Origin of the sequence: Clostridium sp. Marseille-P3244 (assembly GCF_900120155.1) — a bacterium.
In the GTDB taxonomy this organism is placed as follows: Bacteria; Bacillota; Clostridia; order Lachnospirales; family Lachnospiraceae; genus Mediterraneibacter.
Genome location: NZ_LT635549.1, coordinates 1 through 55873 on the forward strand (window position 1 = coordinate 1; position 55873 = coordinate 55873).

Consider the following 55873-nt stretch of genomic DNA (forward strand, 5'->3'; position numbering starts at 1 on the left):
AGCGGTCCGTTTCCCATGCCCAGAAATCAAGTATTTTTCGATGAGTTTAGCTAATTATAACAGAAAACAGGAGATTTTGCTTAAAAATCCCCTGTAAAATCTGCAAAAAATAAAGTATGGTGGAATTTACCTCTTCACTGGAATTTAAAATTTCAATTTAGCGCTCAGGAGGAGTTTTTAGAACATTTAGACCGGTTCTCAACCTTTGAGGAGACTGTGAACGGACTGACAGACCAGGTTGCAGCAGATTTTATAGGACTGACTTTGACAGCTGCGGATACATTGATCCGAGAAAGCGGGAAACGTAAAGCCAGTTATACTGTACAGAGAAGCAGAAACCGAACCCTGATCTCAGGAGTAGGTGATATTACATTCACCCATACTCTATATAAGGATTCGGGGGGGGGGGAAGATACGGTGTCTGCTGGATGAACTGCTCCATCTTCCAAACAGGGAACGGTTTACCCCTGTAGCCGAAGCAAAAGTACTGAGCGAGGCAGAAGTACATTCTTATCAGCACGCAGCAAACTCCGTTCAGACAAAAGGACAAACGATTACTAAAACAACTGTGATGAACAAGGTGCATGCGATCGAAAAAGAGATCCCCCAGATGGAAGAGCTCCCCGTAGAAAAGAAAGTCTGTGAGTACCTCTACATCGAAGCAGATGAAGATCATATCCATCGGCAAAAAGACGGAAAAGAACAGGGATGTTTCATGGGGAAACTGGTCTATCTTTTTGAAGGGAAAGAAGAGGTCTGTAAAAACAGGCGGAAACTGATCTCACCTTTCTATTTTGGAGGGCTTTATACAGGGACAGATCAGAATGCAGCACTATGGGAAGAGGTAGATGCCTATATCCGACAGCACTACGACTATGATGTTTTAAAATGCGTTTACATCAACAGTGACGGTGCGGGCTGGATCCGGGCGGCAGCGAATTATGTTGGGAAAAGCAAGCTGGTGGCAGACCGGTTCCATCTGATGAAATATATCAACCGGGTAGCTCGGTATACTCTGGATGAGGAAACGATTACAAAAGGCCGGTTTTATAAATATATTTATAAAAATAAGCTTCTTGCAGCCCAAAAGCTCCTGACCCGGATAAAAAACCATTGTGAAGGAAGTGATCACGCGGTAGAGGAATGCCGAAAATATCTGTCAGGAAACTGGGAATATATTCAACGTGCGTTTCATGACAAACATGTGCTTGGCTGCAGTGCGGAAGGCCATGTAAGCAGCGTGTACTCGGAACGGATGAGCTCCAGGCCAATGGGATGGAGCGAGACGGGTACGGACAGGATGTGTAAGCTGAGATGTTTTATTCGGAACTATGGCAGGGAAAAAGTAATTGATTTGGTGAATTATCGAAGAGAACGGGAACTGTCAGCAGCCGCAGCAACCGGAACGGATGGGATTATTGAGGAATCCCAACGGAAACAATATACAGCAAAGCAGAAAGAGGTTCAGCGATACGCGGAGGCACTGCATGTAACTCTTTCCGGGAGTTCTACTGTACGAAAGATCCTTGCAATCAGAGAACAGATAGGGAATATCTGAACTTGAAAAAACGAACTGCGGGTTGTATGATTGAGAAAATAACTCTATGATCATTTTTCTCTAGGGATAGTCTTTTTCATTTCAACTGACAATTCGTTTACTTCATCCTATTTTAAGTTCAATTTGACAATCCTTACTATCTTTGCTAATATAATTATAGAAATAGGCACTACCGATAAGCGGTTAGTCCAAATTCATATTAGTTACGAAAAGTAACCGCAATCCTTTGGTCGAGGGGCGGTTACTTTTTCGTATGATTGATATATGCTATTAAGATCGTAACGACAATACCAAGTATCATCAAAACGATGGAGAGCATTTCATAATCACTCATAAGTTCGCCCTCCTTTCCCAGATTTCCCTTCACAGAGATTTCTATGTAATCAGAGGGTTCAGTCCCTCTGTCGAAGGACTAACCGCCTACCGTTCTCTGGCAGTGCCTAATTGCATTTTATCAGAACAAACATTCGATATCAAGCAAAATATCTGCTATTCCTTGATAACTGACTGCAATGAATGTTATTGTGTCGCTTCTCGTTTCTTTTCTTCTATGCGCTCATGAATTTTTGTCTGCTCCATGGCATAGATTTTCTGCTCCGTTTTCTTCATCTTCTGCAGAAATTTCATATATTCTTCCATAACTGGGGAAATGTCAGGGGAAATTTCCCACTGCGATAAATCTCCATGGCCTTCGCCTCGCCTGAATAATATATTCTCTGGATTCTTTTTCCCCCCGTTCCACGACATTCCACAATGTTTCCGGAGAAGTGAAAAACCCCGGAAACATAAGGAGTTTCCAGGGTTTGTAAGCATTTCGATATTCTCTTTTGATTATCTCTTGGGTAACCGAGATTAACGTTTGGAGAACTTGCAGCGGCGTATTTAAGCTATTTTCATAGGTTTTGAGTGCTATAGCTGTGTTACACATTTCAATTTTTGTCTATTTTTAAACACTCATAACCTTTATATATTTCTGTTCCAACTCTGCCCGGCGTAGTGCAATATATTCAACTATTGAGTCTCCATGCTCTTTAAATCTGTTAAATCCAGACCGATAAACTGACGCTTCTGCAATCTCACATTTTTCTCTAATCTCCCGTAGCGGTTTACTCATTCTGAGCCGCCGAAGGCCTGCTGCTCGGTGCTGTCTTACTCTCTCCAGACTAATGCCAGACTCTCTGGCAATCTCTGATAATGTCTTTCCCTCTCTATAATACTTTCTGATAACCTGTTCCTGCTGATTATCTGTATAACGCTCTACAATGCCCCATAATTCGCTCTGCTGATACTCTTTGAATATTTTATCAACCGTATCTTCTTCAAGGCTAAAATCATCCGCTACAGTGTCCGCAAGCGATAGTTCTTCATCTGCCTTTATTGGAGCGTCCAGACTGACAATCTCCTGCATATATGTTTTAATCTTCTGTATTTCGGATAGCGGCAGCAGGCTATAATCCGCTATTTCTTCATCTGTTGGCGTATGTCCATATGTCTGTTCAAACTCTTGTACGGTTTTCTTGTAACGTGCTATTTTCTGCCTGTATGCGCTTGATATTCGCAGTATAGAGCCGCTGTTCTCCATGTACCGCTGAATACTCTGCTTAATCCAATACCGAGCATAAGTCATAAACAAAACATTCTCAGAGGATTCATAATGCCGGACTGCCTCCCACAATCCAAAATATGCCTCCTGCAATAAATCTTCCTCCGATTCATAATATGCGTATGGCTTTATGAATTTCTTGATTAAAGGCAGATTGTTCTCATAAAGCACCTGCATATTTTCCGTTACATGATAACCGTTTCTGATCCGCTCAACAAGTTCCTCATTACTCATTGCATTTACATCCACCTTTCCATATAATATAGGTAGATGTATCACAGTGGGAAGTCTTAGCATATGGCAGCAGGACTTCCCTTTTCTCAATTATAGCAGAAAAAGCGGCACAATGGCCGCTCATTCTTTTAATCTGAATAATTCTTATCAAGATATTCCCTAAGATTTTTAGCTTTATTTGACATTCGTTCTGCGTCTGCAAGAAGTGCTTTACACATATCCTCATAAAATTTGATCTGTTCCTCAATCTTTTCTCTTTGCTCCTTGATAATTTCTGTTGCTAAAATCATAATGACATCTCCTTTTCAATATTTTCTTGAATACACATTGCTTTCTGCACATAATCCCAAGCAATGCGGATTTCCGTTAAAATAGAACTCCTATTCTGTGCAAACAACAGATCGTCTGTCATGTCCGTACTTACTTTCTGTAAATCGTAACTTTCTTCCAACGAACTCAACATATGCTCCGCCTTATCGAGGCAATCTTCTAACTCAACAAATTTGCATTCCAATTCCTGTTTAGTCATAATCTAAATCCTTTCTTGATTTCTGACCGGACTGCCTCTATAATTAAGACAATCCGGCTTTTCCTATGTGTTGTCGGGTTACTTAGCCTTTGTTGAAGTGCCAGCTTCTTCAGAGGCTTTTCTCAGTTTCTAATATGGTTTTTACAAAGAAATAGATATTTCTTAGAAACCGTTCGTTTTTCATCTCTTGTATCATTTCAATAATAAGTTTCTTATAGTCCATGTGTACCTCCTATATTTAATTTTACTCCTACCTATAGTTAAACACCACGACAAAAAACCGCCATAAATCCGCCACAAAACCGCCATTTAAAACGTCTGAACCTGTGAACGTCCAAAGAACCGGGCTTTATAAATTGCGCCGTCTCCACGGCTTCCCCAGATCAACGTTACACCAAACAGAGCCTTGCTCCCGTGTGCTACTTCGTAACCTTTTTTCTTCCACTCGCTCCATGTGTTCGTTTCTTCCTCAACGCCTGCTGCCGCTTTTGCGTCCTCTATGCGTTTCTGGTTGATTGTAACGGCTTTAGCTGAAAGCCATGCCCTATGAAGTGCTTCAGCAAATGTGACTTTGCCTTTTCTGAAAAGTTCCCATGCCTTTTTCATTATCTGGCTTAAATTGTACTTCATCTTGTTACCTCCTTATCTGGAACAGCCCCGACAGGTCTTAAAGCTATCTAAGGTTTCTTGACCGTCTCATTATCCCCTTACCCTTGTCCGGTGTTATGTTGGTGTCTCCGGTACGCTTTCGCCACTTCGTTTTCACCCTTCGCTGTTCCGTTTCCTTTATCTTATGGTCTTATTATACTGTATATGGTCGTATCTATCAATAGACATACTTCACAAATATACGACTATATATTTGTTTATCTTGTATATGGTCGTACATCTTATAATATGGTATATTCTAAATAAGAATTTTTATGAAAGAAGGTGTAGATATTGGCAGATAATAAGAAAAGTACATACAGAGGCTTTACTCCTGCTCAGGCAGAAGCGCACAAACGATATATGAAAGATTTTGTAGAGATTAAAGTCCGCATGACCGCTGATAAAAGAAGTCTGGTTCAGAGCCATGCCGCCAAAATGGGCGAGAGTGCAACCGGCTTTATCAATAGGGCGATTGATGAGACTATGGAGCGTGATAATCAAGAGTAACCGTTACAGAATAACCGTACCTGTCGGATTTTGTGTTGTAACGGATATTAAATCCCACAACCATTATAATTAATACCAAAATTTCTCTTGATAATTTGAGCAATTTGACAGTATCTTTTTTTACGTTTTCGTGTATAATATAGGTAAGGAATCAAATGATTTCTGTTTTGAGGCGTTTGTCAAAAGTGCCTGTCTAAAAAAAATTGAAGAAATTGTGTAGGGGTTTGTCGGATGTACCTGTCTAAAAAAAACCGAAGAAATTATAAGGGGCTTAAACAAGTCCCTTATTTTATACATAGGAGTTAAAAATGATTGAACCTCATTGTTGTTTTATTAAAGAACAGTATTTTATTGACAATCCAAATTTAATAAATATGCTTGATCCTGGAAATACAGATAAGCAATCGAAAAGGACTCATTTATGTGTTGAAATAAATATCAACAATAATACTGTATACTTACCATTAAGAAACAATCTTGGTATTCCAGTCCGTAAATTCGGAAAGATTGGCTACCCTGTTCCTTCAAATAAACGTCCGAATGCCGGGCTTGATTATAGATACAGCTTAATAATTAATGATAAAAAATACATAGAATTCCATACCGCACAGAAACTACCAAATTCACAATATAATGTTATAAGTAGGGATTATGATATTATAAAGCAAGAGCTTAACGAATATATCACAAAATATGTAAAAGCAGCCAAAAAGAAGCGCCATACAATAGAGCCACTTTTTAAGCTATCTAGTTTAATTAACTTTCACAAAGAATTAGGAATAAAAGACAAATAATCATATTATTTAAAGGACTTTCCACGAGAGAACAGTCCTTTTTTAAATTTGCGGCAGATTTTGGACGTTACTACCCGTCAGCGTACACCGCCACAAGACCCCTCCCTACCGTCTGATCTGGATAGAGAAAAAGAGCAGTACCGAAGCACCGCCCTAATCATCACATATTCTCTTTAAGCTGTCTCTTGTATTTATAAAAACTATTCCGGGATATTCCTATCAGTTTCATGCAATCCAGATCATTCAAACTTCCGTTGAAATCCTTGGAATGTTTCATAATATCTTGCTTCGCCTGTTTTGCTTTCTTAGTCTCTATTGTGCTGCCCTCAGCTCTACCTACTGGCTTGCCCTCTGCTTTTCTTCGTGCTATCCCCTCACTGACTCGCATATGTAGGTATTCCACCTCTTGAGCCGCTGTATTAAAAGCAATCTCTATTTGCTTCTTAGCCAGTATCATAAGATATTCATTAACACCCTGCAATATACAGTCTACATCAGTGCCAGTTAAGGCTATATGATTATTAAGCGTCTGCCTATATACTTCCGTATCTATATGGCGCTCCTTTAGGAATACAAGGTTAATTCCCCTATTGTACAAATCTAAATAGGTTTCAAAGCCTTCCTGTGCGTTCCTTGCCATTCTTGATACTTCATCAAAGATAACTGTATCTCCGGGTTTCAACGCCTTTACTAATTTATTCCATTTCGGTCTATCCATGCTCGTACCTGTATAGGACTCATCAATAATAACTGCATTAGGATATTCTTTCTTGATATTGGCAATCTGCCTTTCTACTTTCTGCTTCAATGTGCTAACCCTCACATATCCATATACACACATTGGCTTTCCTCCTATTCTGTACCATGTTAGACTATAGTTAATAGTTGTACTACCATAATACCCGAATACAAGAGAAAAGTCAATAATTTTAATACTATTTCAAAAAGGTTTATTTTAATACTTATGATGGTAAACCGTGAGGGAAGAACCATGTTACTTTATCCGGCTTCGGTTCAGTAGGAATAAAATAATCGTCCGGGTTTTCGCCTGCTGCCGTCAGTTCTTCTCTGCATTCCTCTATCCTACTCAATATTTCACCTTTGGACTCGCCTGTGATCTCAGCAACGTCCTCCAAAGAAAAATACTCATGCTCTCCTGTAAAATGCGCCAGACTCATTCTAACGCCATTATAAGCGGCTCTCACACTAAACTCATGTTCTCCTATGCCGCTATTCAGTAAATCAGCCAAAAACTCACGTTCATAACCGTATTTTCCATATTTTTCACATAATGCGTCTAATGCTTTTTGAAATGTCATTTCCGTAAAATCCTCCTGCCTCCAAAGATACCGTTACATATAAAAATACCGTCTGAGGGATTTAGGCGGCTACATGAACCGCCTGCGCCCTCTCATATAGTTCTATGCTGTGACAAACTGCACCTTATCATCTTCCGGGATGAATTTAGCAGGTGTGCGCCCGATATATCCGGCTGAATAGCTTGTTACTTGTCCGTTATTCCTTTGCGGTTTGAGTTGCATATCAATCCAGTCTCCCGGCTCAAAAATATCACTAATAATTGTCAAAGTAGTAGTGTCGCCCCATGGCAGAGGAATAGTGACGGTATTCTCCTGCACCTTTAAAATCTTGCAAGCCACAATATCATTATTATGTCTGTTCATTTCTGTTGTCTGTCTGTTATCCATATTCTTTAATCTCCTTTCAATTCCTGCTATGCTCTATTTCCCACTGTAAAACCTTGTGGTATCGCTCCTGCATGATTTGGTAACGACTCTTTGCAGATTGATTATTAAACCGAATACCAGATAAATAAATCCGTCTGCCTGTACCATCACAGTGTATGTGCCTGTCCTGCGTATCGCCCATGTGAAGCTCCTTTCTCGGCAGCAGACAGCAGATTATAAATATCCGGGTATCTGTCATAAAGTTCTGTCCGCTCTTCCAAATTCATGTGATGAAACTGTTCAAAAGTAATCTGCCCGGCTTTCTCTCTGGTAGACATATCAATCTTTACTCTGTCAAATCTCTGTGATCCTGCGTCTGAAACATATCCTCGTGCTAACGTTCTTCATATCCCCCTATTCGTCTGGTAACTGTTCAATAAGTTCTGAAATGCTTTCTCTCTGCACCTGTTCCGCAATCTGATGTATTTCTTCCTGTGATAATGCTATCTGATCTGATGTAGTAGTAGTCTCTGCCTGTAGCTTAAATTCGGAAACATTCCGATAATCGCCATTATTGACTTGATCGAAGATAGCGTAAACTGTCGGTATCTGCTGATGAAATGCCAATTCTTTTTTAACCGACATGATTGCATTTTTAATCTGGTCTATCTGTTCTTTCCAGTCCTCGCCCCTGTTGCGTTCATAAAGGCTTAATGTGTTTCTAGTAATCCCAAGAAAAACCGTTAAACCCTCAATATCTGGAACTATCTTCTTACAGTCTGGTCTTTGGTTCTGCTCCTGTATGTATTCCAGATACCCAATGCAATTATTTCTAAAGCGTTCAAGTCCTTCTGAAGATTCCTCATAGGCAGCAGGCCGCCCCCTTAGCCGTTTTATTGCCACATCTATAATAGGTGCTATATTGTCTGGTTCTCCTGCCTCTGCCACATCATACCTTTTGTATGAGTCAAGGTATCTGCCGCCTCTCTCGTCATGTTTCTGTGTTGTTTTTCCTGCCATAATGTCTCTCCTTTTTATGTGTAATATTTTCTGCATGAAACTTGCTTATCCATGCTTTTTAGGCATATCTTTATAAATCCGCTCCAGTTCATCAAGAATACAAAGTACCAGACTCTTTGCAAATTCTCCCTCTGGTACGCTCTCATATTTCTTATACAGTGCGCTTGCCCCGTCAACTACCTGCTGCCAGTATTCATCATCTTCTCTGACCTCTGCAAACTTCCTATGAAAATTCACAATATCTGCGTACAATGTCCAATAAGCTGTTTCTTTAAAATTCATGCTGTGCGCCTCCTGTTGTAATATGCGTGTATCTTCATATGACAAGAAGGACATAAACTCACAAGATCATCATAAACATTTTCCTGCCCTAGAGGTTTTTTATAATTCGCGTGATGACACTGTAGTCCATTCTTACACTTCGACTCCGGGCGTCCGCACATAGCACAACAATGATTATCAATCTCCAACCGCTCCGCTTTTTTCTTCTCCCATTCTGGACTTCTGATATATCGTCTATATTCTTCTGACTGCATTATCTCACTCCTCAAAACATCTCAACAGATAATCTACAACTTCATCAATACAATCCCTGCAATAGACATCACAATTCGCTTTCAGTACCGAACAATCAACCAATAATTCCTGTCTCAATTTATCTACCGATTCTCCTGCTCTGACCCGTGCAATCAACGGTCTATATCGCTCATAAAGTGCAACTGCCTCCGCTGGTGCTGACTTGACATCTGCCAAAGAAATAACTCCCATAATTTATGATCTCCTTTCTGAAAATCCGTTACCATGAAAAGATACGTTCTAATCTAAAAAGTCTGGAAACCCTTGATTTTACTGGCTTTGTGCAATTTGTGTAATTAATATGTAAAGGTTGAAAAACTAACTCTATAGACACTTTACATTCTATTTGCACAAACTGCACATTTACCAATTTTAGTCAAATGGCAAAGGCTCATTTTCATCAACCGACATGAACTCTTCATTTGCTAAAACATACCCTCTGACAATATTTCGAACGGTTTTTCCATTAACGGTTCCGCTTGCTCCGAATAATCCTCTTGTCTTAAGCTCAATATAGAAATTATTCCGTCCATCAACTCCTAATCCAGAATCAGAACACCACTTCGAGTATGTTTCATAAACATCTTTTGCGGATGTATTTTTATCTGACTTCACCAGACACTCTGAAATGAACCGTCCTATTTTATCTGAATCAGCCTCATATTCATCTGTAGAATCTCTAACGGCAGTGGGCGGCTCAAGACCTTCCTTGCGATACAGATACAAGCCCCTAATCATCCAGTTTAATATTCCATTGGCTTCTTTACGCAACTCATCTTTCAGCTTTTTGTTCTGCTCATGCTCTCCAAAATGTTTATTAAATGAAACAACTCGAATACGTCCAGATTTAAAAACTGTCTGATCTGTAATTGTCGGCAGATAATTTGTGTTGATAAGCAACTTGAATTTAGGTGTAAAACAAAATTCATTTTGATGTAAAAATCGTGCCGTTACCCTATCTCTGCCCGTCAACGTTTTTACGAGAGACGTATCAAATATCATCTTCTTCGGCGGCTCACTTGCAATTACAAGCCTCGTTCCTGCCAATTTTGCGATGTCCGGCGAAGCTGTCCTCGAGTCCTTGTTTGCTTTGACCGCTAATGTCTCTGGTGAAATAGTCGCACCATAATCATTAAGGATGGAGAGAACGGTTTCGCATATTGTTGACTTGCCATTTCGGGTTGATGCTCCGTAAAAGAAATACAGTTCCTCTTCCGCTGTAATCCCTGTCAAACACAATCCGAGGATTTTCTGCAAATATCTGATTTTTTCTTCATTGCCTTCCATAATTTCATTGATGGTTTTCTCCCACAGCTTACAAGTTGCTTGTGGATCGTAACTTGCATTACAACATTTTGATAAAAGCAAATCGGCATTATGCTCTAACACCTTCGGCATGTCTCCCGATAGATCAAGAACACAATTCTTAAGATTTAGAAGTAAATCATCCTTGTCGAGTTCCGTATTTTCAAAGAAGTTAAGGTCTTTAGCATCATTGACCATTGTGTTTCTATCTCTATAGTTCATCAGCCGCGACGCATATTTCAGATAATTCTCTCTATCTAATTCGGACACGTTTACTGCATATGACAGAATGGCGTCCGCAAGTTTTTTTGCATTTCGCTTAGCTTTCATTCCTTCGGTGTCTGCAATCCACTTGATACCGTTGTAATACATCCAGTCTTTTTGTGTTGGATTATATCGGCTCACATTCTTAAAAACTGTAGAGAACAATTCTGCTGACCCCTTATCATTAGTTGCAAATCTCTTAGCCGCATCCAGTTTGACAAGCTGATTGACAAGCGGTGTACCTTTAGGTACGGAGCTACTTCTAACAGTTGTGCCTGTGGGTACGGTTATATCTGTAACGGCTGTATTTTCAGCTATGAGCTTTTGTAAATCCTCTTTGGAATGATTGCTCATATAATCTGTAATATCGCCTTTTTCTGGCACCTCTGGCGGTATAATGACTCTTGCCCGTCCGACTGTATTTATCAGTCCGGCAATCCTGTTAGCGTCCGCACGCCCCGGATTATCATTGTCTCCAAACACAATCACGTTAGCACCTTTTAAATAAGGTAGTATTGCCTGCTTGAATGTTCGCACAGCTCCACAAGTAAAAGCGATATATCCATACTTCCATAAAGTAAGAGTGTCTTTCTCGCCCTCTGCATAACAGATCAGCGTTCCTTGCTTGATTGCCTGCTGAAGCTGTTTAATGCGACCGTTACAAAAAACCGATAGAGATGTATCTATTCCATCCAACCCGTCAATCCACGTATTATTTTCATCATAATGGCCTTGCGGAAATTGTTTCTTACCCTCTCGATCTAGAATCTTGTATTTTGTATGAGTTTGTTCTCCTGTGTTAATGTTGTATAGGTCATATCGTGCCTGAGAATATTTTTCGAGCCAATATTGTTTTTTAGATACTCGCTTCGCTGTTTGTTGTGGTGATTGATAATCTGTCCACAATCCGGCATCCTTCTTGCACCTATGATATATACTTCCGCATACATGGCAATAATGAAGAACCTTTTCATTTTCTAATGTAAGAAATGCGCTTTCCGCTTTATCGTCATGATATAGGCAACAATATCGAATACCATTTTTATAAGGAATAACCTTTTTACTTCTTGAGCGAATATATCTTTCTGTGTCTCGGTATTCTTCCTGCGGAGTCATTATTCATTCCACCGCCCTTCAAGCAAGCCTCTGATATATTCAGTCTCATCATTTAACTTCTGCATTTGCCTTTCGGCATAACTGTAGAAATCTGGATCGTAACTGAAATCTCTCTGCATGGCTTCATATTCTCTGTAACGGCGCATGAGGGTTTTCTGCTCCTGTTCAAGTTTTTTTCTTTCTGCTTCAGTCATCATTCCCCTCCCACAAAAAGCCCGTCTCTTGATAAAATTTCAATGGACTGATTAGATAGCTGTAGTTCCTGCTGCCCGGACGCTTATAAGCTAATCCCCAACTCACCAAATTATTCTGAAGAAGAACTCTCACGGTTTGAGAATCTACTTGCAAAGCCTTCGCCGCCACCGCTACAGGCATATTTGCCTTTTTGAACTCCATCTACTCACCTGCCTCTGCTGCCAGTTCATCAATAATTTTTCTGATTTCCTGCTTCTTATCACAAGGAAGTTCATGTCTCAGAACTCTAGAGAACGCCGTCTCATGTGCATATCCCAATTTCTCTGATACTTGCCAAAGATTAACTCTTTTATTTTTTGCGTACTTCCTAATATCTTGATTTTTCAATTAAATACTCCTTTCTCACCTGCAATAACAATAAATTCTTTGACAAAGCTCCGTCTTAGTGCTATGATTATAGCAACAATAAAGGAGAATTAAAATTCTCAAATATTTCTCATTTTGGAGGATTTTGTGATTTATGAGAAAATTATTTCCCACTATTTCAAAAGATTTTGGCGTGCGATTAAAGGCACTTATGTACTTCAACAATATAACTACCAGCATGGAGCTCGCTGTTAAGCTATGCGGATACGAACAAAAGCCAAAAACTGGAACAAGTGAATATGAAATATGCCGTACCAAAGAACGAACTATTAAAAACCATTTAAAGCTCGGAAATCTTACAAATTTGAATAGCAGTGAAAGTTTAACAACGATATATATTGCCGAATATTGTCATTATTTTCATTGCTCAGCAGACTATTTGCTAGGCTATATCGACTACCCCACACATTCTTATACAGATATAGGAGAAGAAACCGGATTATCGGTTTCTGCAATAAACTCCATAAAACAAATTAATAATTCATGGGATCCTATTGAAAGCGAAGTTTTTGATTTTATATTAAAGGACAGCAACGTATTTTCAGACTTTTTAAAATGGATTTCAATATATATTGATAATACATATACTACTCCCATTACCAGGAACCCACAAACAGGATCTTTTGAACAATGTGGCTATTCTGTTGATGGGAAAAATGCAATCTCATTTGGACAAGAAATAATAGACAATAAAGGAAATCCCGGATATAAACAAATTGGCATAGGAGTAGATATTCTTGAATCCCATGCAATGTTAAAGATTCAAGAAATACTTATGAATTGGAAAAATGAGAAAAAGAAGGACGGTGATTAAATGGCACTCATAAAATGCCCCGAATGTGGATGGGATAAAGTATCTGATTTAGCGGATAAATGTCCTCAGTGCGGCTATCCCTTACAAAATACCGTTACCACACAAAAGCCCCGTTCTAAACGACACAAACGCCCGTCCAGAGCCGCCAACGGTGCAGGAAGTATCTACAATACCGGCAGACCACACAAGCCATTCCGGGCAGTTGCAACACTCGGTTTTGAACTTGATCCCGTCACACACAAATCAAAGCAGATCAGAAAAACTGTAGGATATTATGAGACTCGTGAAGCGGCTGTTGTGGCTCTCGCTCGATTTAAGGTAAATCCTCTTGCGCTCCCAGAGACAACTACAGTCAGAGAAGTTTATGAGCGTTGGTCTGCAAAGCATTTTGAAGGCAAAAAAGACGGCACAATCAAGAAATACAGAGCCGCCTTTAATCTTCTTGTTCCGATATGGGAGAAACCCTTTGCTAATGTACTTTTGGATGAATGGCAGAGCATAGCAGATAATTCAGAGAAGAACGCTCCCACCCTCAAAGATTATAAAATTCTTGTCGGCCAGCTTTACAAATTCGCTATCATGCACGATATTGTGACGGCATCACAGGATAAATCAAAATATATTGACCTGTCGAACTTCGGCAATCCAAACGCCAGAAAACGGAAACGCTTTACTTCTGAAGAAATAGAAACTCTGTGGACGCTCAAAGACTCAGATATTTATTATACGGTTATTCTCATGCTGATTTATACGGGTGTCCGCATATCAGAATTTCTTGAACTAAAAAAAGAGAATGTAAATCTCACAGAACGGTGGTTTGATGTAACGGCTTCTAAAACCTCCGCTGGAGTCCGTAAAGTTCCGATTGCAGACAAGGTATATCCGTTCTTTGAATATTGGTATCATCTGAATGACTGTGAATATCTGTTATCTACGCCGGACGGAGCAGGCTTCAAATACAGAAATTATTATGATGGTTATTGGACACCTCTCATGAGTGCCGCCCAGATGGATCACACGCCGCATGATACCCGTCATACCTGCATTTCATTGTTGACAGAGGCCGCAGTTGATGAACGTCTTATTCAGCAAATCGTAGGGCATAAAGGTGCAAACGTCACACGGTCTGTCTACACTCATGTAGATATTGCCAACCTGTTAGGAGCAATCAATAAAATATGACCGTTGCAAAGAAAAAGAGTCGGTTTGTTCCGGCTCTTTCATCGTTTATGTGACTTCACTATAATTCTTCTAAGTTCTGCTGTCTTATCGCACTGGATCAGCCTGCTGCCCGTCACATCATTTATATATCCTTTTTTCAGTTCTATTGTATAGTGCTTATTCATTCCGTTTATGGTATCAACGTGCATTCTCTGGATCATATCCCGGTATTTTTGTGCCACCTGCCATTTATCAAGCAATGCCTGCTGTTCCTCTGTAAATTCCGGGTTCAGTTTCTCCCCCAGTCTGCTTTTGCCGGACACCAGATCATCACACACAAGGGCATACAGATATTCATTAACGGACATCTTCAATTCACTGGCCGCCTGCTTTATCCTATCCTTCTCGCCTTTTGGTATAGTAAAGTTGATACGGTCATAATTTTCTTTAATGTGCTGATTTTTATATTCTGTGCGGTTCATACAATCACTTCCTTACCCATATCATACCATGCCCAAAAGTCTTGCGCAAGACACTAATTCACATGATTTTATTTTTGGGTGCTATTGGGTGCTATAGACCACTTTTCTACACAATTTTCAGCCATTTAAGAACATTCTTGATATAAAGAAAACCCTTGAAAATACTGGACTTTCAAGGGTTTTGCTAATTTCTTTAATTGTCGATAAATTATCGTTTGGAGAACTGCGGAGCTCTTCTCGCTGCTTTGAGTCCGTATTTTTTACGTTCTTTCATTCTCGGGTCACGAGTCAGGAATCCTGCGCTCTTGAGCACCGGTCTGTAGTCAGCATCTGCCTCTACAAGCGCCCTCGCGATACCGTGACGGATGGCTCCGGCCTGTCCCGTATATCCGCCGCCTTTTACATTTACAAGTACGTCAAATCTGTCAAGTGTGCCCGTAGCCACCAGCGGCTGGCGGACAACAACTTTCAGCGTCTCCAGTCCAAGGTACTCGTCAATGTCTCTCTTATTGATCGTAATCTTGCCCGTTCCCGGTACAAGGTATACTCTTGCAACTGATTTTTTTCTTCTTCCTGTTCCGTAATATTTTGCGTTAGCCACTGTTATATCCTCCTTTCAACCTCTGCCTAAAATGTCAGAACTTCCGGCTTCTGAGCCTGGTGCGCATGCTCTGGTCCGGCATAAACATGAAGCTTCTTGATCATGTCTCTTCCCATAGGTCCTTTCGGGAGCATTCCTTTAACAGCCAGCTCGACCACCTTCTCCGGCTTCTTTGCCATCATTTCGGCAAGTGTGGTCTCTCTCATGCCTCCGACATACTCGGAGTGATTGTAGTAGATCTTCTGCTGAAGTTTCTTTCCTGTTACTTTTACTTTCTCTGCGTTCACGATAATAACGTAATCGCCTGTATCAATGTGAGGTGTATACTCCGGCTTGTTCTTGCCTCTGAGCACTTTGGCTACCTCGGATGCAAGGCGGCCCAGTGTACAGCCGTCAGCGTCCACCACATACCATTTTCTCTCAATCTTGTCAGGGTTAGCCATATAAGTTTTCATGGGTGTTCCTCCTAATAAAAATCATCAGATAACATTGCCTTGTGTATATGAAATCAGTACACTCCGGGGCTTATGGCGTATACTGTTTCTCCTTTAGTCATGCCATGATATTATAGTACCTGAGCCCGCCCGTGTCAAGATTTTTTTAACGTTTCTCACTTTTTACGTCTTCTAATCATTATAATGAGTACAACAAGAATAAGGATCAGCGCCGCCGTGGCCGCTGTGATCCCGGCCCACAGCCCGATCTGAGAATCATCCCCTGTCTTGGGACTCATAAAGGATGTTCCAGTCCCCGTCTGCACTGCCGCCGGAGGATTTGTTTTTTCCAGTTCCAGTTTTTCAACCTTTTCTGTTGGGTCCAGGGATTCCGGAAGCTCCGGCTCTACTTTCTTCTCCATCAAAGCAAATATCCCCATATGATCTGTGGAAAACACTGCCATCATGCTCCCTGAGGGGTCAGTCTCCGTCCGGTATGGCAGCTCAGTCCGCTGTGGTACAGAGCCTTCCATACTGATCTCGCTGATCACAAGCCGGGACAAATCATAGTCGGCAGGAACCGTAAGAGAGACATCCACTCCCTCCTCCGGCTGCACAGGCTGCCCTGTTGAGCCGTCTGTAAACCCGGTCACCAAGTAGATCTGAAACCGTTCTGAAGACAGTGCCAGAAAACTGCTCAGCTGTTCAAATAATTCTCCCTGGCTGACGGGTATGACACTGGCGATAATCTCCACAGACTGTCCGTCTCCGTCTTCCGGTGTATCCAGATCGTCTTCTGGCGTGTCCGAGTTCTCCCCGCCGGTATCCGATCCGTCCACAATCTGGGCCTGAGGCAGGGTTTTTATTTCTTCCACCCCGCTGTCTCCTGTCGGTGTTTCCGGAAGCGTTTCTGTTTCTGTACCTTCCTGTGTGTCTGCTTCCTCTGCCTTTACACTTCCCATGCCACAGGGGAAAAGAGTCAGCACAAACACAGCCAGCAGCGCGGCTGCTGTCATTCTCCCAGTCCTGATCCTGTACCGTCTGAATTTTTGTCTGTACAAAGTAGATCCCTCCGATCACAGTGTTCCTGCCAGGGACAGGAGACATCCATTTCTTTAATTTTAGTATACAATTCCCGGATAACAGTGTCAATTCAGAGTCCTCCATTTCCTGCTCCTCATCTTCATTTTCTGTCCCACGCTTCTTTTTCTCCCCGGATTGTGTTATACTGTCAGACAACGGCATCTCTTACGGGCGGTTTGAGAACGCGCCTGTGAAAGGGCCAGGATCTGCCGAAGCGGATCCCAGAATATTACCAGAATATTAAAGGAAGGAACTTGACATGTGGGCTTACAATGAAACTTTTTATCAGATATATCCGATCGGATTCTGCGGAGCGCCGACCCAGAATGACGGAGTCACGGAGCACCGGATCTTGAAGATCGGAGAATGGGCAGGTTATCTGCAGGAACTGGGCGTGGGGTCGATCCTTTTAAACCCGGTATTCGAGTCAGACAATCATGGATACGACACAAGAGATTTCAGGAAGATCGACTGCCGGCTTGGGACCAATGATGATTTCAGGACTGTATGCCGGCAGCTGCACGATCACGATGTCAAAATTGTACTGGACGGTGTCTTTAACCATGTCGGAAGAGGATTCTGGGCATTTAGAGACGTACAGGAGAAGAAATGGGATTCTCCCTACAAGGACTGGTTCCATATCAATTTCGACGGTAACAGCAGTTATAATGACGGGTTCTGGTACGAGGGATGGGAGGGCCATTTTGAGCTTGTCAAACTGAACCTTCAAAATCCGGCGGTAGTGGATCATCTTCTAAGCTGTGTCAGAATGTGGATGGAAGAATTCGGCATCGACGGCCTGAGACTGGACGTAGCCTACTGTCTCGACCACAATTTTATGCGCAGGCTTCGTTCCTTCTGCCAGGAACTAAATCCTGATTTTGTACTGATCGGAGAAGTGCTTTTCGGAGACTATAACCTGATCGTAAATGATGAGATGCTCCACAGCTGTACGAACTACGAGTGCTATAAAGGCATCTACTCCAGCTTCAACAGTATGAACATGTTTGAGATTGCTCATTCGTTGAACCGTCAGTACGGTCCGGAACAGTGGTGCATTTACCGGGGCAAACATCTCATGTCCTTTGTGGATAATCATGACGTGACAAGATTGGCTTCTATACTGACCAATAAAGAGCATATTCCGCTTGCCTACGGCCTTCTTTTCGGCATGCCCGGCATCCCCTGCATTTATTACGGAAGCGAATGGGGAGAAGAAGGACAGAAAGCCCCTGACAATGATTATGCGCTTCGGCCCTGTTTTATAGAACCAAAGCCCAATGAGCTGACGGAATTTATCCGGGATCTGATCTCTGTCCGTCGGGAAAGTGACGCACTGTGCAACGGTTCCTATCGGAATATTGTTATCACCAATCACCAGCTGGTATTCGAACGCAAGACGGATAAAGAACGGATCCTGGTGGCGGTCAACGCAGGAGATTCAGCATTTACCGCAGGCAGCCACGAACTCCAGGGCAGTTTTATCCCTCTTCTTTCTTCAGACACATCTGACGGGCCAGACACTGTGGAACTTCAGGGAACCCTTATTATGCCGCCCTACAGTGTACAGTATCTGAAAATGATATAAGAACAGGTTATAGAAAACGGAAAATACGGCGGCCAGGCCGCCGTATTCTATATTCTACAGTTCCACCATCTTCGGCTCATGTTCCATGGCCGGTATGACCTTCTCCATCAGATCTTTCGTCCGGAATCTGAGGCTGGATGTGTTGATGCAGGGATGACATGCAAAAAACTCGCCTTCCAGTACATCCTTATCGATCAGAAGCTGTACCTTTTTCTCCCTGTCATTCATCAGACCCATCACGCTCACTGATCCCGGTGTAATGTCCAGATATTTTTCCATATATTCCGGCTTAGCGAAAGACAGCCGGGAAGATCCAATCTGTGCTGAAAGATCTTTTGTCTTAAATGGCTTGTCCCCCGGAAGGAGAAGAAGGTAAAAATCTGTTTCCTGGCGGTTGCAGAGAAAAAGATTCTTGCAGATCTCCACACCCTCCCCCAAAGTCCTGTCAATCTCCTCACAGGCATCCATGGTCATGGCAGCCTCGTGATCGATCCTCTGATAGGCCACGTTCAGCGAATCCAGAAGATCGTATACCCGAATCTCTTTTTCCAGTCTCCCCGAGACATCTTCCGGTCTTCCTTCCACTAATTTCAGCATATTTTTGTCTCCTTTTATACGTTGTTGTTATGGATGTCTTTTTCAGATCTTCAGTCCCCGGTAACGGTTAAAGCAGGCAAAGATCTCCTGTCTTCTGGGCATTGCCATGCAGGATACGCCGGACGCATTCTCACAGAGAGCGGCCAGAGATCCTTTCTGCATCACTCTTTCCAGTTCATCCACGACCTGCCGCAGATCCTTTCTTCCATCCAGAATATGCCGCTGAGCGTACCTCATACAGTATCCCAGCGCCGTCACCTGCTCACTGTCGGTGATCTGTTCCACATAGCGCAGGTCGATAGTCTCTTTATTGATCATCACAGCTTCCCTGCCCATAGTCTTCATCTTGATCCGGTCATTCCCTTTAAATGCCGCGCCCGGCCTGGGGCATCTTTTAAAGTCCGGCTGCACCGCCGGTTCCTCCGGCACGCTGATCATTGGGAAACTGTCTGCCTCCTTCTTGGCGTACGCCGTGATGTCTTTGGGAACATAGCGGTCCATCTGGATAATGCTGTCCGCGATGTGGAAATAAGCTCCGGAGCTCCCGGCCACAATCACCGTGGAAATGCCATACTCTTCATACAGCTCCCGAATGCGTTCGATAAAAGGAGTAATGGGTTCCATATTTCTGTGGATGACCCTCTGCATCAATTCATCCCGGATCATGAAGTTAGTGGCACTGGTATCCTCATCGATCAAAAGCAGGGATGTCCCTGCCTCGATACTCTCGATCACGTTGGCCGCCTGGGAGGTGCTTCCGCTGGCATCTTCCGTACAAAACCCTACGGTATCCTTCCCATTAGGCAGATCATTAATAAACATAGAGATATCCGTCTTCTGAATGCTGCGTCCATCTTCGGCCCGTATTTTCATGGCCGTGTTATCTGTGATCACATATTCCCGGCCATCCCCCGCGATATGATCGTAAACCCCCAGTTCCAGCGCTTTCAGCAGCGTAGATTTTCCATGATACCCTCCGCCTACGATAAGCGTGATTCCTTTTCGTATCCCCATTCCTGTGATCTTTCCTCTATGGGGAAGGTCCATCTCCACTGTAAGCTCTTTTGGAGATTGAAACTTTACGCCGCCCCGCATGGGTCTGGGAGAAATGCCGGACTCTCTGGGCAGAATGCTTCCATCCGCCACAAAGGCACACAGTCCCATTTCGGGAAGCTTTTCTCTGATATAATGCTGGTCTTCCGCCAGATCAATGATCGAACGGAGACGTTTCGCATCCATATTTTTATAGAAAAGGGATCCTTTCACACACTCCGGGACAAATTCAAACAGGATCTTCTCCAGTTCCCGGGCGTTGATGGTCCGCCCATTGGCGGGAAAGCCGATCTCCATCCGCAGGATGACATCTCCGGTCCGCCCATCGAGAGTGCAGGCCGTCCTTTCCAGCACTTCCTGTCCGCAGCGGCTCACTGAGATGAGACCGCTCTTTCCCGAGCCTTTTGCCTTGAAGGCAAACTGTTCTGCTTTTCTTCCAAACTGTCTTGTCAGCTCGTCCTGGAGCGCGATACGCTGATGATCTTCCTTATACAATTCCTGAGGAAATCCCGCTGTCTTTCCGCTTACCCGTACACTGACCTTGGACGGCGCCGCGAACGGATCTCCCTGTACATGATCGATAGACAGCACGTAGCCTGGAAACTGATACATTCCTTTTGTATCTTTATAGGCGGGATAGCCGCGATGGTCGATCCTGTTTAACAGGCTTCTTAAATCTGTTGACGACTGCATATGAAAACTCCTCCTTATCCCATACGAAAAAGGCCACGGCGCAGTGTTAACGATCTGCCGCCTTCCGGCCTACGTCTTTTACTTTATTCTATAAAACAGAATTCGTCAATACGGTCGTCTGGATAATATTTCATCATACCGCGCCGAGCTCTTACGCCATATTTGCAATGTTATATATTGCAAAATATAATCTTAATATTGCATTTATATCATTTTCAACTTTCCAACTTCACCATATTGAATATTCGTCATATCAGGAAGTTTAAAAAAGACAGGCGAAATTTCTTTCCGCCTGTCTTTACATGACTCTATAACATCAGCCTTTGTTATTGTCACCTGTTTCTACACTTCAAAGATCAGATCCCCGTAAGACGGCATCGGCCATGCCTCTTTGTCGACTACCATCTCCAGCTGGTCAACCGGATCCCGGAGCGCGTCCATAGCCGGATGAACTTCGTGATAATATCTCTGAGCTTTGTCCGGCCCATCGGGCAGTTCCGACACTTCTTCTGTCACCTTCTCTAATTCCATCAGTGCGGATCTTGCTTCCTTTAAAAGTACGGTAATCTCAGAAAGAGTCTCCGACTGTACACTGGCATCCGCTCCTGCCTCTTTCACTGCGTTGACTGTGTCTGCCAGTGTCTTTGTATATTTGATGATGGCCGGCAGGATCTGCTTTCTGGCCATATCGATCATCGTACGCGCCTCAATGTTGATCGCCTTGGAGTAGTTTTCATAGCTGATCTCCGCGCGGGACTCCAGCTCTGCTCTTGTAAACACTCCGAATTTTTCAAAAAGGGCTACCGCTTTGTCCGATACGATCGCCGGGATCGCGTCTACCATAGAACGGATATTGGGCAGGCCTCGTCTCTCGGCCTCGTCTACCCATTCCTGTGAATATCCGTCGCCATTGAAAATAATTCTCTGATTCTCAGTGGCATATTCTTTAATAAGATCATGTACTGCTTTCTGGAAATCATCTGCTTTTTCCAGAACTTCGCATGCCTCGGAAAAGGCCTCCGCCATGATCGTATTAAGTACAGTATTTACCGACGCGACTGAATCTCTTGATCCCAGCATACGGAACTCAAACTTATTTCCTGTAAAGGCAAACGGAGAGGTACGGTTTCTGTCAGTCGCGTCTCTCGTAAATTCAGGCAGGGTACGTACACTTGTCTCCAGCTTTCCGCCCTTCAGACTGTGAGTAGCCTCCCCTGTGCTGATCAACTGCTCGATCACATCTTCCAGCTGCTCGCCAAGGAATACAGAAATAATAGCCGGTGGAGCCTCGTTGGCTCCCAGTCTGTGATCATTTCCAGGATCTGCCGCGGCTTCCCTCAGAATATCTGCATGACGGTTCACTGCTTTTAGAATACAGGTAAGCACTAGCAGGAACTGGATGTTCTCATGAGGTGTCTTTCCCGGATCCAGCATGTTGATCCCGTCGTCCGTAGTCAATGACCAGTTATTGTGCTTTCCTGATCCGTTCACTCCTTTAAACGGTTTCTCGTGAAGCAGACATTTCATTCCATGCTGGCATGCCACTCTCTTCAACGTCTGCATAATGATCTGGTTGTGGTCCACCGCAATATTTGCCTCGGCATAGATCGGAGCAAGTTCGTGCTGAGCCGGCGCCACCTCATTGTGCTGAGTCTTGGCTGTGACTCCCACCTTCCACAACTCCTCATTTACATCTTTCATAAAGGAAGCAATCCGCTGACGGATGGTCCCGAAATAGTGGTCATCCATCTCCTGCCCTTTCGGCGGCATGGCTCCAAACAGTGTACGGCCTGTGTAGATCAGATCCTTTCTCTGCAGGAACTTCTCGGCGTCCACCAGAAAATACTCCTGTTCCGCCCCTACTGAAGGGGTTACCTTTTTCGAAGTCGTATTCCCGAACAGTCTCAGCAGCCGGATTGCCTGTGTATTAACCGCTTCCATGGAACGCAGCAGCGGTGTCTTCTGGTCAAGCGCTTCTCCCGTATAGGAACAGAATGCCGTCGGGATACAGAGCGTAGCCCCCGCCGCGTCCTGTCTGACAAATGCCGGTGATGTGCAGTCCCACATCGTATACCCTCTCGCCTCAAATGTGGCTCTTAATCCGCCTGACGGGAAGGAAGACGCATCCGGTTCTCCCTTGATCAGTTCTTTCCCCGAAAAACTCATCAGCACCTTGCCGCTTGGCTGGGGAGCAGATATAAAAGAATCATGCTTTTCTGCAGTAACACCTGTCAGCGGGAGGAACCAGTGGGTGTAGTGAGTCGCGCCTTTTTCAATTGCCCATTCTTTCATCTCATGCGCGATAACGTCGGCTGTCTCCAGATCAAGTTCCCTTCCCTCTTCGATCGTCTGCTTCAGATTTTTATATACCTTCTTCGGAAGACGCTCCTGCATTACAGTATCGTTAAATACATTTTCTCCGAAAATGTCTGCTACGTTTATCTTTTCTGTGCTCATAACATACCCTTCCTTCCTGCCTTTTTACTGTATGGTTCACCCAGGTGTATAGATATGAAAAAAGGGCACTCCACCTGTGATGGAACGCCCTCGTTCATTTCTATGCCAGTCAGTATACCTCACCTTTTTAAAAAAGGCAAGAGTTTTTTTAATAAATTTTATTCAGGCCTCCTGAAAATATTTCAGGCTTTTCCCACAGAACCGAATAATTCCATTTTCTCTTTCACTTTTGCCATAATAGCTTCCGTACCCGGTTTCAGAAGTTTACGGGGATCAAATCCCTTGCCCTGTCTGTCCTTTCCGGCCTCAATGTACTCGCGGGTCGCCTCTGCGAATACGATCTGGCACTCTGTGTTCACATTGATCTTAGCCACGCCAAGATCGATCGCTTTCTTGATCATGTCGTCCGGAATTCCGGTGCCTCCGTGAAGTACAAGAGGCATATCGCCTGTTTTCTGCTGGATCGCGTCCAGAGTCTCGAAGCTTAAGCCTTCCCAGTTGTCCGGATATACACCGTGGATATTACCGATACCTGCTGCCAGGAAATCGATTCCCAGATCAGCGATTCTCTTGCATTCCTCGGGATCCGCGCACTCGCCTCTTCCGATAACACCGTCTTCCTCTCCGCCGATGGAACCCACCTCTGCCTCAAGAGACATGTTATGATCATGAGCGATCTTGACAAGTTCTTTTGTCTTTTCCACATTCTCATCGATCGGATAATGGGATCCGTCAAACATGATGGAGGAGAATCCCGCCTCCACACACTTCAGGCATCCGTCGTAGCTGCCGTGATCCAGGTGAAGCGCTACCGGAACAGTGATGTTCATCTCTTCGAGCATCCCGTTTACCATACCCACTACTGTCTTGTATCCTGTCATATATTTCCCGGCGCCTTCAGATACTCCGAGGATGACCGGAGAATTACACTCCTGAGCCGTCTGAAGAATCGCCTTTGTCCACTCAAGGTTGTTGATATTAAACTGTCCCACTGCATAGTGTCCTGCTTTTGCTTTCTGAAGCATTTCTGTTGCTGATACTAACATATTATTTCCCTCCAATTCTGATGTGTCCGCCGGATGGCATAGGATGTCCGGCGGATGATCCAATCTTTTTTTATTATAGCTTATCCAGGGGAAAAAGACAATCTCAAATCAGGCACTGAGACAGGAAATGATGAAAAAAAGGAAAAAACAAAAAAATGCTTGCATGTTAAGAACGTATGTGATATAGTAATATTCGCTGTGAGGCTCCTTACAGATATAATATGGCTCCGTGGTCAAGCGGTCAAGACGCTAGCCTCTCACGCTGGAATCAGGGGTTCGATTCCCCTCGGAGTCACTGAAAAATCCCGGAAGCTCTTGTATCTCAAGGCTTGCCGGGATTCTTTTTACTTTTTCATCTTAGGATCTGTCCCCGGCCACAGACAGGCTGGCAGCCACTTCCTGCCTTACCATGATCTGAAGGGCCTGTTTCTTATCTCTGATCAGGACTTCTCTGTGGGCGCCGCCAAACTCACCATCCCGTGTCCATGGAATTTCTTCCTCACATTCAAACTTTACCTCCCCGGATTTAAAAGAGTACATCCGTTCCGGGTTGATCTGCCGCATTACGATCGCTCCAAGCAGTTCATTCAGCTCAATCGGATTTCTGGGAGTTTTGATCAACGTAACTTCAAATACCCCGTCATCAAACACGATCTCCGGCCCTATGATCCCTTTAAACCCGCCGACAGATCTGGAATTTGTCACCATCCCAAAAATAAACTCATCCTCTATTATTTCGCCGTCATGGCAGACTTTCATTCTATATGAAGGAATATTAAAGATCCGTTTCGCTCCTTCCAAAAGATACGCCATATGTCCCAGGATATTCTTCATACTCTGCTTTGTCTCGTAAGATACATCCGTAAACAGACCAAACGCCGCGATATAAATAAAATAGTCTTCATTGAACATTCCCACATCACACGGGAAGGGGACTCCGTTAACAGCGACCGACGCGGCTTCCACGATCTCTTTCGGAATACCAAGACTTGCGGCAAAATCATTAGTCGTTCCGGCCGGTATATATCCCAGAGGTGTATCCTCACCTCGGAGCTGCAGTCCCGTGACAACTTCATCCAGTGTACCGTCCCCCCCGCTGCAGACGATCAGATCATATTCTCTGGAACAGGTCCTCGCTTTTTCGACAGCATCGTGATACTTCTGTGTCGGATAAACCGTGACTTCATATCCGCCTTTCACAAAAATATCCAGAACATCGGAAATCTTTGGCTTCAGGGTCCCTGTTCCGGCATTGGGATTATAGATAAAAAGCATCTTTTTCATAGTTTAATACATCTCCCGTCTCTGACTGATATATTCTGACAGTAAAGGGCTGTACTATAAATGCACAGCCCTTTTCCATCTCTTTATCTGAATTCTGCCTTGCCCGGGCAAAACACTCTATTATTTAGCGGCCGCAAAAAATGACCGGATATCTTCTGCCGCTTTTTTCTCATCTTCTCCATCAGTCACAACTGTGATCTGTTCTCCTCCGGCCAGGCTAAGACTCATCATACCCATAATACTCTTGGCATTAATCTTTTTTCCGCCGGTCTGGATATACACCTTGCTCGCGTACTGGCTTGCTTTCTGTACCAAAAGTGCGATCGGTGTACCGTCTAATCCTTCTTCTGTCTTTACTACAACAGATGTTTTGATCATAATAATCCTCCTTGTTCTTGCCTTACCTTGTCTGCCATCTCACTCAGTCTGCGCAGCCTGTGATTGATCCCGGACTTACCGACAGGAGGAGACATTGATTCTCCCAGTTCCTTCAGAGTCGCGTCCGGATTTTCCAACCGGGCAATAGCGGCCTCCACCAGATTCTCCGGTACATGTTCAAAACCGACCGTGTCTCTGAGGTATGTAATATCCTCGATCTGTTTCACCGCCGCAGATACCGTCTTATTGATATTGGCAGTCTCGCAGTTCACCTTCCTGTTCACGGAATTACGCATTTCCTTCAGGATCCTGACATTTTCAAGTTCCATCAGCGCCACATGCGCCTCCATTACATTCAGGACATCAACGATCTGGGATCCCTCTTTCAGATATACGACAAATGACTTCTTGCGCGGCACGATCTTGGCATCCAGCTCAAACCCGCGGATCACCTGCTGTATCTGCCGCGCTGCCTCACGGGATGAACAGACGATCTCAAAATGATAGGATTTATTCGGATCGCTCATAGAGCCTGCCGCCTGAAAAGCTCCTCTGAGAAAAGCTCTTCTGCAGCATGTCTGCTGGATTATCAGAGGACTGAACGCACAGATTTCTTTCCTGTTCCCGCTGTGTTCAGTGATCATCTTCGCAGCCTGAAGAATCCTCAGTGCATCCTCATGATTTTTCACCACCACCGTGTAGGATACACTTTCTTTTGCGATATTTCTTCTTACAGAAATATCAGTTTTAATATTAAATGTTTTTTCTATCAATGTAAAGACTTTTCTTGCAACAAGCAGATTTTCCGAATGGATTTTTATACTCAGCCGGTCAAAACTGTTGACCACAATAGTGCCGCACAATCCAAGAAAAGCGGCCGTTTCCGCTATCCTGCAGTGTCTGGCCGCACTAATATTTCCGGCCAGTTCCTCTTTCACCTTTCCAGAAAAAGACATCCTGATCACTTCCTTTTTGTAACAGCGTCCAGTTCGATATCTCTGTGTTCGATGCGTACTCCATAGCTCTCCTGCTCCTCCAGCATCTGATACAGCGCGTTGGCAATGGTTACTGATCTGTGTTTCCCTCCGGTACATCCGATAGAGATTACGAGCTGATTTTTCCCTTCGAGAATATAGTTGGGGATAAGAAATTCCACCATATCCTTCAGTTTATCCAGAAATGTCCTTGTCTTTTCATTTTCCATAACATAGTCCTGTACTTCCGGGTCATTTCCTGTCTTATCCCGCAGTTCATCAATATAATACGGATTCGGCAGAAATCTGACATCAAAGACGAGATCTGAGTCCTGAGGGATCCCGTATTTAAATCCAAAAGACATCACTGTGATATACAGATTGCAGAAGCTCTGCCCTTTTATAAATATTTTTTCCAGTTCCAGTTTAAGCTCCCTTGTCAGCATTTTGCTCGTATCAAGGATATAAGTGGCGCGCATCTTCAGGAACATGATCTTCTCCCGCTCCTTCGCGATGCCCGTATCAACTCTTCCGGATCCGCTTAAAGGATGCTGGCGCCTTGTCTCTTTATACCGTTTCACAAGGACATCATCGTGCGCGTCCAGAAACAGGATCTCATATTTCACCGATTTGTTGTCCATCTCGTCCAGAACATCCTTCAGGCCGGAAAAATCCTGGCCTCCGCGGACATCAAGCCCAAGTGCCACTTTTTTCACGTCTTCCTCGGGTTCACTGAACATTTCCACGAAACGGGGCAAAAGAGGGATGGGCAGATTATCCACACAAAAATACCCCATATCCTCCAGCATCTTGAGAGCTGTTGTCTTTCCGGCTCCTGACATTCCTGTCACGATCACAAAACGCATTGCCTAAAATTCTCCTATCTTCTTTACTTCCGGCTCAAGCCGCACGCCAAATTTTTCCTGTACCCGTTCTGCAACATCCTGCATCAGTCTGAGGACATCTGCGGCCGTGGCATTCCCTCTGTTGATCACAAACCCGCAGTGCTTCTCTGAGACCTGAGCGTCTCCCACCCGGTAGCCGCACAGACCCGCGTCCTGGATCAGCTTTCCTGCGAAATATCCTTCCGGACGTTTAAATGTGCTTCCGGCGCTGCCGTATTCCAGGGGCTGCTTTTCCACCCTTTTTTCTTTCAATTCTTCCATGCGGCTGCGGATCTCATCCCTGTTGCCCTGCCGCAGTGACAGAACCGCGCCAAGAGCTACATAATCATTTTTGGAAATGACACTGGTGCGGTACCCCAGTCCGAGTTCTTCCAGAGAAAGATTTAAAATCTCTCCCTCTGTTGTCAGAACTTTTGCGCTCTCTACGATCTGTTTCATCTCCCCGCCGTAAGCGCCGGCGTTCATCCTCAGCGCCCCGCCTACGGTCCCCGGAATTCCCGAAGCAAATTCCATACCTGTCAGAGATGCCTCGCAGGCGGCAGAAGCCGTCCTGGACAACAGTGCGCCTGCCTGAGCACAGATCTTTTCATTCTCCACCTGTATCTGGTTCATCCTTTTATAAATCTGGATGATCACTCCCCGGTATCCCTTGTCGCCCACAAGAAGATTACTTCCGTTTCCGATCACATAATAAGGAACGGATTCTGTCCGGCACAGCCCGATGATCTCCCGGATTTCTTCAGTTGAAGCCGGCATTACAAACAGATCGGCCGGTCCTCCGATGCGGAAAGTCGTATGCCTGTTCATAGGTTCATTGGCAAGCACGTTTTCCGCCCCTGCCACTTCGCACAGTCTTGTATATAGCTCCATAAATTACTCCATTCTATTCCTTATCGTTACTCCTTAGACATTATAGAGCACCGGAACGCCAAAGTAAAGGCAACAGACAGAAATCTTGCAAAATCCATCTAAACAGTGTATACTGTCTGTGTATCTCTATATTTTTTTAAGCCGCACGCCGGCCTTAATTACTTTAATTTCTTAAAGGAGTGAATTCGGACTGTGGATTCCAGTGACAGTTTTCAATTAATCATACTTGTAATTCTTCTTATGCTCTCAGCATTTTTTTCATCTAATGAGACAGCGCTGATGTCGGTAAATAAGATCCGGCTCCGTTCTCTCGCGGATTCCGGGAACAAACGGGCCGCCATGGTACTGGACGTGACAGAAAATCACACCTCCAAGATGCTCAGCGCGATCCTGATCGGGAACAACATCGTCAATCTTTCCGCTTCTGCTCTTGCCACATCACTTGCCTATACATTCGGAGGCTACATGGTCAGTATCACTACTGCTGTCCTGACCGTCGCTATCCTTGTGTTCGGCGAGATCACCCCCAAAAACTATGCCACATTGAAAGCGGAAAAAGTAGCGCTGAGATATATTTCCATTATCCGGATTTTTATGACCCTTATGACTCCCGTGATCTTCATCATCAACCTGTTCGCTAGGGGGATCATGTTTATTCTCAGGGTGGATCCGAATGCTTCCGCAAAGGTCATGACCGAGGACGAACTGAGGACCATCGTGGATGTAAGCCACGAAGACGGTATTATTGAATCCGATGAAAAAGAAATGATCTACAATGTGTTTGATCTCAGCGACGCGGACGCGAAAGATATCATGGTTCCCAGAGTCCATGTTACGTTTGCTGATATTAACAATACCTACGAAGAGCTTATTGAGATCTTCCGTGAAGATAAATTCACTCGTCTTCCCGTGTATGAAGGCACACAGGACAATATTGTCGGCATCATAAATATGAAAGATCTTCTTCTCTACGACAAGACCGAATCTTTCCACATCAGAGACATCATGCGCAAACCGCATTTTACCTATGAATACAAGGATATTTCGGAACTTCTTGTAGAAATGCGGGATTCTACGTTCAATATTGCCATCGTCCTCGACGAATATGGGGAAATGGCTGGGCTGATCACTCTGGAAGACATACTGGAGGAGATCGTAGGCGAAATTCATGACGAATACGACGAAAAAGAGGACGAGCTGGTACAGCAGGTTTCGGAACGGGAATATATCATTGAGGGATCTGTAAGTCTTGACGACGTGAATGACCGGCTGGATACCCGCTTTGAGTCTGAAGACTATGACTCACTGGGCGGTTTCATTATCGAACATCTGGATCGTCTGCCCGAAGTCGGAGACGAAGTCATAACAGAAGACGAGATCCGTCTCGTCGTAGAATCTCTGGATAAAAACCGGGTGGAAAGCGTCCATCTGTATCTGCCTCCAAAAAGAGTTGATGGAGATGGAAGCAGCGCAGATATCATTGATTTCCCCCCTGCTTCCAATGGGAAAAGTTCAGAATTTTCCGGTTCGGATTTAGATTCCTTAATGGAAAAATCCGGTCCTCCACAACAATAACCGTAATATCCGGGTGGCTGCGTATAAAGCAGTCACCATTTTTTTACCCCTGCATACTCTATTATAGATTAATCAGTAAAGGAACTTTGATTATGCCATATTCTATCATGCTGGACGCCGGACACGGAGGCCGTGATCCGGGAGCTGTCTACAACGGCAGGCAGGAAAAAGATGACACTCTGGCCCTTACTCTCGCCATTGGAGAAATTCTTCAGGACCGAGGACTTGATGTAGAGTATACCCGCACCACAGATGTGTATGAATCCCCTTATCAGAAAGCAATGGAGGCCAATAATGCGGGAGTAGATTTTTTTGTTTCTATCCACCGCAACTCTTATCCCACTGACAATGTCGGTTTTGGGGTGGAGTCCCTTGTTTATGACAAATCAGGGATCAAACTGGAGATGGCAGAAAACATAAACGAACAGCTGGAAGCTGTCGGTTTTGTGAACAGAGGCGTACAGGCAAGGCCCGGACTGGTTGTGCTGCGGCGGACAAAAATGCCAGCTGTTCTTGTAGAAGTAGGCTTTATTAATTCTGATACAGATAACCAGATTTTTGACGATAATTTTAATGATATCGCCCTGGCCATCGCTGAAGGAATCCTTGATACCCTGCAGATAAACGGAGACGCAGGGGAAAACGGAACATCAGACGGAAATAATGGTCCGGGAGGAAACGATTCCGGCGGAATTACAGTTACCCATCCCGGCTACACAGTCCAGACAGGAGCTTTTCGAAACGGCGCGTACGCGGACCGTCTGCAGAAAGAGCTTCTGGAGCAGGACTTCCCGGCAGTCACCAGTCAGGGAGATGGATTGTACCGTGTTACGGTAGGCACATACCCCACTTTAGATGAAGCGGCAGAGATGGAGCGCCGGCTGAAACGGGCAGGATATCAGACGGTGATTCTTTCCCGGTGACACAGAAAAAGCATATGTATACCCGGAAGGAATCTGTCCCTTCCGAGATACATATGCTTTCTTTTTGCTTTTATCCTCAGAGTTTTCTATAAATATCTGCCTACTCCGTAAGTCCTTCTTTCTCTATTACTTCTACTACGCTGTCCACATATTTTTCACATATTTCATCGGAAGCGGCCTCGACCATAACGCGGATCACCGGCTCCGTGCCGCTCTCCCGCACAAGGATACGTCCGTCACTTCCCAGCGCGTCAGACACACTCTGAACTGCTGCCTGTACCGCTGGATTCTCTCTCGCGGTCTTTTTATCCTTCACTCGCACATTCTTCAGAAGCTGAGGGAAGATCTTAACTTCATCAGCCAGTTTCCCGAGCGTCTGCTTCTTCTCAAGCATTACTTCCATGACCATCAGAGAAGTAAGGATTCCGTCACCTGTTCTTGCATGCTTGCTGAAAATAATGTGTCCGGACTGCTCACCACCGAGCACGAATCCGTTCTTCAGCATATTTTCATAGACATATTTGTCTCCCACTGCCGTCTGCTCGTATTTCATACCGATCTTGTCACACGCCTTATACAGTCCCAGATTGGACATGACTGTGGTAACAATCGTATTGCCTTCCAGACGTCCCTGTTCCATCAGATATTTCCCGCACACATACATGATGCGGTCACCATCCACCACATTTCCGTTCTCATCCACTGCGATGCATCTGTCTGCGTCTCCGTCATAGGCAAAGCCCACATCCAGCTTCTTTTCCTTTACAAAATTCTGAAGTACTTCTATATGGGTGGACCCACAGTTCGTATTGATATTTGTTCCGTCCGGCTCATTATTGATAACATATGTCTTGGCGCCGAGAGCGTCGAACACGCTCTTCGCGATGGAGAAAGAACTTCCATTGGCGCAGTCCAGTCCGATTCTCATATCTTTGAAAGAACGAGTCGCCAGAGAGATCAGATGCCCGATATAGCGGTTCCTCCCCGCCGCGTAATCGATTGTACGCCCGATCTTTTCTTTGGTGGCAAGGGGAAGTTCATCTGTCTCACCGTCAATGTACGCTTCGATCTTCTCCTCAACCTCTGCCTCCATCTTATGGCCGGCGCTGTTGATGACCTTTATTCCGTTGTCATAAAACGGATTATGGCTGGCGGAGATCATGATACCGCAGTCAAAATCTTCTGTTCTCACAACATAGGATACGCTCGGTGTGGTTGTGACATGAAGAAGATACGCGTCCGCTCCGGAAGCAGTAAGTCCTGCTGCCAGCGCATATTCAAACATATAGCTGCTTCTTCTGGTGTCTTTTCCGATCACGACTCTGGCTTTGTGATCCTGCCCGAAATACCAGCCGAGATAGCGGCCCACTTTAAATGCATGCTCTACTGTGAGGACTACATTCGCCTCTCCGCGGAATCCATCCGTCCCAAAATATTTTCCCATAATTGTTTTCCTCTTTGTTTTCTTAATATTTATGCCTGAGCCGGAAAATCCATATCCTTTTCCTGACATAATCACATTATATTACCATTACAAAAAAGTTACAAGTATTTCTTTTTTGTTACAAGTTTACACCTGAACAAATTTAAGATATACTGTCTGTTGTTGTTTATTCTGATTTGTATATAATATGTTTCTCGGAAATGAGGTAATATTTTATGATAAAACTGATCGCAAGCGATCTGGACGGCACCCTTCTGAAAAACGGTTCTCAGGAACTGACTCCCCGGGCACTGGATCTGATCCGTCGTCTGACAGACAAAGGGATCCGCTTTGTTGCCGCAAGCGGACGACAGTACGCCAATGAACGCCAGGTATTCCATCCGATCAGAGACAGGATTTCCTATATTGCGGAAAATGGATCTCTCTGCGTACATCAGGGGAAAGTGATCTCCCGGGGGATTCTTCCGGATGATCTGGCCCGCCGGATCATTCTTGAAATTAAAAAAGAACCCGGCTTTGAAGTAGTGGTATCCCGTGAAGACGCCTGCTTTATGGAAAATAATAATTCGCTCCTGGTGGACCATATTGTAAATGTAATGAAAAACTCTACCGTGATCATAGATGATATCACAAAGGTGCCTTTTCCCGTCATTAAAATTTCGGTTGCCAATATGACAACCAACGACCTGAACGGATATCTGCGGCATCTCCAGGAAATGTTCTCCTCAGAAATCAATGTGGTAACTTCCGGAAATGTATGGATCGATTTTATCGTCCCGGGATATAATAAAGGAACTGCTCTGAAACGGTTCATGGATCTTTTCGGCGTCAGTCCAAAAGAATGCATGGCCTTCGGTGACCAGTATAATGATGTAGAAATGCTGCAGCTGGCCGGCGAAAGCTATGCCATGTCGGACGCGGCCCCCGGGATCGCCGGGTACGCCGCACATGTCACCGATTCTGTGGAAGACGTACTGGAGGAACTTCTGCGCAGCCTGCCATAACCTGCCTTTTGCTCCGCGGCAGATCTCAGCTGTTCTTCTTTATCTCTACAACTGCGTACAGATTTCCCCTTCCATCACACAGCTCCGTCACAATCCGGTCGGGCTCCTCCGCCAGCCTTGGATAAATCATGTCTCCGTATACAGCTGACTTTTTATAATCCACTCTGACCTGTCCGACACGAATTTCCGCCGGAAGCATTTCCAGTGCCATCTGCACATACTGGCAATTGTTTACATGTTCATTCGTATCAATATGGTATCTGCGTACAGGAAAAGGTTCCTTTTCCATGTATTCTTCCGGCAGAAGGATCTTGCGTCCTTCATAGGGCATGTCCAGGGGAGCGTGCAGGTCGTAGGGGGCAATATCTTCTTCCGCCGGGCGGGCCGGGCGGGCCTTTTCCAGATCCATAAAAACCCAGATAGAATTGGCACAGGCAATCTGTTTACCTTCCCCGTCCTTCATATAGAAATTTCTGTTTCCGTACAGACCTTTGAACCCAGTTGGGAATGTTCCCGTGGTAATATTTTCGCACAGCCGGGGATACCGTTTTACAATGATCTGCCAGTAGGACAGCACCCATGCTTTTTTCTCTTTTTTCAGTCTTTCCATTCCAACTCCTGCTGCCTCTGAATGAAATGTACTGCAATCCTGAAAATAATTGATCAGCGCCGGCAGTGTCATGGTGCCTCTGTGATCGATCTCGCTGTAGCGTACTCTGCTTTCAAATTCATATCCATCTGATCCAAGTGCTGTATTTTTCTCTGCCATGTCCATTTTCTCACTCCTCTGTCTTGGCCACATAGTCATATTCTACGGTTATCACGCATTCATACCTGGTATCCAGTTCCTTGATCTTCTGCGACAGACGCAGCGGAAGATCACTGCGTGTCTTTTCATCGTAATCGATAGGGATCACCATGTCAAAAATAAGATTGGTCTGATGTTCTCCATGGACAAGCCGGAAATCGTGGATGCTGCACGCCGGATCTAATTCTCTTAGGATATTTACGACCTGATCTCTTACCTTCAGTACCCGCTCATCCTTCATTTCCACAGGATCCATATGGATCACAAGGAAGATCCCCAGCTCCTTCGCCGCCTCCCGCTCGATCCTGTCAATAATTTCGTGAGATTCTTCAATATCCGCGTCGTTCGGCACTTCCGCATGGATAGAGGCCATACTCCTGCCGGGTCCATAGTTATGTACGATCAGATCATGAGTGCCCTCGATCCCTTCATATCCCTCGACAAACTGTTTGATCTGTCCGTAGATTTCCGGATCGATGGCCTGGCCGATCAGGGGTTCCAGCGTATCCCTGGCAATCCCCACGCCGGCCCACATAACCACCAGGGCCACGCCCACGCCCACGAACCCGTCAATATTGATCCCGGTCACCGCAAAAAAGATAAGGGACAGGACCGTAGCGCCTGTGGTAATCACATCTCCCATAGAATCCGTGAACACCGCCTTCATCACCTTGGAATCAATCTTTTCTCCCAGTTTTCTGTTAAACAGTCCGAGCCACAATTTTACCCCGATAGACACCAGCAGGATAAGAACGGACACCACCTGGAAGTTCAGTTCCTCCGGAGTTCGTATTTTCCCGATGGAATCTTTCAGAAAACTGAATCCCACCTCCAGTACAAGGAAGGAGACGACCAGAGCCGCTATGTACTCGATCCTTCCGTGGCCGAAAGGATGATCCTTGTCTGCAGGCTTTTCTGCCATCTTCACCCCCACAAAACTGATAATAGATGACCCTGCATCGGACAGATTATTGAATGCGTCCGCCGTAACCGACACACTGTGCAGGAACAAACCTACCACAAACTTTACTATAAATAAAAAGACATTGCAGAAGATACCCACAATGCTGGCAAGCACCCCGTATGCTGTCCTCACGGATATCTTCTCCACGTCTCTGTAGTCTTTGACAAAGTGTTTCACTAAAAATTCTGTCATATTACTTTCCTTTCCAGAAATACCAGCTTATCTTAAAATCTGATGTGGCCGTTATGCTGGAATATTCCTCTTCCGTCAATATATTCTTAAGCTTCTTTTTCCCTTCTTCCGGAACCACAGCGTTCGTTGTGTCAAGAAAACACAGGCTTGGATACAGCACACACCACCAGTTATGTCCTTTTGCTTCTCCGATCTCAACCCGGAGCGCTTTATAGTTCCCCGCGGGGAATGTCAGATCCCCATAGGTCCTGTCCGGGAACCAGCAGGTCGTGACCGCCGCGCTGACTGTATAGTCCGCTCCCTCGTCTGCTACTGTTTTTCTTCCCACCGCCTCGATCTCATCAATATGAGTTCGTATCCACCGGGCAGCGCCAGACGCGTCCTCTGCTTCCGGCATATTTTCTTCCATATATCCCAGGATTGCATCACGCACCTTAAGCTTTAAGGCCTGATCCTCATCACTGTCGCTGTTGGCAAGCACATGGAATCTCAAGACCCCCTCAGCCAGATGCGACTGCATATCTGCCTGGGCCGCAGCCTCCGTCACGTGATAGACAATTCCCGTAAATATCCCTGAAATTAATACAGTCAGGAAAAATATAATTTTTATCGCATTTCTTTGAATTTTCTCAATATATGTCCTATACATATGTATACCCTCCATATTTTTACTGATATATGGAGTATGGACAGAAAATTCTGGAAATATTCTTCATCGGGGTCAGGCCCCTTTTAAAAGGGGCCTGGCCCCGATTTGCAAAGTTATCTGAAAATTCTCACGTCTCGTCTCGATGCCGCAACGTACCTACTACTGTATCTACCTGATTATTAATATGCTGTCCGGTAATTTCCGTGGCCTTATCCTTATCGTGACCTTCGATCGCCTGAATGATCGCCTGATGTTCTGCCAGCAACTGTGGATAACATTCCTTTTTCTTTAAATATTCAATCCGGTAACGATACATCTGCTCTCTGAGATTATTCAGCAGCTGGATCAGTCTTCCATTGTTTGTTGACGTAAATATCACATCATGAAAGGCTTCATCTGCCTGAGCGATCTGAGTAATATCATCACTGTCCAGAATATCCCGAAAATGATCTGCTGCCGAGTGCAGCTCCTTTAACTCTTTTTTATCGATCCGGTCGCAGGCAAGCTGTACTGCCAGTTCCTCAAGCGCGCAGCGCACTTCCAGTACATCCCTTAGATTCTTCTCAGTAATCTCAGCTACCTCCGCGCCTTTTCTTGGTATCATGAGCACCAGCCCTTCCAGCTCAAGCTTTCGGATCGCTTCCCGTATAGGAGTACGGCTCACCCCCAGTTTATTGGCCAGCTGGATCTCCATCAGCCGCTCACCTGGTTTCAGCTCTCCCCTCAGAATGGCCCGGCGCAGCGTATTAAACACTACATCTCTTAATGGAAGATACTCATTCATTGTAACTTCAAAATCAATCGACATTCTGATTCCTCCTCACACTGTGTATACTTGTCACATAGACCTGTCTGGCTAATGACTTTTCTCTGATCTGTCTCTGTGCCTCTCTTGCGTCTGCCTTGCTGGTAAACAGGCCGAATACTGTGGGGCCGCTTCCGCTCATCATTGCGTTCAGCGCTCCCGCTTTTTTCATTTCCTGCTTGATCTTATCGATCACCGGATGCATTGGCACGGTCACTTCTTCAAGAACATTTCCCATTGCAGCCGCTGTCTGCTCCAGATTTCCGTTTTCCAGTCCTCTTATAATACCGTCTATGTCCGGATGTTTTAAGATTTTTTTCGCATCCAGAGCCTCATAAACCGTTTTTGTCGACACACTCACCGGCGGTTTGGCAATAAGTACAGTACATTTTGGCATTGGCGGAAGCTCCGACAGTTCTTCTCCGATCCCCTCTGCCAGTACTGTCCCTCTCATAATGCAGTAGGGAACATCCGCTCCCAGCTTAACACCTCTCTCCATCAGCTCCTTCCGGCTCAGTCCCAGATGAAACATCCGGTTCAACCCGAACATAACTGCTGCCGCGTTGGAACTTCCACCCGCGAGACCCGCAGCTACTGGTATATGTTTGTTCAGCATGATCTTTATCCCGCTCTCGATCTGAAACTCCTCTTTCAGCATCTGAGCCGCCTTATATGCAATATTCCCTTTTCCCACGGGAAGAAATTTTAAATTTGTCTCCACAGCAATGCCAGGTGTTTCTGACTTTTCAATCTTTACCTCATCATACAGATAAACGGACTGCATGACCATACGCACGTCATGATAGCCATTTTCTCTTTTTCCAAGTACATCCAGTCCCAGATTGATCTTTGCCAGTGCCCTTAGTTCAATCTGATTCATCCTCTGTCCTCCATAAAATAATCTGAAAATTCTGAATACATAGGCAAAAGGTGCCTGACCCCTTTTAAAAGGTACACGGCCCCATTGCTCAAATTTGTATTCTGTATACATTATGCTTATAGTATACTCACATTTTCTTTAAAAATCAACAATTTATCTCCCGGTGTTATATTCTGGCTCTCAAGCCCGTTCACTTCCATTATCCCCTCTATGGTCGTCATATATTTCTTTGCCAGCCCCCAGATATCTTCTCCTTCCTGTACGATATGTCCCACGATTCCCGGCCGCCCGGCCAGTGTTTCCATATCCAGAGGTTCTATTCTTACTTCCGTGATCATCTCGACCGGCACTATTTTCCGCAGGAAAATATCAAACGCAAGGACAGCCTTGATCTCTACGGCCTCGCTTCCCGCCAGTGTCACAGCAAGCTGTTCGACATGATAGGCCAGACTGCTCTCCGCGTTTTGGGGCAGCTCCGGATACTCGATAAGATAGGAGAAGGGCACGATCCCCTGCCAGCTTCCATAAGGTTCTGCATCATCTCCACGGAGATAGAGGAAAGTAAGATGGAGTATACCTTCTACTCTTATCCCTTCTTCTGTGTGCTGTTTGCTCTCTACCTGGATGCTCCCCTGGCTGTGTATGATCTGGAGCACATCTTCTTTCAGTTCCGGAAGCGCCAGACGTTCCGACATCTTGCATCTGGATTGGTTCTGCATCAGCAGCTCTTCGTACACTGCGTCCCGCGTTTCAAATACACACTGTTGTTCAAGGGAATACATATCCTTCAGGATCTCTGTTTCCTCTTCTTCATAAAGATTCATGCGCAGAGCTATGGTAGCCTCGATTCCAAGGATCCTGGCCTCTCCGTCTTCATCCAGCCGGATATCTACCAGAGTGTCCTCAACGGAATGCTGGATATGATGATACATTCCCTCAGAGGCACCCTCACATGGAATGCGCCCTTCGTAGGGAACGCTCTGCTCGATCCAGTCTGCCTTCCCCTCTCCGGAAACATACATACAGAACACGAGCAGTTCTCCGCGGAGCAGCACTTCATCCTCCCCCATCCGTATGTCCAGTTTCCGACTGTCGATATCCGTCAACAGGATCTCCCCGATACTCTCTTTTGTTCCGGGCAAGGTGATCTCTTCCTTGATCCGGTATGTATCTTTCTTTGAAACTGCCAGCTTCAACAGATTCATTTTCTGCATTTTCCGGTAAACAGGTATGTCACTTTCCACATCCACCGTCATCTCCTCGTCCCGCAGGCTTTCCCTTCCCAGTTCCATCTCGGCCATCACCCTCAGGCTCAGCTTTCTGGAATGGACAACTGTCACTGTAAATTCTGTCCTGACATTTCTCAGAAAAAATGTCTCCTGCCCGTCGCTTTCCGCATAGACCATCTCCTCAAAAGGAAGCTTGCCCTCCAGTACGGCAGGACCGGGTTCTGCGGAATCTGTAATATAGAGAATACGGAAAAACACTTTGCCTGTAACTTTAATATAGTTTTCGACCGGGCGGATATCCTCTGTCCGCAGCTCAGCCGTCCCCTGGATTATTCTGCGTACATCCTCTTTCTTCTCCGGCACATTATAGTCTTCGTCCAGGTAAAACTGGTCAAAGATACTCTTTCCTTCCTGTGTATAATGGATCGGTTTTCTGATCAGCTCCATCTCTTTCCTCCTCAATCAAATAAAACATCTTTTTTTATATCATCAAGCTGTACCACCACATAGGGAAATGTGGCGATTTCTTTTGTCTCCTCTCCTTTTTCCGGCCCCATCAGGTTTGTGTGGATATGGACCGCATCCTCTGTCTCATACAATTCTTCTACTTCCACACTGTACCCTGTCGTAGGCTGAGTCCCATACCCTTCTGCAATATACAATATCCCCTGATCTGCATAAGTCAGTTTGAAGGGCTCGGCTTTTTTCTCCTCGATCACCGTTTTAAACTCCGCGGGCACCATCTCCTTATCTGTCACGGTAAATTCAATCTCCCTGATCTTCTCGGTTTTCTGCCGGCGTGTGATACATCCTGATGCAGTACAGATCAGTGCCGCCACGCAAAGGATCAGGGACGCTATATGCCGTCTGCCCTTCGCAGGCCTGCCGGGCGCGGCCGTATTCCATGTTCTTGCCATTCCCCTGTTCCTGCAGCATATTTTCCCTATAATCATATGTATTTTTTCTGCGCAATATTCCCGACACCGGAGAGTCTTATACCTCTTGGTTCGTGCTTGTTTTTTCTTGATTCCCGCTGTATAATTTACAATAATTACTAAACAGAGAAAACGAGGGCACCATATGATACGGTTTATAATTATTGTAATCTTTCTTATCTTATATCTCATCCTGACAATCCCTGTACTGCTTATAGAATGGCTCATTGGGAAATTCAGTCCCCACGCGCGGGACATCAGCTCTCTTCGCATCGTCCAGTGGGGCTTCAAAGTCATTCTGGCACTGGCCGGAGTGAACGCGACCGTGATCGGGGAAGAAAATATACCCGATGAACCGGTACTGTTCGTCGGAAATCATCGCAGCTATTTTGACATTATCCTGACCTACAGCAGATGTAACCGGCTGACAGGCTATATCGCGAAAAAAGAAATGCTGCGATATCTGACCCTGACACTTTGGATGAAACGTGTATACTGTCTCTTCCTCGACCGTCAGGATCCGAAACAGGGGCTAAAAACAATTCTCACAGCTATTGACTATATCAAACGCGGGATTTCAGTCTGTGTATTTCCGGAGGGGACCCGCAATGACGGTGAGGAGCTCAGTCTGCTTCCATTTAAAGACGGGGCTTTCAAAATCTCTACGAAGACCGGCTGTCCGATCATTCCCATATCCATGAATAATACGGCGGAGATCTTTGAGAATCATATTCCAAGAGTCAGAAAGACTCATGTCGTTATCGAGTATGGAAAGCCGATCTACCCTGATCAGCTGGATAAAGAGACGAAAAAGCATATTGGAGATTATGTGGAAAATATAATAAAAGAAACCATCTACAAAAACGCAGAACTTGTATAGAGTCATTTTCTTTTACTTTTGCCTGACTTGTGCTATAATCGAAAAGAAAATCACACAAACCGTGCCGGCCTTCCGGCGCTTCAGGCAAATGAAAAGAGGGAAAATGCGATGAGTGCACAGAATCTTACTCTGCTGACTGATCTTTATGAACTGACCATGATGCAGGGCTATTTTGAAACCCAGGAAAATGAGACTGTCATTTTCGATATGTTCTTCCGCGAAAATCCAAATAAAGGCGGATATTCAGTCATGGCAGGACTGGAACAAGTCATAGAATATATTAAAAATCTGAACTTTTCTTACGAAGACGTAGATTATCTGCGTGGTCTCGGACTCTTCAGCGAAGAGTTTCTTCATTATCTAAGTGGTTTTCATTTCAGCGGAGATATTTACGCGATTCCGGAAGGCAGCGTTGTCTTCCCAAGAGAGCCCTTAGTAAAAGTCATTGCGCCGATCATGGAAGCGCAGCTCGTCGAGACAGCTATTTTAAATATCATCAATCATCAGTGTCTGATCGCCACCAAAGCATCCCGGGTGGTCCATGCCGCTCAGGGGAACGGAGTTATGGAATTTGGACTCCGCCGCGCGCAGGGTCCGGACGCAGGGTTATACGGTGCCAGAGCCGCAATGATCGGGGGCTGTGTGGGAACATCCAACGTATTGGCCGGTGAAATGTTCGATGTTCCGGTTCTGGGTACCCATGCCCACAGCTGGATCATGAGCTTTAAAGACGAGTACACCGCATTCAAAGAATACGCGCGCCTGTATCCCGACGCCTGCACTCTTCTTGTAGACACATACGATACGCTGAAATCCGGTGTCCCCAACGCCATCCGGGTCTTCCGTGAGATGCGCGAAGCCGGCATCCATCCAAAGAGCTACGGCATCCGTCTGGATTCCGGAGACCTTGCCTACCTTTCAAAAAAAGCAAGAAAAATGCTGGATGAGGCAGGATTTACCGACGCCGTCATCGCTGCTTCCAATGATCTGGATGAATTTCTGATCAATGATCTGAAGATTCAGGGCGCAGCCATTACTTCCTGGGGAGTAGGGACGAATCTGATCACTTCCAAAGACTGTCCTTCCTTCGGAGGAGTATATAAGCTGGCCGCGATCCAGAACGAAAAGGGTGAGTTTGTTCCAAAGATCAAAATTTCCGAGAATACCGAGAAGATCACAAATCCGGGCAATAAAACCATCTACAGGATCTATGACAAAGAAACAGGGAAAATGCGCGCGGACCTGATCTGTTTTGCAGATGAAAAATACGATCCCTCTCAGGATCTTCTCTTGTTTGATCCCAATGCTACATGGAAGAAAACACGTCTGGAAGGCGGCACCTACACAATGAAAGAACTGCTGAAACCGGTCTTTATTCACGGGGAGTGCAAATATACGTCACCTTCTGTCAAAGAAATCGCTGAATTCTGCAGACAGGAAAAGGACACTCTGTGGGATGAGACGAAACGACTCTTCAATCCCCACAAAGTTTACGTGGATCTGTCCAGAAAACTTTACGATACAAAAGCTGCTCTTCTTGACAGCGTAAATATTCCGGACAAAGGAAAGGAGTATCGATCATTATGAGGATCATTGTACTGGCCGGGGGCCTGAGCACAGAGCGAGATGTCTCCCTTGTCTCCGCCGCGGGAATATGCAGGACACTGACAGAGAAAGGACATGACGCTTTTCTGCTGGATGTATTCCTGGGTCTGGAACATGCGCCTGACAACCTTGAGGACGTGTTCGCGCTCCCGGGCCATGGTCTGGAGATTGCCGGGAATATCAGCACAGAAGAGCCGGATCTGGAGAAGGTAAAAGCCTCCCGCCCGGATCAGTCCCCCTGTTTTTTCGGTCCCAATGTTATTGAACTGTGCCGCCTGGCAGACATTACTTTTCTCGGTCTGCACGGCGGAGAAGGGGAAAATGGCAAACTGCAGGCAGCTTTTGATCTTCTGGGCATCCGTTACACAGGACCTGACTCTCTTGGCTGCGCGGTGGCAATGGATAAAGGATTTACCAAGCAGGTCTTCCTGCAGGCCGGCATCGACACTCCCAGAGGGATCTGTCTGCACAAAAACGCGCCTGACCGTTCTCTTTCATCGGCAGGGCTGTCGCTTCCCGTAGTGGTAAAACCCTGTTCCGGAGGGTCCAGCATTGGCGTTTACATTGCCCACACAGAAGAAGAATACCGGGAATCACTGGAGAAATCTTTCCGCTATGAAGATGAAGTTATTATCGAGGAATACATCAAAGGGAGGGAATTCGCCTGCGGGATTGTTGGCGGAGAGGCTCTGCCGCCCATCGAGATCATTCCCAGATCAGGATTTTTTGACTACGCAAACAAATATCAGGCTGATGCCACCCAGGAAGTTTGTCCTGCCGATATCCCGGAAGAAACTGCTTCCCGCATGAAGGACCTCACAGTCAGGGCATTCCGGGCGCTGAAGCTCAATGTATACAGCCGCGCAGATTTTCTGCTGGATGAAAAAGGGAATCTGTACTGCCTTGAAATGAACACTCTGCCCGGCATGACGGCTGCCAGCCTCCTTCCAAAGGAAGCCCAGGCAGCAGGAATTGAATACGGAGATCTGTGTGAGCGCATTATCCAGGAGTCTCTCCGGGCAAGATACAGCCTTTGACGACTTTATGGCAATCATACAGGCAGCGTAAATCCGGATATCAGAAAGGACTGTTTTTATGAAACATATGTCTTTACAGGAGATCACCACCGCCTGCGGCGGTACATACTGCGGCAGCAGCTCACTGACGGCCCGGCAGGTCAGCAGTGTTGTCATTGACAGCCGAAAGGCAGAGAAAGGAAGCCTGTTCATAGCCATTCGGGGAGCCCGTGTGGACGGCCACAGTTTTATTCCCCAGGTGATGGAAAACGGTGCGCTGTGCGCCGTGTCGGAGCAGGACCTGGGCGAGGTTCCTTATCCGTACATCAAAGTGGATTCCTGCCAGCAGGCATTAAAAGATATCGCAGAACACTACCGCCGCTCAATGGATATCAAGGTGGTGGGCATTTCCGGAAGTGTGGGAAAGACCAGCACAAAGGAGATGATTGCTTCTGTACTCGGCAGGAAATACAATGTCCTTAAGACCGAGGGTAATTTCAACAATGAGATCGGGCTTCCCCTCACAGTGTTCCGTATACGGGAAGAGCACCAGATTGCTGTCCTGGAAATGGGGATCAGTGATTTTGGGGAAATGTCCCGGCTGGCAAAAATCGCCCGTCCCGATATCTGTGTGATCACCAATATCGGTGCGGCTCACCTGGAAAATCTTGGCTCCAGAGACGGGATCCTGAAGGCCAAGACGGAGATGTTTGACTATATGGATCCGAACGGCGCTGTCATCCTGAATGGAGATGACGATAAACTTCGCGGATTTATCCCGTCCAACGGCATATCTCCCGTCTATTTTGGTCTGGATGGATCCTGTCCATTCCATGCGGAACACATTGTAAGCCAGGGCCTGAAAGGAACCGATGCTGAATTTGTCACGCCGGTTTCCCGGTTCCGGGCTCATATCCATATTCCCGGAAGCCACATGGTGTACAATGCTCTTGCCGCAATTGCCGTCGGATATTCTCTTCATATGACAGATGCTGAAATTGCCGCCGGTATCGAGGCCAATCTGCCCATCTCCGGACGCAACAATCTGATCGAAACAGAACGTTATACAATCATAGACGACTGCTACAACGCCAACCCTGTTTCTATGAAAGCCTCCCTTGATGTACTGTCCTGCGCGGACACCAGAACGGTTGCCATCCTTGGCGATATGGGGGAACTGGGGACCGATTCGGCCAAGATGCATCGCAGTGTGGGCGTTCACGCTGTAGATGCGGGGATCGACGTTCTAGTCTGTATCGGCCCCCTCGCCTCAGAAATTGCCCATGGAGCTCAGGAATCAGCCGGAGAAAAGAATTTCCCGATGGAAATCCATATTTATGACGGGAAAGAAGACTTTCTGGAGGAAGCTGAAACCATTCTTGAACCGAATGACACTGTTCTTATAAAAGCATCACATATGATGGAATTTTCTGAGCTTGTCAAGAGACTGCAATGATATACTGTTTGGAGGAACTACATTTATGAAATATCAGGTTCTCGCACTTGACCTGGATGGTACGCTCACCAATTCCAGAAAAGAGATCACAGCCCCTACCAGGGAGGCGCTTCTTGACATACAGAAAAACGGAAAGACCGTCGTTCTGGCCAGCGGACGCCCGATCAACGGCGTGGCCCCACTGGCGGAAGAGCTGCAGATGGCCCGTTTCGGCGGCTATACTCTTTCTTTTAACGGAGCCCGCATTACGAAATGTTCCACCGGAGAAATCATTTATAACCGCACTCTCCCACCGGAGGTCATCCGGCCGGTCTGGGAATATGTCAGGACTTTCCCCGGGCTGGATATCATTTCATATACAGATACCAAGATCATCTCCGGGATCAGACCCAATCAGTATGTAGAGATTGAATCCGGGATCAACAGTATGGAAATCATTCAGGTGGAAAATTTCCCCGAATTTTTTAATTTCCCAGTAAACAAACTTCTGATCTCGGGCGATCCCCAGATTGTTTCGGGCCTCATCGATCCTTTACGGGAAACCTATCACGGACTCCTGAATATCTATCTGTCGGAACCGTTTTTTCTCGAGATCATGCCCCGCAACGTGGACAAGGCCCAGTCTCTCCAAAAGCTTCTGAACAGCATCGGCCTTACGGCAGATGAAATGATCTGCTGCGGAGACGGTTATAATGATCTGTCCATGATCGAATATGCCGGCCTTGGAGTGGCAATGGAGAACGCCCAGCCGGTTCTGAAAGAGACCGCTGATTTCATCACACGCTCCAACGACGAGGACGGCATCCTGCACGTAATCGACCTGTTTATGAGATAGAATCATCATACGAATTTTATTTGTCTGCAGCTCTAATTTCAGGGCTGCATTTTTGTACCACTTTTTTCTTACCCGGGATCTGCGCCAGGATCACTGCGGTAAACATAAGGGCACATCCAAACAGTTCTCTGCCTGACATCTGTTCCCCCAGGATGACCCAGCCGGTCAGCGCGGAAAATACAGACTCCAGGCTGAGCAGCAGGCAGGCCACTGTGGGATCTGTGTTTTTTTGCGCGATGATCTGAAGGGTATAGGCTACCCCGGAGGACAGGACTCCCGCATAGATGAGCGGCATCCATGCCGCTGTGACTTGGCTGTTCATTGGCTGTTCACTTACGAACATAGGAATTCCGCACAAAATCCCGCTGACAAAAAACTGAATACAGGAAAGACAGACTCCGTCCACCTTCGGGGCGAAATAGTCAATAACAAGGATATGAACAGAAAATACGATTGCACATAAAAATACAAGAAGATCTCCCCGGGATATGGATAATCCATCTGTGATACAGAGAAAATACATGCCTGCCACGGCAAGCGCCACTCCGAACCATACCCGGATCCCGGCTCTTTTCCCAAGGAACAGACCCAGGATCGGAACGATCAGGATATACAGCGCCGTGATAAATCCGGCCTTGCCCGCTGTGGTGTACATAATACCGATTTGTTGGAGAGAACTGGCTGCGGCGAGTGCTATGCCACAGCACAATCCTCCAATGATCAAGGTCTTCCTGTCTCCCGTATGTCTGTCTTCTCCCTTTGTGTCTGCTTTTCTTTTTCGGATAAATATCACCGGCAGCAAAGTAATGCCGCCCATAATACTTCGGATCGAATTGAAAGTGAATGGCCCTAAATAGTCCATGCCCACACTCTGCGCGACAAATGCACTTCCCCAGATAAACGCGGTCAGAAGCAGAAGTAGATTATTTGTTGAACTGCGTTTCATGTACGGTCTCCTTTGGATGAATTGTCTGATAATTTTGAGAAATGGGGACAGGCACTTTTTAAAAAGTGCCTGTCCCCGTTCACAGTTTTTTCACAATTACTCAAAAAACTTCTCCATCACTTCCTGTGCAGGCATCTTCTGTCCTGTAAACAGTTCAAATGCAGCAGCACCCTGCCACAGAAGCATTCCGATGCCGCCTACCGCTGCGCGGCACCCTGCCTCTTTCGCCTTTTTCAACAGCAGAGTCTCTCTGGGATTATAGACAACATCCGCCACTGCCAGATCTTTATGCAGAAATTCTGCCGGCACCGGCATCACATCCTCCAGCGGACTCATCCCGGCACGTGTCGCATTGACCAGGATATCACTTTCTGCGATGGCCTTTTCCAGCGCCTCCCGGTCATCCAGGTCCTCAATATATACATTTCCGATCTCTGGAACCGCTTTCTTTATTTTCTCTACCGTCCGCTGACCGTTTGCATAAAACTCATCCTTTCGGTTGAAGACAGCGATCTCGGCAGCTTTATCCAGAGCTGTCTGAACTGCGATAGCCGTGGCTGCTCCTCCGGTCCCGATCAGCACGATCTTTCTTCCGGATACCTCAATGCCGTGTTCCTGCAGATTGCGGACAAATCCGGTGCCGTCCGTGATATGCCCGGTCATCGTCCCGTCAGATTCAAACACCACAGTATTGCAGGCTCCCACCAGTTCTGCCGCAGGAGACAGCCTGTCCACAAGACGGGCCACCGCTGTTTTATCCGGCATCGTTACATTAAAGCCGCCCGCGTGAAGTGTGCGGAGCGCGCGGACGGCATCCTCCGTCTTCTCAAGCGGCACATCAAAGGCCAGATAAGCCGCGTCTATCCCCAGCTTTTCAAAGCTGTAATTGTACATCGCCGGTGATCCTGAATGTCCCACCGGTGATCCGATAAGTCCGTAGAGTTGTGTATGTCCTGTGATCCTTCTTTCCATTGTGAACCAGCCTCCTGAACCGGAAAAATATTTCTCCTGTTTTTCAAGTACCAAATGCAGATACAGTATAACACAGAGGGAAAAACTCTTCAATACTTTAAAGTGTGAAGATTTTAAAGTGACACATTGACAAATATTCCACGATTTTTTCTTACGATTTCTTTCCGATCTGCCCGATGATCTGTTTTACATAGGTGCTCACTCCGGCCACAACAATTCCCTGCGTAACCGCCGTAAACGCAGCCATTGCCACGTCTCTGGGACCGCCGCATTCGCAGGTGGCAAACACATAAAGTGAACAGATCAGGATTCCGGCCAGGCCTGTAATAAACAGAATATATTTCTCCTGTATCACAGAACTTTTCCGCAATGCCATATCAAGAAAATAAAGCGCCAGAGCAACCACGATCAGTTCCGGCTTGATATAATCTGTGATCTCCATAAAAATCCCCCTTTCACCGCACACAGTAAAATATATGCGAAAAGGGGGATTTCTGTGTTTTGTTACATAACGGAGATTTTAACTTGCCACGACAATGATTTTTGTCAGTCCCGTTATGATAGCAATTATGATAAATACGATAAATACTCTCGTAATCTTCCAGTTCTTTTTATCCAGAAGGTACCAAGCCAGCAATGTCAGGGCCAGCGGAAGCAGTCCGGGCATGATGCTGTCCAGGATGCTCTGCAGTGAGTATTCTACGTCAGAGGTCGTATACACAAGACCTGAAGGAGCACTGACATATTGGGCGGAAATGGCCCCCACCACGATCAGGCCGACTACATTAGCGGCACGGGTGATCGCGTCTTTCCTTCCACCTGCAAAGAGGAACTCTGTTGCGTTGATCCCGAGTTTATATCCTCTGGAAAACAAAAGCCATGTTACGGGAATAATGATTCCGAGCCACGCGACCATATAGAAGATCGGTCCCGAGATGCTTCCGCTGGTCGCCGACAGCCCCATCGCAATGGAGAGAAGGATCGGACGCAGCGTTCCTCCGATAAGGGAATCTCCCATCCCTGCAAAAGGTCCCATCAGCGCGGTCTTTGTGCTCTGGATCAGTTCGTCAGGAATGTCCTCGCCTTCAGCCCGCTTTTCTTCCATACCCAGAACAATACCGGGAACAATGGCGCCCATCGCCTCCTCCGTATTGAAAAACTGTGTATGTCTCTCCATCAGTGCCTTCTGCTCTTCCGGATCATCGTACAGTTTGCCGGCCACCAGTCCCATCATCCTTACAAAAGCCGGGGCCATCATACGTTCCATGTTCTGGCATCCAAGTGCAAAGGTAAGCCAGTTGACATAACATTTCCGAATATCTTTTTTATTAAGTTTTGCCATGTTAGTTTACCTCCTCTGCTTTCTGTGTACCTTTGTAGTCAATGTAGGCGATAAACAGCGCGATCACCGTAATCGGCACGATCGGCATGTTCAGGACAGCCATCAGGATAAATCCTACGAGTACAAATAAGAGCTCAATGTTCTTCTTAAGTGTGAACTTGATCAGCAGACCAAATCCGACTGCCGGAAGGATGCCTCCAAGTACCTGGAAGATTGTTCCCAGCCACTCGGGTATCATCTCGATCACTCCCGAAATATAGTCAGCTCCGAAGTAGCATGCCAGGAAGATCGGGAAAAAGCGGACTACAAATTCTGAAATATTGGCATAAATCGGAATGCGGGCAGCCTGTTTTAATTTGCCCTCCGCGATCCATTTCTCCTGCTTGTGTACGAACACTGCGTTAAAAGTAGCCACACCGTAGATCGCGACCACACCCATAAGGCTTAAAGGTACGGAGATGCCAACCGCATACTCCGGTGTGGCGTTTGCTGCCAGAGCCAGCGGAATGCCGATATAGGACGCAAAGTTTACGTCGCCCGGAACGGACATTCCCGGTGTGACCAGCCCCACATACAGCGCCTGGATAGCGGCACCGATAAGAATTCCGTTTTTCACATCTCCCATAATGAGTCCAATGATCGCTCCCGCTACGATTGGACGGCCGATTCCATTCCAGCCTCCGATCGTACCGAAAAGAAATGTTCCGTAAATAGAGCCAAGATATCCTAAAAGTGCGATTAATAATGCTTGAATAAGTGACATATTGTCCTCCTCTCTGAATTATTTCACTTCATCTCATGTTATTTTTATTTCATCCCGGATTTATTTCACATCGTTCCACTCGATCTCTTTCTCCCCGGGCACCTGCTGAAAGTAGACTCGAACTCCCATGTCCGTCAATGCATTGCAGGCATCCTTCTCTCTGTCAAGAAGGAAGGAGAAAAAAGTTGCCTTTGTGGTCTCTCTCCGATTGCTCATGGGTCCGATGTTCAGTGCCTTTGGAAGTTTGTCGGTCCTTTTCTGCAGCTCTAACGCTACCACCGGATCTTTCACGAGCACCAGTGTGCTGTCGCCTGACTCCGCTGACGCCTCCACTGCGGGCACAGCTGTATCCACATCATGGGCTTCCAGTTTCACTGTCGGCGGCACCGACATTTTATAAATGTTACTCATCACAGGATTGGAAGCAGTAAACGGATCCACCAGGATAATGTGATCGATCTTGTAATCATTCAGAACTTTCACGATACACTGCCCATGAATCAGTCGATCGTCGCATCTTAAAATTGTAATTGCCATAATATCCTCCTTTCTGTTTTCCCTATATCAATTCTTCTTTTGTGATCCATCGGAAAGCTTCTCCGGCAGTCTGCTCAATGCTGCCGCGAAGATCTTCCCCGTCAGCCGCTGTACGGCTCATGACAAAATCGAGCAATATCGGCAGGCTGACTCCTGTGATCACTTCATAATCCTCCTGGGAAGCAAGCATGCATCCGGCATTGCACGGGGTAGCCCCGAACATGTCACAGAACAGCCAGATCTTTTTACAAGACATGGCCTTTGCAGCTTCCCGGATCTTCTCCATCAGCGTCTCCATGCCATCTCCTTCTCTGAGGCCGATCGCCGCGAGATCTTCCTGCTTTCCCGCGATCATCTCGACCGCTTCTTTCAGGCCCTCGGCAAATCCTGCATGTGTGACAATGATCCCTCCTGTCATATCGTCCTCCTTTCCTGCATCATCCTATCAATCCTGAGTAATGCTTCGTTTAATATTTTCTTTGGGCACGCAAAGTTCAATCGAACATATTCCTCTGCGTCCGGATGAAAATCTGTACCTTTGTTCAGAGCAACACGGGCCTCTTTTATCAGTCTTTCATATATATCGGGGACCCCGGAAAATCTCAGCCAGTAAAAATAGGTTCCCTCGGGCTCATATCCCTCTACCCACTGTCTGTCTTTCACAAACTGCGTGACAATGGCCCGGTTCTCTTTCAGATAATCCAACAGTTTCTCCTGCCACTCCTGTGATCTTAAATAGGCTGCTTTCACCGCCTCCATGGCAAACAGATTGATACTGCTGATCCCGATGACCGCCGCGTATTTCCGAAAGCGTTCCCGCATCTTCGTATTCTTGATAAACACTGCGGAAATCTTGATCCCTGCCAGGTTAAATGCTTTTGTAGGAGCGACACAGCAGATGGTGTTCTCCTTTGCGTAGGAACTGGCCATCATAATGGAGGAAAACTGGTGTCCCGGGTAAATAAAATCATTGTGAATTTCATCAGATATGATCAGCAGCTGATGCCTTTCACACAGATCCGAGATTGCCTGAAGTTCCTCTTCATCAAAAATCCTTCCGGTAGGATTATGTGGATTACACAGAAGCAGAGCCCTGCAGCGGGATGCGTATCTTTCTGCCGCTTCCATATCCGGAACAACTCTGTCCTCCTTATGTTTCATATCCACATAAACCGGAATCCGGCCTGTATTTTCCACCGCGTCCACAAACGGATGATAGCAGGGACGAAAGATCATGATCCCGTCTCCCTCCGCTGTAAAAAGGTTCAGCGCTGCCGTGACCGAGTACATCACTCCCGTTGAAAGGATGACATCTTCTTCCTCTACATCGAAACCATGGTGCTCCCGAAACCGGTCGGCAAATAGTCTGTAATACTGCCTGCCTCTGTCCGTATATCCGTAGATCGGATGAGAAGCTCTCCTGATCAGTGCCTCTCTGATGGCGTCACTGACTGGGAAATCCATATCCGCCAGCCACAGCGGAAGAAGGTCTTCATCCTGGTACTGCATCCGCAGCCTGTCCCATTTTGTGGACTCAGTTCCCTTGCGGTCAATGACTTTGTCGAAATCTACAGGCATATCCTCTCACCTGCCTCTCTTCATGTTTTCCACCAGATACCGGGTCGTCTTCATCGGATTCGTGATCGCGCTTCCGATGGTTACCATATCCGCGCCGCATTCCCAGACACGGTTCAGCTGTTCCAGATTCCAGATCCTCCCCTCTCCATTTACGAAACATCCCGTATGCTCCTTAAGGTCTCTGATCAACTGGTAATCCGGCTCCAGACCACTCTTCTCCTTTGTTTCTGCTGTATAGCCGCTGAGAGTAGAGGAGATGATATCGAACCCCATTTCCGCACATGCGACTCCTTCTTCCAGAGTTGCCAGATCTGCCATAAGCGGCACCTCCGGGAACTCTTCCTTCAGCCGTTTTACAATATCCTCCAGTTTCTCTCCGCCGGGTCTTTCCCGCAGGGTCCCGTCCAGCGCCACAATATCGCACCCGGCCTCTATAACTGCTTTTGCCGATTCATAAGTGGGAGTGATAAATACAGAGTGATACATGTCAAAATTATCTCCATCTATCACTTTATTGATGCCGATCAGCGGTACATCTGTCAGCTTTCTTATCTCCTGGATCGCTTCCGGCCAGCATGCTCTCAGGCCTTCCGCGCCGCCTTTCAGTACACATCTGGCCAGCGTCTCCATATTTTCAGTCCCATACAGAGGGTTATCTTCATAGGCCTGGCATGAGACCACCAGTTTTCCTTTTAATCCGTCTAATAGTTCCTGTTTCTTCATATAATTCTCCTAATACTGCCGGGTATACTTCGCAAAATATTCATCGTTCACATGTTCTGTGCCCTCGCTGTTCAGGCTGACAAACACAGGGGGCTTTTTCCCTGCTTCCATGATGTATTCTGCGCACTGTACACTGATAGCCTGTACGATAAAAGCGTTTGCCATGGATGAAGTAGGACAGACAGCCGTGTCCAGTCCTTCCATTTTTAACGCGCAGTCTCCGGGAACTCCACAGTTGTCGATCACCACATCCGCAATATCCAGAAGATGCTTCCCACTGGCGTGCCGGGATGTAGTCGCGTTGGAGTGGGCCACACTTGTGATACCGATGACCTTGGCACCTCTTTTTTTCGCCTCCAGGGCCAGCTCAATAGGATAAGCATTTCGTCCGGAATTTGACGCGATCAACACTACATCATCTTCCTGAATATGATAAAGTTCCGCCAGGATCTCTGCATATCCGCTCAGACGCTCAATAAAAGAACTCTTTGTCGGATGCTCGTTCAACGTCAGCTCCGTGGTAAGGATCGGTTTCACAAAAGCCAGTCCGCCGGCTCTTCCGTAGAATTCCTCAGACACTGTATGGGAATGTCCGCTGCCGCTGACAAAAAACGTATGCTCTCCCACAAAACAGTCTGCGATCATTTTTGCCGCGGTGTCCAGGGCTTCACTCTGTGTCTCCTGAATCTTTTTCACGACAGAAATGCCTGTTTCAAATACTTCATTGATCATGTCTCTCCTCCTTCGTCTTTCTTTGCATACAGTTCTCCATTACTGATACGTAAAAACGACGCCAGCTGTCCTTGTCAGGAAAGATTCTTTTTGGTATAATAAGGACCTCTTTTGTCTTCAGAGTGAGTATCAGCAGCCTCTGGAACTGGATGCAGTGTGTTACCAGCTCATATGGATATGTTTTTTCCCTCCCTCTGCTCTCGTACCGGATCTGGCTGTCATCAAAACTGAGATGGATCTTCTCATAGGACCGGCCCTCCTTTTTCAGCTTTCTTAAAATCTGCCGTTTCAGGATGCCGTCCATGAACAGCCCGCTGAATATCAGCCACACGATACAGACGCTAAGGACCAGAATAATCTGAGCCATCTTCTGATCCAGCCGGAATAGAATCGCCCCGCCCAGGACGATTATGCAGACAAGCCATCGGACCACTGCCTTCTGCCTCTTGACAGAAACTGTCTGTGCTTTCTGGAAGGTCAGATAAGAACTATAATCATTTACGTTTAACTGATATGATATCTCGTTCACAGGCTCACCGCTTTCCACTTTTTGGATTTTACTCCACTTTTTTAAAACTTTATGAAATTTGCTCCACATCTGCATAATAGCATACTTTAGCCATCATGTAAATACATAAAATCAATTTTTTCTATCTTTTTTGCACAAAAAAAGACTGTCCCGCCGACGAAATTCGTCAGGTGTAACAGTCTTTTTACGCTGAAAGTCTGAATCAGTCGTTAATCTTATTCATAACAGAACGGGCGATCTTCTCACGCGGTTTTGCAGTATCATCAATATATCGGATGGCATAGCCGCTGATGACCAGATCCAGAAGGAACATCTGGGAGACCATGGTAGAAAATGTCCCCGCGTTTACCACATTCGTCTTCCCATAACTGATCAGTACGCAGTCCCCCAATTTCGCCAGAGTGGAATGGATGTGGTTGGTTATGACAATGATCCTGGCTCCCGCCTCCTTCGCCAGCGACACCGCTTCTATCAGGTCCTTCGTCTCTCCGGACACAGAGACCGTGATGATCAGTGAATTTTCGTCACACAGGCTGGCCTGCATGCTCTGAACGTGAGAGTCCGTGACTGCTTTTGTCCTTTTTCCAAAACGGAACAGCCTTGCCTCACCCATGGACGCCGACAATCCGCTGGTCCCGATCCCGAAGAAATAGATATCCTCCGCTTTCCGGATCATCTCCACCGCCAGATCGATCTGTTTCTGAGAGACCATCTCATCCGTCATCTCAATGGTGTTGATCAGGTTGCGCTTGATATCCTCCCGTTTTCCCTCAGAAGGATCATTCGCCTCCGTGCTTTCCACCGCCAGAGTAAACTTCAGCTCCTGGAAGCCTTTCAGATCGATCTTCCTGCAGAAGCGGACGATCGTGGCCTCTCCTACTCCCAGCATCGAAGAAAACTCTGCCAGAGTAATATGCTCGATCCCTTCCTTCCTGTGTTCCAGAATATAGTCCGCCACCTTCCTTTCCGACTTGGTAAAAGTCGGATAACACGTTTCAATACTCCCTATGGTCTGCATATCAATACAATCTCCTGAATCTCTTTTTTCAGGGATACCGCCGGGGCTCCACCTAAGTCTCCTTCTTCGGCCTGCCGTTCCCGCCCGATGGTCCTGTCTGATTTAAATTGTACTCCATGCATTTTTCTTTTTCAACTGATTCGTTCTGCCACTTTATATTCTGTTCTGTTTCCAGCCCATATCCGATCAGTTTTTTTCCATCCGTACCGGCATTCTCCAGTCTTACCGCATTGATCTGACTGTTCTCGTACGTCCTGTAATAATATACTCCGGTGCGGACATTGACACAGCAGGAATAGACTGTTATGTCACACCTGCCCTCCTCTGTATACACAGATCCCCTCGTCATGGCCACACCATCCAGAATGTGGAAAAACTGGGATACATTGGACATCTCATCCTGAGCGCACACGGAATTCCACTTCAGGAACGCGGCCCGGATAAACCGGGAAGCAGAAGAGGGATCCCCCGGAAGCCCCAGGGCTCCCATTCCCTGGGAGTACGGCGCAAGCCGAAGCGTCTTCTTTTCCATTTCCGTCTCCGGATCCCGGCCCCCGGCAAACCGCGGGACAGGAGGTCCGGAAGTAAGATTCAGATAGTTGTTCAAATTAGTAGAATGATATTCAAAAGGCGGATTATTGGTCAGCACA

At 46.0% G+C, this 55873-nt stretch carries 65 protein-coding genes, 1 tRNA gene and 1 pseudogene (1 of these 67 cut by a window edge); 16 read left to right on the top strand and 51 right to left on the bottom strand.

Annotation, left to right across the window (positions count from 1 at the left end):
* Positions 1–210: 210 nt before the first annotated feature.
* Positions 211–432, top strand: a pseudogene (locus BQ7367_RS14965) (UPF0236 family transposase-like protein); the annotation flags it as partial.
* Positions 362–1558, top strand: a complete 1197-nt coding sequence (locus tag BQ7367_RS01740) for an ISLre2 family transposase (RefSeq protein WP_072523921.1) — start codon at positions 362–364, stop codon at positions 1556–1558. The pseudogene BQ7367_RS14965 and the gene BQ7367_RS01740, both read left to right, overlap by 71 nt.
* Before the next feature lie 241 nt (positions 1559–1799).
* Here the strand turns inward: BQ7367_RS01740 and BQ7367_RS14860 are convergent, their stop codons facing one another.
* The 5 genes from BQ7367_RS14860 to BQ7367_RS01755 all read right to left on the bottom strand — a co-directional run bounded on the left by BQ7367_RS14860 (position 1800) and on the right by BQ7367_RS01755 (position 4554).
* Positions 1800–1925, bottom strand: a complete 126-nt coding sequence (locus tag BQ7367_RS14860) for a hypothetical protein (protein ID WP_268874759.1) — start codon at positions 1923–1925, stop codon at positions 1800–1802.
* A gap of 579 nt (positions 1926–2504) precedes the next feature.
* Positions 2505–3395, bottom strand: coding sequence for a sigma-70 family RNA polymerase sigma factor (locus BQ7367_RS01745; RefSeq protein ID WP_159431608.1), 891 nt, complete (start codon positions 3393–3395; stop codon positions 2505–2507).
* Positions 3396–3523: 128 nt separating this feature from the next.
* Positions 3524–3685 carry a hypothetical protein gene (locus BQ7367_RS14400; RefSeq protein ID WP_159431609.1) on the bottom strand — a complete coding sequence of 54 codons (162 nt, stop codon included), beginning with the start codon at positions 3683–3685 and terminating at the stop codon, positions 3524–3526.
* Positions 3682–3924 carry a hypothetical protein gene (locus BQ7367_RS01750; protein WP_072523923.1) on the bottom strand — a complete coding sequence of 81 codons (243 nt, stop codon included), beginning with the start codon at positions 3922–3924 and terminating at the stop codon, positions 3682–3684. Before BQ7367_RS01750 ends, BQ7367_RS14400 begins: the two co-directional genes overlap by 4 nt.
* A 309-nt stretch (positions 3925–4233) precedes the next feature.
* Positions 4234–4554, bottom strand: coding sequence for a hypothetical protein (locus tag BQ7367_RS01755; RefSeq protein ID WP_072523924.1), 321 nt, complete (start codon positions 4552–4554; stop codon positions 4234–4236).
* Between the two features lie 312 nt (positions 4555–4866).
* On the opposite strand from BQ7367_RS01755, the gene BQ7367_RS01760 reads away from it, so the two are divergent.
* Positions 4867–5082 (top strand): hypothetical protein, encoded by a 216-nt coding sequence (locus BQ7367_RS01760; RefSeq protein WP_072523925.1) that lies wholly within the window; start codon positions 4867–4869, stop codon positions 5080–5082.
* A gap of 308 nt (positions 5083–5390) precedes the next feature.
* Positions 5391–5876, top strand: coding sequence for a hypothetical protein (locus tag BQ7367_RS01765; protein WP_072523926.1), 486 nt, complete (start codon positions 5391–5393; stop codon positions 5874–5876).
* A gap of 160 nt (positions 5877–6036) precedes the next feature.
* Here BQ7367_RS01765 and BQ7367_RS01770 read toward each other — a convergent pair whose 3' ends face one another.
* The 12 genes from BQ7367_RS01770 to BQ7367_RS01820 form a co-directional block, all read right to left on the bottom strand.
* Positions 6037–6717 carry a recombinase family protein gene (locus BQ7367_RS01770; RefSeq protein ID WP_072523927.1) on the bottom strand — a complete coding sequence of 227 codons (681 nt, stop codon included), beginning with the start codon at positions 6715–6717 and terminating at the stop codon, positions 6037–6039.
* A gap of 121 nt (positions 6718–6838) precedes the next feature.
* Entirely contained in the window at positions 6839–7195 is a 357-nt protein-coding gene (locus BQ7367_RS01775; protein WP_072523928.1) for a hypothetical protein, read from the bottom strand.
* 102 nt (positions 7196–7297) lie between these two features.
* Positions 7298–7582: a hypothetical protein gene (locus BQ7367_RS01780; RefSeq protein ID WP_072523929.1), complete on the bottom strand. Its 285-nt coding sequence runs from the start codon at positions 7580–7582 to the stop codon at positions 7298–7300.
* 146 nt (positions 7583–7728) lie between these two features.
* Positions 7729–7899, bottom strand: coding sequence for a hypothetical protein (locus tag BQ7367_RS14405; protein WP_159431610.1), 171 nt, complete (start codon positions 7897–7899; stop codon positions 7729–7731).
* A 76-nt stretch (positions 7900–7975) separates the two neighbouring features.
* Positions 7976–8581, bottom strand: a complete 606-nt coding sequence (locus BQ7367_RS01785) for a terminase small subunit (RefSeq protein WP_072523930.1) — start codon at positions 8579–8581, stop codon at positions 7976–7978.
* 45 nt (positions 8582–8626) lie between these two features.
* Positions 8627–8863: a hypothetical protein gene (locus tag BQ7367_RS01790; RefSeq protein WP_072523931.1), complete on the bottom strand. Its 237-nt coding sequence runs from the start codon at positions 8861–8863 to the stop codon at positions 8627–8629.
* Positions 8860–9117, bottom strand: coding sequence for an HNH endonuclease (locus tag BQ7367_RS14970; RefSeq protein ID WP_072523932.1), 258 nt, complete (start codon positions 9115–9117; stop codon positions 8860–8862). Before BQ7367_RS14970 ends, BQ7367_RS01790 begins: the two co-directional genes overlap by 4 nt.
* A gap of 4 nt (positions 9118–9121) precedes the next feature.
* Entirely contained in the window at positions 9122–9349 is a 228-nt protein-coding gene (locus BQ7367_RS01800) for a hypothetical protein (RefSeq protein ID WP_072523933.1), read from the bottom strand.
* Between the two features lie 180 nt (positions 9350–9529).
* Positions 9530–11842: a phage/plasmid primase, P4 family gene (locus BQ7367_RS01805; RefSeq protein WP_235837520.1), complete on the bottom strand. Its 2313-nt coding sequence runs from the start codon at positions 11840–11842 to the stop codon at positions 9530–9532.
* Complete coding sequence (locus BQ7367_RS01810) at positions 11842–12036, bottom strand: hypothetical protein (protein WP_072523934.1); 195 nt, start codon at positions 12034–12036, stop codon at positions 11842–11844. The genes BQ7367_RS01805 and BQ7367_RS01810 overlap by 1 nt, the downstream gene beginning before the upstream one ends.
* Entirely contained in the window at positions 12029–12238 is a 210-nt protein-coding gene (locus tag BQ7367_RS01815) for a hypothetical protein (protein WP_072523935.1), read from the bottom strand. Before BQ7367_RS01815 ends, BQ7367_RS01810 begins: the two co-directional genes overlap by 8 nt.
* Positions 12239–12424, bottom strand: coding sequence for a hypothetical protein (locus BQ7367_RS01820; protein ID WP_072523936.1), 186 nt, complete (start codon positions 12422–12424; stop codon positions 12239–12241). It abuts the gene before it with no gap.
* 133 nt (positions 12425–12557) lie between these two features.
* Between BQ7367_RS01820 and BQ7367_RS01825 the strand changes: the two genes are divergently transcribed.
* Together BQ7367_RS01825 and BQ7367_RS01830 are read left to right on the top strand one after the other, a co-directional pair.
* A complete protein-coding gene (locus tag BQ7367_RS01825; RefSeq protein ID WP_072523937.1) occupies positions 12558–13277 on the top strand; it encodes a hypothetical protein in 720 nt (239 codons plus the stop codon).
* Positions 13278–14459, top strand: coding sequence for a tyrosine-type recombinase/integrase (locus tag BQ7367_RS01830; protein ID WP_072523938.1), 1182 nt, complete (start codon positions 13278–13280; stop codon positions 14457–14459).
* Positions 14460–14497: 38 nt separating this feature from the next.
* Here the strand turns inward: BQ7367_RS01830 and BQ7367_RS01835 are convergent, their stop codons facing one another.
* From BQ7367_RS01835 to BQ7367_RS01850, 4 genes are all read right to left on the bottom strand, one after another.
* Positions 14498–14920 (bottom strand): hypothetical protein, encoded by a 423-nt coding sequence (locus tag BQ7367_RS01835; protein ID WP_072523939.1) that lies wholly within the window; start codon positions 14918–14920, stop codon positions 14498–14500.
* Between the two features lie 208 nt (positions 14921–15128).
* A complete protein-coding gene (gene rpsI / locus BQ7367_RS01840) occupies positions 15129–15521 on the bottom strand; it encodes a 30S ribosomal protein S9 (protein WP_072523940.1) in 393 nt (130 codons plus the stop codon).
* Positions 15522–15547: 26 nt separating this feature from the next.
* Positions 15548–15976 (bottom strand): 50S ribosomal protein L13, encoded by a 429-nt coding sequence (gene rplM / locus BQ7367_RS01845; RefSeq protein WP_072523941.1) that lies wholly within the window; start codon positions 15974–15976, stop codon positions 15548–15550.
* Between the two features lie 155 nt (positions 15977–16131).
* Positions 16132–17016 (bottom strand): hypothetical protein, encoded by an 885-nt coding sequence (locus BQ7367_RS01850; RefSeq protein WP_072523942.1) that lies wholly within the window; start codon positions 17014–17016, stop codon positions 16132–16134.
* Between the two features lie 281 nt (positions 17017–17297).
* Between BQ7367_RS01850 and BQ7367_RS01855 the strand changes: the two genes are divergently transcribed.
* Positions 17298–18626, top strand: coding sequence for an alpha-amylase family glycosyl hydrolase (locus BQ7367_RS01855; protein ID WP_072523943.1), 1329 nt, complete (start codon positions 17298–17300; stop codon positions 18624–18626).
* 54 nt (positions 18627–18680) lie between these two features.
* Here BQ7367_RS01855 and BQ7367_RS01860 read toward each other — a convergent pair whose 3' ends face one another.
* The 4 genes from BQ7367_RS01860 to fba all read right to left on the bottom strand — a co-directional run bounded on the left by BQ7367_RS01860 (position 18681) and on the right by fba (position 24472).
* Positions 18681–19223 carry a prolyl-tRNA synthetase associated domain-containing protein gene (locus BQ7367_RS01860; RefSeq protein ID WP_442855330.1) on the bottom strand — a complete coding sequence of 181 codons (543 nt, stop codon included), beginning with the start codon at positions 19221–19223 and terminating at the stop codon, positions 18681–18683.
* Between the two features lie 42 nt (positions 19224–19265).
* Positions 19266–20969, bottom strand: a complete 1704-nt coding sequence (locus BQ7367_RS01865) for an ABC-ATPase domain-containing protein (RefSeq protein ID WP_072523944.1) — start codon at positions 20967–20969, stop codon at positions 19266–19268.
* Between the two features lie 342 nt (positions 20970–21311).
* Entirely contained in the window at positions 21312–23426 is a 2115-nt protein-coding gene (locus BQ7367_RS01870) for a glutamine synthetase III family protein (RefSeq protein WP_072523945.1), read from the bottom strand.
* 182 nt (positions 23427–23608) lie between these two features.
* Positions 23609–24472: a class II fructose-1,6-bisphosphate aldolase gene (gene fba, locus BQ7367_RS01875; protein ID WP_072523946.1), complete on the bottom strand. Its 864-nt coding sequence runs from the start codon at positions 24470–24472 to the stop codon at positions 23609–23611.
* 223 nt (positions 24473–24695) lie between these two features.
* Here fba and BQ7367_RS01880 point away from each other — a divergent pair.
* Positions 24696–24767, top strand: a tRNA-Glu gene (locus tag BQ7367_RS01880).
* A gap of 62 nt (positions 24768–24829) precedes the next feature.
* On the opposite strand, the gene BQ7367_RS01885 is transcribed toward BQ7367_RS01880, so the two are convergent.
* The 5 genes from BQ7367_RS01885 to murB all read right to left on the bottom strand — a co-directional run bounded on the left by BQ7367_RS01885 (position 24830) and on the right by murB (position 28883).
* Positions 24830–25756 (bottom strand): diacylglycerol/lipid kinase family protein, encoded by a 927-nt coding sequence (locus tag BQ7367_RS01885; RefSeq protein WP_072523947.1) that lies wholly within the window; start codon positions 25754–25756, stop codon positions 24830–24832.
* Between the two features lie 120 nt (positions 25757–25876).
* On the bottom strand, positions 25877–26134 hold the full coding sequence (locus BQ7367_RS01890; protein ID WP_072523948.1) for an HPr family phosphocarrier protein: 258 nt from the start codon (positions 26132–26134) through the stop codon (positions 25877–25879).
* Positions 26131–27090: a DNA-binding protein WhiA gene (gene whiA / locus BQ7367_RS01895; RefSeq protein ID WP_072523949.1), complete on the bottom strand. Its 960-nt coding sequence runs from the start codon at positions 27088–27090 to the stop codon at positions 26131–26133. The genes BQ7367_RS01890 and whiA overlap by 4 nt, the downstream gene beginning before the upstream one ends.
* 5 nt (positions 27091–27095) lie before the next feature.
* The gene (gene rapZ / locus BQ7367_RS01900) at positions 27096–27974 is read right to left on the bottom strand and encodes an RNase adapter RapZ (RefSeq protein WP_072523950.1); all 879 of its coding nucleotides are present in this window, start codon (positions 27972–27974) and stop codon (positions 27096–27098) included.
* Between the two features lie 3 nt (positions 27975–27977).
* Positions 27978–28883 (bottom strand): UDP-N-acetylmuramate dehydrogenase, encoded by a 906-nt coding sequence (murB, locus tag BQ7367_RS01905; protein WP_072523951.1) that lies wholly within the window; start codon positions 28881–28883, stop codon positions 27978–27980.
* Between the two features lie 192 nt (positions 28884–29075).
* Between murB and BQ7367_RS01910 the strand changes: the two genes are divergently transcribed.
* Both BQ7367_RS01910 and BQ7367_RS01915 read left to right on the top strand, forming a co-directional pair.
* The gene (locus tag BQ7367_RS01910) at positions 29076–30458 is read left to right on the top strand and encodes an HlyC/CorC family transporter (RefSeq protein ID WP_072523952.1); all 1383 of its coding nucleotides are present in this window, start codon (positions 29076–29078) and stop codon (positions 30456–30458) included.
* Positions 30459–30550: 92 nt separating this feature from the next.
* On the top strand, positions 30551–31381 hold the full coding sequence (locus BQ7367_RS01915; protein ID WP_072523953.1) for an N-acetylmuramoyl-L-alanine amidase: 831 nt from the start codon (positions 30551–30553) through the stop codon (positions 31379–31381).
* Positions 31382–31481: 100 nt separating this feature from the next.
* Here BQ7367_RS01915 and glmM read toward each other — a convergent pair whose 3' ends face one another.
* A complete protein-coding gene (gene glmM, locus BQ7367_RS01920) occupies positions 31482–32825 on the bottom strand; it encodes a phosphoglucosamine mutase (RefSeq protein ID WP_072523954.1) in 1344 nt (447 codons plus the stop codon).
* Between the two features lie 215 nt (positions 32826–33040).
* On the opposite strand from glmM, the gene BQ7367_RS01925 reads away from it, so the two are divergent.
* Positions 33041–33829 (top strand): HAD family hydrolase, encoded by a 789-nt coding sequence (locus BQ7367_RS01925; RefSeq protein ID WP_072523955.1) that lies wholly within the window; start codon positions 33041–33043, stop codon positions 33827–33829.
* Positions 33830–33854: 25 nt separating this feature from the next.
* Here BQ7367_RS01925 and BQ7367_RS01930 read toward each other — a convergent pair whose 3' ends face one another.
* The 7 genes from BQ7367_RS01930 to BQ7367_RS01960 form a co-directional block, all read right to left on the bottom strand.
* Entirely contained in the window at positions 33855–34598 is a 744-nt protein-coding gene (locus BQ7367_RS01930) for an acyl-[acyl-carrier-protein] thioesterase (protein ID WP_143142938.1), read from the bottom strand.
* 10 nt (positions 34599–34608) lie between these two features.
* Entirely contained in the window at positions 34609–35793 is a 1185-nt protein-coding gene (locus BQ7367_RS01935; protein WP_072523957.1) for a cation diffusion facilitator family transporter, read from the bottom strand.
* A 1-nt stretch (position 35794) separates the two neighbouring features.
* Entirely contained in the window at positions 35795–36442 is a 648-nt protein-coding gene (gene spoIIR, locus BQ7367_RS01940) for a stage II sporulation protein R (RefSeq protein ID WP_235837521.1), read from the bottom strand.
* A 127-nt stretch (positions 36443–36569) separates the two neighbouring features.
* Positions 36570–37250: a GntR family transcriptional regulator gene (locus BQ7367_RS01945; RefSeq protein WP_072523959.1), complete on the bottom strand. Its 681-nt coding sequence runs from the start codon at positions 37248–37250 to the stop codon at positions 36570–36572.
* The gene (gene ispE, locus BQ7367_RS01950) at positions 37240–38127 is read right to left on the bottom strand and encodes a 4-(cytidine 5'-diphospho)-2-C-methyl-D-erythritol kinase (RefSeq protein ID WP_072523960.1); all 888 of its coding nucleotides are present in this window, start codon (positions 38125–38127) and stop codon (positions 37240–37242) included. Before ispE ends, BQ7367_RS01945 begins: the two co-directional genes overlap by 11 nt.
* Positions 38128–38243: 116 nt before the next feature.
* Positions 38244–39803 carry a DUF3794 and LysM peptidoglycan-binding domain-containing protein gene (locus tag BQ7367_RS01955; protein ID WP_072523961.1) on the bottom strand — a complete coding sequence of 520 codons (1560 nt, stop codon included), beginning with the start codon at positions 39801–39803 and terminating at the stop codon, positions 38244–38246.
* Between the two features lie 11 nt (positions 39804–39814).
* The gene (locus tag BQ7367_RS01960; protein ID WP_072523962.1) at positions 39815–40273 is read right to left on the bottom strand and encodes a protease complex subunit PrcB family protein; all 459 of its coding nucleotides are present in this window, start codon (positions 40271–40273) and stop codon (positions 39815–39817) included.
* 163 nt (positions 40274–40436) lie between these two features.
* Between BQ7367_RS01960 and BQ7367_RS01965 the strand changes: the two genes are divergently transcribed.
* The 5 genes from BQ7367_RS01965 to BQ7367_RS01985 all read left to right on the top strand — a co-directional run bounded on the left by BQ7367_RS01965 (position 40437) and on the right by BQ7367_RS01985 (position 46083).
* Positions 40437–41171, top strand: a complete 735-nt coding sequence (locus BQ7367_RS01965) for a lysophospholipid acyltransferase family protein (RefSeq protein ID WP_072523963.1) — start codon at positions 40437–40439, stop codon at positions 41169–41171.
* 108 nt (positions 41172–41279) lie between these two features.
* Complete coding sequence (locus BQ7367_RS01970) at positions 41280–42758, top strand: nicotinate phosphoribosyltransferase (RefSeq protein WP_072523964.1); 1479 nt, start codon at positions 41280–41282, stop codon at positions 42756–42758.
* On the top strand, positions 42755–43813 hold the full coding sequence (locus BQ7367_RS01975; protein WP_072523965.1) for a D-alanine--D-alanine ligase family protein: 1059 nt from the start codon (positions 42755–42757) through the stop codon (positions 43811–43813). Before BQ7367_RS01970 ends, BQ7367_RS01975 begins: the two co-directional genes overlap by 4 nt.
* Before the next feature lie 58 nt (positions 43814–43871).
* Positions 43872–45248, top strand: coding sequence for a UDP-N-acetylmuramoyl-tripeptide--D-alanyl-D-alanine ligase (locus BQ7367_RS01980; RefSeq protein ID WP_072523966.1), 1377 nt, complete (start codon positions 43872–43874; stop codon positions 45246–45248).
* Between the two features lie 25 nt (positions 45249–45273).
* The gene (locus tag BQ7367_RS01985; protein ID WP_072523967.1) at positions 45274–46083 is read left to right on the top strand and encodes a Cof-type HAD-IIB family hydrolase; all 810 of its coding nucleotides are present in this window, start codon (positions 45274–45276) and stop codon (positions 46081–46083) included.
* Positions 46084–46099: 16 nt separating this feature from the next.
* Here the strand turns inward: BQ7367_RS01985 and BQ7367_RS01990 are convergent, their stop codons facing one another.
* The 13 genes from BQ7367_RS01990 to bsh all read right to left on the bottom strand — a co-directional run.
* The gene (locus tag BQ7367_RS01990) at positions 46100–47029 is read right to left on the bottom strand and encodes a DMT family transporter (RefSeq protein ID WP_072523968.1); all 930 of its coding nucleotides are present in this window, start codon (positions 47027–47029) and stop codon (positions 46100–46102) included.
* A 96-nt stretch (positions 47030–47125) separates the two neighbouring features.
* Entirely contained in the window at positions 47126–48001 is an 876-nt protein-coding gene (gene aroE, locus BQ7367_RS01995) for a shikimate dehydrogenase (RefSeq protein WP_072523969.1), read from the bottom strand.
* 151 nt (positions 48002–48152) lie between these two features.
* Positions 48153–48443 (bottom strand): phage holin family protein, encoded by a 291-nt coding sequence (locus BQ7367_RS02000; RefSeq protein ID WP_072523970.1) that lies wholly within the window; start codon positions 48441–48443, stop codon positions 48153–48155.
* 78 nt (positions 48444–48521) lie between these two features.
* Entirely contained in the window at positions 48522–49343 is an 822-nt protein-coding gene (locus BQ7367_RS02005; RefSeq protein WP_072523971.1) for a PTS system mannose/fructose/sorbose family transporter subunit IID, read from the bottom strand.
* A 1-nt stretch (position 49344) separates the two neighbouring features.
* Entirely contained in the window at positions 49345–50106 is a 762-nt protein-coding gene (locus tag BQ7367_RS02010; protein ID WP_072523972.1) for a PTS mannose/fructose/sorbose/N-acetylgalactosamine transporter subunit IIC, read from the bottom strand.
* A gap of 60 nt (positions 50107–50166) precedes the next feature.
* Positions 50167–50643 (bottom strand): PTS sugar transporter subunit IIB, encoded by a 477-nt coding sequence (locus BQ7367_RS02015; RefSeq protein ID WP_072523973.1) that lies wholly within the window; start codon positions 50641–50643, stop codon positions 50167–50169.
* Between the two features lie 22 nt (positions 50644–50665).
* A complete protein-coding gene (locus BQ7367_RS02020) occupies positions 50666–51061 on the bottom strand; it encodes a PTS sugar transporter subunit IIA (protein WP_072523974.1) in 396 nt (131 codons plus the stop codon).
* Positions 51058–52221, bottom strand: a complete 1164-nt coding sequence (locus BQ7367_RS02025; protein ID WP_072523975.1) for a MalY/PatB family protein — start codon at positions 52219–52221, stop codon at positions 51058–51060. The genes BQ7367_RS02020 and BQ7367_RS02025 overlap by 4 nt, the downstream gene beginning before the upstream one ends.
* A gap of 6 nt (positions 52222–52227) precedes the next feature.
* On the bottom strand, positions 52228–52944 hold the full coding sequence (locus BQ7367_RS02030; protein ID WP_072523976.1) for an N-acetylmannosamine-6-phosphate 2-epimerase: 717 nt from the start codon (positions 52942–52944) through the stop codon (positions 52228–52230).
* Between the two features lie 9 nt (positions 52945–52953).
* Positions 52954–53676, bottom strand: a complete 723-nt coding sequence (locus BQ7367_RS02035) for a sugar isomerase domain-containing protein (RefSeq protein WP_072523977.1) — start codon at positions 53674–53676, stop codon at positions 52954–52956.
* Complete coding sequence (locus BQ7367_RS02040; protein ID WP_159431611.1) at positions 53666–54205, bottom strand: YcxB family protein; 540 nt, start codon at positions 54203–54205, stop codon at positions 53666–53668. Before BQ7367_RS02040 ends, BQ7367_RS02035 begins: the two co-directional genes overlap by 11 nt.
* Positions 54206–54407: 202 nt before the next feature.
* Positions 54408–55223: a MurR/RpiR family transcriptional regulator gene (locus tag BQ7367_RS02045; protein WP_072523979.1), complete on the bottom strand. Its 816-nt coding sequence runs from the start codon at positions 55221–55223 to the stop codon at positions 54408–54410.
* Between the two features lie 52 nt (positions 55224–55275).
* Positions 55276–55873, bottom strand: partial view of a choloylglycine hydrolase gene (gene bsh / locus BQ7367_RS02050; RefSeq protein ID WP_072523980.1) — the 3' portion only. It continues 536 nt past the right edge of the window; the window shows 598 of its 1134 coding nt (coding positions 537–1134); its start codon lies beyond the right edge, outside the window — the gene reads right to left on this strand; the stop codon is at positions 55276–55278.

Bases quoted from the DNA above. Each gene is read 5' to 3' on its own strand.
- murB (WP_072523951.1), bottom strand. From the start codon at position 28,883: ATGGAGCTATATACAAGACTGTGCGAAGTGGCAGGGGCGGAAAACGTG.
- BQ7367_RS01805 (WP_235837520.1), bottom strand. From the start codon at position 11,842: ATGACTCCGCAGGAAGAATACCGAGACACAGAAAGATATATTCGCTCA.
- BQ7367_RS01860 (WP_442855330.1), bottom strand. From the start codon at position 19,223: ATGCTGAAATTAGTGGAAGGAAGACCGGAAGATGTCTCGGGGAGACTG.
- BQ7367_RS01965 (WP_072523963.1), top strand. From the start codon at position 40,437: ATGATACGGTTTATAATTATTGTAATCTTTCTTATCTTATATCTCATC.
- BQ7367_RS01800 (WP_072523933.1), bottom strand. From the start codon at position 9,349: ATGGGAGTTATTTCTTTGGCAGATGTCAAGTCAGCACCAGCGGAGGCA.
- BQ7367_RS01960 (WP_072523962.1), bottom strand. From the start codon at position 40,273: ATGGCAAGAACATGGAATACGGCCGCGCCCGGCAGGCCTGCGAAGGGC.
- spoIIR (WP_235837521.1), bottom strand. From the start codon at position 36,442: ATGTATAGGACATATATTGAGAAAATTCAAAGAAATGCGATAAAAATT.
- BQ7367_RS14405 (WP_159431610.1), bottom strand. From the start codon at position 7,899: ATGTCTACCAGAGAGAAAGCCGGGCAGATTACTTTTGAACAGTTTCAT.
- BQ7367_RS01765 (WP_072523926.1), top strand. From the start codon at position 5,391: ATGATTGAACCTCATTGTTGTTTTATTAAAGAACAGTATTTTATTGAC.
- BQ7367_RS01785 (WP_072523930.1), bottom strand. From the start codon at position 8,581: ATGGCAGGAAAAACAACACAGAAACATGACGAGAGAGGCGGCAGATAC.
- BQ7367_RS01790 (WP_072523931.1), bottom strand. From the start codon at position 8,863: ATGAATTTTAAAGAAACAGCTTATTGGACATTGTACGCAGATATTGTG.
- aroE (WP_072523969.1), bottom strand. From the start codon at position 48,001: ATGGAAAGAAGGATCACAGGACATACACAACTCTACGGACTTATCGGA.
- BQ7367_RS01925 (WP_072523955.1), top strand. From the start codon at position 33,041: ATGATAAAACTGATCGCAAGCGATCTGGACGGCACCCTTCTGAAAAAC.
- BQ7367_RS02005 (WP_072523971.1), bottom strand. From the start codon at position 49,343: ATGGCAAAACTTAATAAAAAAGATATTCGGAAATGTTATGTCAACTGG.
- BQ7367_RS01770 (WP_072523927.1), bottom strand. From the start codon at position 6,717: ATGTGTGTATATGGATATGTGAGGGTTAGCACATTGAAGCAGAAAGTA.
- BQ7367_RS01930 (WP_143142938.1), bottom strand. From the start codon at position 34,598: ATGGCAGAGAAAAATACAGCACTTGGATCAGATGGATATGAATTTGAA.
- BQ7367_RS14400 (WP_159431609.1), bottom strand. From the start codon at position 3,685: ATGATTTTAGCAACAGAAATTATCAAGGAGCAAAGAGAAAAGATTGAG.
- rplM (WP_072523941.1), bottom strand. From the start codon at position 15,976: ATGAAAACTTATATGGCTAACCCTGACAAGATTGAGAGAAAATGGTAT.
- BQ7367_RS01935 (WP_072523957.1), bottom strand. From the start codon at position 35,793: ATGACAGAATTTTTAGTGAAACACTTTGTCAAAGACTACAGAGACGTG.
- BQ7367_RS01890 (WP_072523948.1), bottom strand. From the start codon at position 26,134: ATGATCAAAACATCTGTTGTAGTAAAGACAGAAGAAGGATTAGACGGT.
- BQ7367_RS01865 (WP_072523944.1), bottom strand. From the start codon at position 20,969: ATGCAGTCGTCAACAGATTTAAGAAGCCTGTTAAACAGGATCGACCAT.
- BQ7367_RS01985 (WP_072523967.1), top strand. From the start codon at position 45,274: ATGAAATATCAGGTTCTCGCACTTGACCTGGATGGTACGCTCACCAAT.
- BQ7367_RS01750 (WP_072523923.1), bottom strand. From the start codon at position 3,924: ATGACTAAACAGGAATTGGAATGCAAATTTGTTGAGTTAGAAGATTGC.
- BQ7367_RS01955 (WP_072523961.1), bottom strand. From the start codon at position 39,803: ATGGAGCTGATCAGAAAACCGATCCATTATACACAGGAAGGAAAGAGT.
- BQ7367_RS02035 (WP_072523977.1), bottom strand. From the start codon at position 53,676: ATGATCAATGAAGTATTTGAAACAGGCATTTCTGTCGTGAAAAAGATT.
- fba (WP_072523946.1), bottom strand. From the start codon at position 24,472: ATGTTAGTATCAGCAACAGAAATGCTTCAGAAAGCAAAAGCAGGACAC.
- BQ7367_RS01745 (WP_159431608.1), bottom strand. From the start codon at position 3,395: ATGAGTAATGAGGAACTTGTTGAGCGGATCAGAAACGGTTATCATGTA.
- BQ7367_RS02030 (WP_072523976.1), bottom strand. From the start codon at position 52,944: ATGAAGAAACAGGAACTATTAGACGGATTAAAAGGAAAACTGGTGGTC.
- BQ7367_RS01975 (WP_072523965.1), top strand. From the start codon at position 42,755: ATGAGGATCATTGTACTGGCCGGGGGCCTGAGCACAGAGCGAGATGTC.
- BQ7367_RS01990 (WP_072523968.1), bottom strand. From the start codon at position 47,029: ATGAAACGCAGTTCAACAAATAATCTACTTCTGCTTCTGACCGCGTTT.
- BQ7367_RS01825 (WP_072523937.1), top strand. From the start codon at position 12,558: ATGAGAAAATTATTTCCCACTATTTCAAAAGATTTTGGCGTGCGATTA.
- ispE (WP_072523960.1), bottom strand. From the start codon at position 38,127: ATGAATCAGATTGAACTAAGGGCACTGGCAAAGATCAATCTGGGACTG.
- BQ7367_RS02025 (WP_072523975.1), bottom strand. From the start codon at position 52,221: ATGCCTGTAGATTTCGACAAAGTCATTGACCGCAAGGGAACTGAGTCC.
- BQ7367_RS02015 (WP_072523973.1), bottom strand. From the start codon at position 50,643: ATGGCAATTACAATTTTAAGATGCGACGATCGACTGATTCATGGGCAG.
- BQ7367_RS02010 (WP_072523972.1), bottom strand. From the start codon at position 50,106: ATGTCACTTATTCAAGCATTATTAATCGCACTTTTAGGATATCTTGGC.
- BQ7367_RS01780 (WP_072523929.1), bottom strand. From the start codon at position 7,582: ATGGATAACAGACAGACAACAGAAATGAACAGACATAATAATGATATT.
- BQ7367_RS01755 (WP_072523924.1), bottom strand. From the start codon at position 4,554: ATGAAGTACAATTTAAGCCAGATAATGAAAAAGGCATGGGAACTTTTC.
- rapZ (WP_072523950.1), bottom strand. From the start codon at position 27,974: ATGCGTTTTGTGATCGTGACAGGAATGTCAGGAGCCGGAAAGACAACA.
- BQ7367_RS01775 (WP_072523928.1), bottom strand. From the start codon at position 7,195: ATGACATTTCAAAAAGCATTAGACGCATTATGTGAAAAATATGGAAAA.
- BQ7367_RS01815 (WP_072523935.1), bottom strand. From the start codon at position 12,238: ATGGAGTTCAAAAAGGCAAATATGCCTGTAGCGGTGGCGGCGAAGGCT.
- whiA (WP_072523949.1), bottom strand. From the start codon at position 27,090: ATGTCTTTTTCTGGAAAGGTGAAAGAGGAACTGGCCGGAAATATTAGT.
- BQ7367_RS01855 (WP_072523943.1), top strand. From the start codon at position 17,298: ATGTGGGCTTACAATGAAACTTTTTATCAGATATATCCGATCGGATTC.
- BQ7367_RS01835 (WP_072523939.1), bottom strand. From the start codon at position 14,920: ATGAACCGCACAGAATATAAAAATCAGCACATTAAAGAAAATTATGAC.
- BQ7367_RS01870 (WP_072523945.1), bottom strand. From the start codon at position 23,426: ATGAGCACAGAAAAGATAAACGTAGCAGACATTTTCGGAGAAAATGTA.
- BQ7367_RS01885 (WP_072523947.1), bottom strand. From the start codon at position 25,756: ATGAAAAAGATGCTTTTTATCTATAATCCCAATGCCGGAACAGGGACC.
- BQ7367_RS02020 (WP_072523974.1), bottom strand. From the start codon at position 51,061: ATGACAGGAGGGATCATTGTCACACATGCAGGATTTGCCGAGGGCCTG.
- glmM (WP_072523954.1), bottom strand. From the start codon at position 32,825: ATGGGAAAATATTTTGGGACGGATGGATTCCGCGGAGAGGCGAATGTA.
- BQ7367_RS01970 (WP_072523964.1), top strand. From the start codon at position 41,280: ATGAGTGCACAGAATCTTACTCTGCTGACTGATCTTTATGAACTGACC.
- BQ7367_RS01830 (WP_072523938.1), top strand. From the start codon at position 13,278: ATGGCACTCATAAAATGCCCCGAATGTGGATGGGATAAAGTATCTGAT.
- BQ7367_RS01915 (WP_072523953.1), top strand. From the start codon at position 30,551: ATGCCATATTCTATCATGCTGGACGCCGGACACGGAGGCCGTGATCCG.
- BQ7367_RS01945 (WP_072523959.1), bottom strand. From the start codon at position 37,250: ATGTCGATTGATTTTGAAGTTACAATGAATGAGTATCTTCCATTAAGA.
- BQ7367_RS01980 (WP_072523966.1), top strand. From the start codon at position 43,872: ATGAAACATATGTCTTTACAGGAGATCACCACCGCCTGCGGCGGTACA.
- BQ7367_RS02000 (WP_072523970.1), bottom strand. From the start codon at position 48,443: ATGGAGATCACAGATTATATCAAGCCGGAACTGATCGTGGTTGCTCTG.
- BQ7367_RS02045 (WP_072523979.1), bottom strand. From the start codon at position 55,223: ATGCAGACCATAGGGAGTATTGAAACGTGTTATCCGACTTTTACCAAG.
- BQ7367_RS14970 (WP_072523932.1), bottom strand. From the start codon at position 9,117: ATGCAGTCAGAAGAATATAGACGATATATCAGAAGTCCAGAATGGGAG.
- BQ7367_RS01810 (WP_072523934.1), bottom strand. From the start codon at position 12,036: ATGACTGAAGCAGAAAGAAAAAAACTTGAACAGGAGCAGAAAACCCTC.